The 50,756-nt window shown below is 38.4% G+C and carries 44 protein-coding genes; 4 read left to right on the top strand and 40 right to left on the bottom strand.

The window, feature by feature from the left end:
• Nucleotides 1–254 precede the first annotated feature (254 nt).
• The 16 genes from rpsI to B4D49_RS00935 all read right to left on the bottom strand — a co-directional run bounded on the left by rpsI (nt 255) and on the right by B4D49_RS00935 (nt 16,280).
• On the bottom strand, nt 255–647 hold the full coding sequence (gene rpsI / locus B4D49_RS01010) for a 30S ribosomal protein S9 (protein ID WP_003067667.1): 393 nt from the start codon (nt 645–647) through the stop codon (nt 255–257).
• Between the two features lie 22 nt (nt 648–669).
• A complete protein-coding gene (rplM, locus tag B4D49_RS01005) occupies nt 670–1,116 on the bottom strand; it encodes a 50S ribosomal protein L13 (RefSeq protein ID WP_074482944.1) in 447 nt (148 codons plus the stop codon).
• A 202-nt stretch (nt 1,117–1,318) separates the two neighbouring features.
• The gene (locus B4D49_RS01000) at nt 1,319–2,275 is read right to left on the bottom strand and encodes a ketopantoate reductase family protein (protein WP_199544565.1); all 957 of its coding nucleotides are present in this window, start codon (nt 2,273–2,275) and stop codon (nt 1,319–1,321) included.
• Between the two features lie 104 nt (nt 2,276–2,379).
• Complete coding sequence (locus B4D49_RS00995) at nt 2,380–3,009, bottom strand: helix-turn-helix transcriptional regulator (protein ID WP_199544567.1); 630 nt, start codon at nt 3,007–3,009, stop codon at nt 2,380–2,382.
• Nucleotides 3,010–3,128: 119 nt separating this feature from the next.
• Nucleotides 3,129–3,989, bottom strand: a complete 861-nt coding sequence (locus B4D49_RS00990) for a DegV family protein (protein WP_074482948.1) — start codon at nt 3,987–3,989, stop codon at nt 3,129–3,131.
• A gap of 156 nt (nt 3,990–4,145) precedes the next feature.
• Complete coding sequence (locus B4D49_RS00985; protein ID WP_286782912.1) at nt 4,146–4,658, bottom strand: NYN domain-containing protein; 513 nt, start codon at nt 4,656–4,658, stop codon at nt 4,146–4,148.
• 47 nt (nt 4,659–4,705) lie between these two features.
• Nucleotides 4,706–5,455: a 23S rRNA (guanosine(2251)-2'-O)-methyltransferase RlmB gene (rlmB, locus tag B4D49_RS00980; protein ID WP_074482950.1), complete on the bottom strand. Its 750-nt coding sequence runs from the start codon at nt 5,453–5,455 to the stop codon at nt 4,706–4,708.
• Nucleotides 5,456–5,515: 60 nt separating this feature from the next.
• Nucleotides 5,516–5,917 carry a Mini-ribonuclease 3 gene (locus tag B4D49_RS00975; protein WP_074482951.1) on the bottom strand — a complete coding sequence of 134 codons (402 nt, stop codon included), beginning with the start codon at nt 5,915–5,917 and terminating at the stop codon, nt 5,516–5,518.
• Nucleotides 5,910–7,256, bottom strand: coding sequence for a cysteine--tRNA ligase (gene cysS, locus B4D49_RS00970; RefSeq protein WP_286782911.1), 1,347 nt, complete (start codon nt 7,254–7,256; stop codon nt 5,910–5,912). The genes B4D49_RS00975 and cysS overlap by 8 nt, the downstream gene beginning before the upstream one ends.
• Before the next feature lie 32 nt (nt 7,257–7,288).
• Complete coding sequence (gene cysE, locus B4D49_RS00965; RefSeq protein ID WP_199544574.1) at nt 7,289–7,906, bottom strand: serine O-acetyltransferase; 618 nt, start codon at nt 7,904–7,906, stop codon at nt 7,289–7,291.
• Between the two features lie 16 nt (nt 7,907–7,922).
• Entirely contained in the window at nt 7,923–8,678 is a 756-nt protein-coding gene (locus tag B4D49_RS00960) for an SseB family protein (protein WP_286782910.1), read from the bottom strand.
• 43 nt (nt 8,679–8,721) lie between these two features.
• Nucleotides 8,722–10,908, bottom strand: a complete 2,187-nt coding sequence (gene pnp, locus B4D49_RS00955) for a polyribonucleotide nucleotidyltransferase (RefSeq protein WP_286782909.1) — start codon at nt 10,906–10,908, stop codon at nt 8,722–8,724.
• A 203-nt stretch (nt 10,909–11,111) separates the two neighbouring features.
• Nucleotides 11,112–11,342, bottom strand: a complete 231-nt coding sequence (locus tag B4D49_RS00950) for a GlsB/YeaQ/YmgE family stress response membrane protein (protein WP_132869171.1) — start codon at nt 11,340–11,342, stop codon at nt 11,112–11,114.
• 177 nt (nt 11,343–11,519) lie between these two features.
• Nucleotides 11,520–14,201, bottom strand: a complete 2,682-nt coding sequence (gene adhE, locus B4D49_RS00945; protein ID WP_286782908.1) for a bifunctional acetaldehyde-CoA/alcohol dehydrogenase — start codon at nt 14,199–14,201, stop codon at nt 11,520–11,522.
• A gap of 489 nt (nt 14,202–14,690) precedes the next feature.
• On the bottom strand, nt 14,691–14,960 hold the full coding sequence (gene rpsO, locus B4D49_RS00940; protein ID WP_003063161.1) for a 30S ribosomal protein S15: 270 nt from the start codon (nt 14,958–14,960) through the stop codon (nt 14,691–14,693).
• Nucleotides 14,961–15,119: 159 nt separating this feature from the next.
• Nucleotides 15,120–16,280: an MFS transporter gene (locus B4D49_RS00935; RefSeq protein WP_286782907.1), complete on the bottom strand. Its 1,161-nt coding sequence runs from the start codon at nt 16,278–16,280 to the stop codon at nt 15,120–15,122.
• A 61-nt stretch (nt 16,281–16,341) separates the two neighbouring features.
• Between B4D49_RS00935 and B4D49_RS00930 the strand changes: the two genes are divergently transcribed.
• Nucleotides 16,342–17,013, top strand: a complete 672-nt coding sequence (locus B4D49_RS00930; protein WP_199544598.1) for a Crp/Fnr family transcriptional regulator — start codon at nt 16,342–16,344, stop codon at nt 17,011–17,013.
• Nucleotides 17,014–17,079: 66 nt separating this feature from the next.
• Nucleotides 17,080–17,694, top strand: a complete 615-nt coding sequence (def, locus tag B4D49_RS00925) for a peptide deformylase (RefSeq protein ID WP_286782906.1) — start codon at nt 17,080–17,082, stop codon at nt 17,692–17,694.
• A 358-nt stretch (nt 17,695–18,052) separates the two neighbouring features.
• Here the strand turns inward: def and B4D49_RS00920 are convergent, their stop codons facing one another.
• From B4D49_RS00920 to B4D49_RS00860, 13 genes are all read right to left on the bottom strand, one after another.
• Nucleotides 18,053–18,598, bottom strand: coding sequence for an NADPH-dependent FMN reductase (locus B4D49_RS00920; protein ID WP_132868713.1), 546 nt, complete (start codon nt 18,596–18,598; stop codon nt 18,053–18,055).
• Nucleotides 18,599–18,747: 149 nt separating this feature from the next.
• Nucleotides 18,748–19,293 (bottom strand): NADPH-dependent FMN reductase, encoded by a 546-nt coding sequence (locus B4D49_RS00915; protein ID WP_199544599.1) that lies wholly within the window; start codon nt 19,291–19,293, stop codon nt 18,748–18,750.
• Between the two features lie 100 nt (nt 19,294–19,393).
• Nucleotides 19,394–19,840 carry a MarR family winged helix-turn-helix transcriptional regulator gene (locus B4D49_RS00910; RefSeq protein WP_132868715.1) on the bottom strand — a complete coding sequence of 149 codons (447 nt, stop codon included), beginning with the start codon at nt 19,838–19,840 and terminating at the stop codon, nt 19,394–19,396.
• A 111-nt stretch (nt 19,841–19,951) separates the two neighbouring features.
• Nucleotides 19,952–24,346, bottom strand: a complete 4,395-nt coding sequence (locus B4D49_RS00905) for a PolC-type DNA polymerase III (RefSeq protein ID WP_286782905.1) — start codon at nt 24,344–24,346, stop codon at nt 19,952–19,954.
• 176 nt (nt 24,347–24,522) lie between these two features.
• Nucleotides 24,523–26,379 carry a proline--tRNA ligase gene (locus tag B4D49_RS00900; RefSeq protein ID WP_286782904.1) on the bottom strand — a complete coding sequence of 619 codons (1,857 nt, stop codon included), beginning with the start codon at nt 26,377–26,379 and terminating at the stop codon, nt 24,523–24,525.
• 149 nt (nt 26,380–26,528) lie between these two features.
• Nucleotides 26,529–27,791, bottom strand: a complete 1,263-nt coding sequence (gene rseP, locus B4D49_RS00895) for an RIP metalloprotease RseP (RefSeq protein ID WP_199544603.1) — start codon at nt 27,789–27,791, stop codon at nt 26,529–26,531.
• 94 nt (nt 27,792–27,885) lie between these two features.
• Nucleotides 27,886–28,680 (bottom strand): phosphatidate cytidylyltransferase, encoded by a 795-nt coding sequence (locus tag B4D49_RS00890; protein ID WP_132868719.1) that lies wholly within the window; start codon nt 28,678–28,680, stop codon nt 27,886–27,888.
• A gap of 12 nt (nt 28,681–28,692) precedes the next feature.
• A complete protein-coding gene (locus B4D49_RS00885; protein WP_199544606.1) occupies nt 28,693–29,448 on the bottom strand; it encodes an isoprenyl transferase in 756 nt (251 codons plus the stop codon).
• A gap of 133 nt (nt 29,449–29,581) precedes the next feature.
• The gene (yajC, locus tag B4D49_RS00880) at nt 29,582–29,926 is read right to left on the bottom strand and encodes a preprotein translocase subunit YajC (protein ID WP_074482967.1); all 345 of its coding nucleotides are present in this window, start codon (nt 29,924–29,926) and stop codon (nt 29,582–29,584) included.
• Nucleotides 29,927–29,997: 71 nt separating this feature from the next.
• Entirely contained in the window at nt 29,998–30,879 is an 882-nt protein-coding gene (locus tag B4D49_RS00875; RefSeq protein WP_286782903.1) for a GNAT family N-acetyltransferase, read from the bottom strand.
• A 77-nt stretch (nt 30,880–30,956) separates the two neighbouring features.
• On the bottom strand, nt 30,957–31,955 hold the full coding sequence (galE, locus tag B4D49_RS00870) for a UDP-glucose 4-epimerase GalE (RefSeq protein ID WP_074482969.1): 999 nt from the start codon (nt 31,953–31,955) through the stop codon (nt 30,957–30,959).
• Nucleotides 31,956–31,968: 13 nt separating this feature from the next.
• Nucleotides 31,969–33,441 carry a UDP-glucose--hexose-1-phosphate uridylyltransferase gene (gene galT / locus B4D49_RS00865; RefSeq protein ID WP_286782913.1) on the bottom strand — a complete coding sequence of 491 codons (1,473 nt, stop codon included), beginning with the start codon at nt 33,439–33,441 and terminating at the stop codon, nt 31,969–31,971.
• Between the two features lie 19 nt (nt 33,442–33,460).
• Nucleotides 33,461–34,633, bottom strand: coding sequence for a galactokinase (locus B4D49_RS00860; protein WP_286782902.1), 1,173 nt, complete (start codon nt 34,631–34,633; stop codon nt 33,461–33,463).
• 152 nt (nt 34,634–34,785) lie between these two features.
• Here B4D49_RS00860 and B4D49_RS00855 point away from each other — a divergent pair, with 152 nt between their 5' ends.
• Nucleotides 34,786–35,784 carry a LacI family DNA-binding transcriptional regulator gene (locus tag B4D49_RS00855; protein WP_286782901.1) on the top strand — a complete coding sequence of 333 codons (999 nt, stop codon included), beginning with the start codon at nt 34,786–34,788 and terminating at the stop codon, nt 35,782–35,784.
• A gap of 36 nt (nt 35,785–35,820) precedes the next feature.
• On the opposite strand, the gene dexB is transcribed toward B4D49_RS00855, so the two are convergent.
• The 6 genes from dexB to B4D49_RS00825 form a co-directional block, all read right to left on the bottom strand.
• The gene (dexB, locus tag B4D49_RS00850; RefSeq protein ID WP_286782900.1) at nt 35,821–37,431 is read right to left on the bottom strand and encodes a glucan 1,6-alpha-glucosidase DexB; all 1,611 of its coding nucleotides are present in this window, start codon (nt 37,429–37,431) and stop codon (nt 35,821–35,823) included.
• Nucleotides 37,432–37,548: 117 nt separating this feature from the next.
• A complete protein-coding gene (gtfA, locus tag B4D49_RS00845; protein ID WP_286782899.1) occupies nt 37,549–38,994 on the bottom strand; it encodes a sucrose phosphorylase in 1,446 nt (481 codons plus the stop codon).
• 70 nt (nt 38,995–39,064) lie between these two features.
• Nucleotides 39,065–39,898 carry a carbohydrate ABC transporter permease gene (locus tag B4D49_RS00840; RefSeq protein ID WP_286782898.1) on the bottom strand — a complete coding sequence of 278 codons (834 nt, stop codon included), beginning with the start codon at nt 39,896–39,898 and terminating at the stop codon, nt 39,065–39,067.
• 12 nt (nt 39,899–39,910) lie between these two features.
• On the bottom strand, nt 39,911–40,777 hold the full coding sequence (locus tag B4D49_RS00835) for a carbohydrate ABC transporter permease (protein WP_286782897.1): 867 nt from the start codon (nt 40,775–40,777) through the stop codon (nt 39,911–39,913).
• A gap of 12 nt (nt 40,778–40,789) precedes the next feature.
• Nucleotides 40,790–42,061 carry an extracellular solute-binding protein gene (locus B4D49_RS00830; protein ID WP_286782896.1) on the bottom strand — a complete coding sequence of 424 codons (1,272 nt, stop codon included), beginning with the start codon at nt 42,059–42,061 and terminating at the stop codon, nt 40,790–40,792.
• An 11-nt stretch (nt 42,062–42,072) separates the two neighbouring features.
• A complete protein-coding gene (locus B4D49_RS00825; RefSeq protein WP_286782895.1) occupies nt 42,073–44,235 on the bottom strand; it encodes an alpha-galactosidase in 2,163 nt (720 codons plus the stop codon).
• A gap of 110 nt (nt 44,236–44,345) precedes the next feature.
• Between B4D49_RS00825 and B4D49_RS00820 the strand changes: the two genes are divergently transcribed.
• Complete coding sequence (locus tag B4D49_RS00820; protein WP_286782894.1) at nt 44,346–45,179, top strand: AraC family transcriptional regulator; 834 nt, start codon at nt 44,346–44,348, stop codon at nt 45,177–45,179.
• 43 nt (nt 45,180–45,222) lie between these two features.
• Here B4D49_RS00820 and B4D49_RS00815 read toward each other — a convergent pair whose 3' ends face one another.
• From B4D49_RS00815 to B4D49_RS00795, 5 genes are all read right to left on the bottom strand, one after another.
• The gene (locus B4D49_RS00815) at nt 45,223–46,833 is read right to left on the bottom strand and encodes a glycoside hydrolase family 53 protein (protein WP_286782893.1); all 1,611 of its coding nucleotides are present in this window, start codon (nt 46,831–46,833) and stop codon (nt 45,223–45,225) included.
• A 30-nt stretch (nt 46,834–46,863) separates the two neighbouring features.
• Entirely contained in the window at nt 46,864–48,543 is a 1,680-nt protein-coding gene (locus tag B4D49_RS00810; protein WP_286782892.1) for a PTS lactose transporter subunit IIBC, read from the bottom strand.
• Between the two features lie 90 nt (nt 48,544–48,633).
• Nucleotides 48,634–48,945: a PTS lactose/cellobiose transporter subunit IIA gene (locus B4D49_RS00805; protein WP_021141568.1), complete on the bottom strand. Its 312-nt coding sequence runs from the start codon at nt 48,943–48,945 to the stop codon at nt 48,634–48,636.
• Between the two features lie 12 nt (nt 48,946–48,957).
• Nucleotides 48,958–50,358 (bottom strand): 6-phospho-beta-galactosidase, encoded by a 1,401-nt coding sequence (lacG, locus tag B4D49_RS00800; protein ID WP_286782891.1) that lies wholly within the window; start codon nt 50,356–50,358, stop codon nt 48,958–48,960.
• A 10-nt stretch (nt 50,359–50,368) separates the two neighbouring features.
• Nucleotides 50,369–50,756 (bottom strand): PRD domain-containing protein (locus B4D49_RS00795; protein ID WP_286782890.1); only part of this gene is annotated, 388 nt, incomplete at its 5' end.

The raw sequence follows: 50,756 nt of genomic DNA, 5'->3' as shown, positions 1-50,756 counted from the left end.
TAATTTACACTGTCAACACTTTTTTTGATAGTTTCTTTACAGCATTAGCATCAATCCTGAAAGTTATTTTAAGCCCTTAAAAGCAGTTCTATTTTTCATGCTTATTTTTTTCTTATCATACGTTTATTATGCTCTAAAAGAGCCTTATATCGCAGATTTTCAGAAATGCGATAGCTATTTAGCTTTTAAAAGCAAAAAAAGACATCCAAGATAAAAATCTTGAATGTCTTGAAACGTTGATATAATCGTATTGATTAACGTTTTGAGAATTGTGAAGCTTTACGAGCTTTTTTAAGACCTGGTTTTTTACGTTCAACCATACGTGCATCACGTGTAAGAAGACCAGCGCGTTTCAATGAATCACGGAAATCTGGGTCTACTTGAAGCAATGCGCGAGCGATACCGTGACGGATAGCTCCTGATTGACCTGCGTATCCACCACCTACAACGTTAACGAAAACGTCGTATGAACCTACAGTTGAAGTAACTGCAAATGGTTGGTTAATAACAAGACGAAGGTCAGCATGTGGGATGTATTCTTCTACATCTTTTTTGTTAACAGTGATTTTACCAGTACCTGGAACCAAACGTACGCGTGCAACAGCGTTTTTACGACGACCAGTACCTGTGTATTGTGCTTGTGCCATTTAATTGATGCTCCTTTCTCTCTTAGATAAGTCCTTTGATATCAAGTACTTCTGGTTGTTGAGCAGCGTGTGTGTGTTCAGCACCAACGAAGACTTTCAATTTCATACCTTGTGCACGTCCAAGAGTGTTGTGTGGAAGCATGCCTTTAACTGATTTTTCAATCAAGCGAACAGCATTTTTAGAACGAAGTTCACCTGCTGAGATTTGTTTCAATCCACCTGGATACATTGAGTGAGTGTAGTAGATTTTATCAGTTGCTTTTTTACCAGTTAATTTAACTTTTTCAGCATTGATAACGATAACGAAGTCACCTGTATCAGTGTGTGGTGTAAATGTTGGTTTGTTTTTTCCGCGAAGTACGCTAGCAACTACTGCAGAAAGACGTCCAAGAGGTACATCTGTTGCGTCAACAACGTACCATTTACGTTCAACTTGGCCTGGTTTAGCCATGAATGTTGTTTTGTTCATGAGTTCTCCTATACGAATTCGTTTTTGTTTACAAAATGTGGATGTTCCGGTCCACGAGTTATTTGAAAGGTTCCGGGGCCTTACAAATGGGGTAAACAATACCGTTTATTATAATACCAAAAAAAGTGGTAGTAAGTCAACACTTACGAACCATCTTTTCTAAGTTTTTTTAGCTTTTTTCTGCACTTTTTGGCGAAAGCGGTTAGCGGAATTTCCGAGTATTTTCAGCCAAATGAACCAAGTGACGTAAGAAGTCGTGAGTCTTAGCTTGATAACCATTGGCTACACCTAAATCGTAAATATAACCATTGATATAGTCAACTTCTGTCTCCCTGCCTTTACTCATATCTTGATACATTGATGGGTAGTGAAGCGGACTTGTTTCTGCACTAACATATCGAATAGTCTCCCATTCTTGCTCACGACTGCCAAGTGGTTTTATTCCAGCCAACTCTGCAACATCATAGGCTTCATCAATTAATTGTTTTCCTAAAGCTTCTGCACCTTCATAATCAATATATTGGCCCATGCGGATTTCAAAAAGTGTGCAAATCGTATTAATAACTGAATTAAAAACAACCTTTGTATAAAGTGTTCCTAAAAAATTATCTGTCAGATTTGGATTAAGATTTGATGCACTAAAATCAGCAATAATCTGCTTTTGAACGCTATCGACATGACCGGACTGTGCAGCTAAATTAATTGAACCTGCGCCAGCCTTTCCGATGAAATCGACATCTCCTGCAGCTTTTAAAACTGTTCCAATTAAACAAGTCCCTGCCAAAACTTTTTCAGGAACAAAATAGTGATTAATCTTTTCAATGTGCCCCATGCCATTCATGCCAGTAAAAACGTATTGATTACTATTGAAGAAATGTTTACTTCGCTCTAATAATTTTTGTAGATGCATCTGTTTATCAAAAATAATCAAGACATCTGGTTTTCCATGGTAGTTTTCTGGTAGGTAAATATCAATCGGAACCAAGTGGCGGTTTTCGCCATCTCGTGACTGATAAACCCCTCCTTGTTTTTGAATTGTATCAACTTGTTCCTGCCAAGTATCAATAAAGTCTACTTGAGCTCCCAAATGTTCCTTCAGCAATAGTCCAAATCGTAATCCCATTGCACCACTTCCAAGTACTGCATACGTTAAAGTCATCAATCTACCTCCCTTGATTTTTTAAAATTATATCACTTCTCTCAAGAAATAAAGCAGGTTGAGGGTATTGATTTTTTTATTGCTGGTTATAACTATTATGAATTTCACCCTTTAACACGAACATCATAGTCCAGACTAACAACCTTCTCGTGATAATTGTCAGCAGTGATTTGAACTTTATAAGACCCTTTTTTAAAGTAAAGTTTTTGGCTATCTTTTAATTCATCGCCATCAAGTTGATAGCAACACTTGTTATTTTCATCAACAATACTTAAATGTAAATCTCCATCGTCTGTCATCCCATTTACTTTAAGATTCAACTTTTCATCTTCTGGTAATGTGAAATAACCTTTAGCAATTTCTAAAGTTTTTTGGCTAGTTGCACTTTGACCATAAGTCTTATCTTTTTTCATTGAAAACTTGACTGAGTGTTCTTCATTATAGTTATACAAAAAGAATGCTCCGATAAGGCAAACCACTGTGGCAATTACAGCAAGCATTGGCCACAGCTTCTTCTGCTTATCAGAATTTTTTGCTACACTTGGTATAGTTTCTTTTTTAATTAATTGGTCAACAGAGATGCCAAAATAATCACTAATTTTAACCAGCATTTCTACATCTGGATAGTTTTTCCCATTTTCCCAATTTGATACAGTCTGTCTTGAGACATGAAAAATATTAGCAAAATCATCCTGACTCAATTTTTCTTGTTTTCGTAATTCACTGATGTTCATTCTTTTCCCGCCTTTCACCAAAATTATCCTCTTTTTTTCATTTGAATACTAGCAAATACCTTTTGACATCACGGTAAAAATCATTTTACACGCCGTCAAATTCGCTTGGCAAAGGCAAATTATCGTGCTTCTTTTCCGATTGTAAAGACGGCTAGTGTTCCAGGTCCGACGTGTGCTGAAATGATTGGGCCTAACGGCATAATAAGAACATTGTCAATATCTTCATGTTCTAACAATGATTTTTTAAGCGTTTCAGCCCCTTCAATGTCATTGGCGTAGGCAACCACAGCTGTCCTGTGAGCTAATGCTTGTGTCGCTTGTGAAACCACTTCTCTCAATGCTTTTTTACGTCCACGAATTTTAGCCAAAGGAACTAATTTACCAGAAGCTTCAATCCACAAAAGTGGCTTAATATTAGCTAAACTGCCCATGATGGCTGACGTTTTTGAAAGACGTCCACCACGCATCAAATGGTAAAGATCGTCAACCAAGAAATACGTTCGTAGACGTGGCAAAATATCGACAATCATCGCTTTTGTTTCTTCAAGTGTCTTACCTTCATCACGCGCTGCAGCTGCAAGAATAGACAAATACCCTTCACCACCTGCAGCAGCTAACGTATCAACAATCTCAATCGTAGCATCTGGGTATTCTTCTAACACTAAATCACGCGCAATCATTGAACTTTGATAAGTCCCAGAAAGCACAGAAGAGAATGCTAAATAAAGGACTTTATCGCCATTTTCAGCGTGACGACGAAAAGATTCTTCAAATTGACCTACATTGACTTGACTGGTTGTTGGTTTTCCACCATTTTTCATACTTTCAAGCAATTTCTCACTAGTCAAACGATTAGGACCTACTGTTTCATAAATTTCCCCATCAAGCTGAACTGTTAAGCCTAAAATTTCAACATCATGATCATTCGCCCAATTCTCATCTAAATCTGCCGTTGAATCTGTTATTAATTTAAAAGTCATAATTCTCCCTTTTTAATACTTAAAACTATTTTCTTAACTAACATATTGTCTAAAATAACAATCATTCACCAAAAATACTTTGATTATCAAATGATTTATTTTTTATTATAACAAAAAAGCCCGCATTTAGCGAGCTCCTTTAAAAAGTTTACTAGTTTAAATATCATCAAGTAACTGTTTTAATTGATCCATTTGTCCGTCATTCCATGGGCGAAGCTTTGGGGTGGTTAAATCGATATGTTTTGACATTTTATCTAAATCTGACTTAACAGTGTTAACACGTTGTTCCAACTCACGTGCTGAGACACGAAGAGCTCCTTGTGAAAAAATGGTCCATTGTTCATTTAAGTCACTGGTAGCCACTTCTACAAGGTGACGTGGAGTATTTAACTCAGCAGCTGTGCGCTCAATATATGAGTCAGCCGTTTCATCCTCTTCTGTAAAAATGACTTGAATTTTATATTCATCGTAACGTTGACGAACACCTGGAACATATTGCGCATCAAAGACACAAATGATATCAAGATTTTCAAAATGGGCGTAATTATTGATCTTGCGTAGCAAAAGATTTCGCGCTTCATCTAATCGATTTGTCTTAAACAGTTGACGCGTTTCCTGCCAAAAGGCAATCATATTGTAACCATCAACTAAGAGGATTCTTTTCTTCATTTTTTATTCCTTTCATGGATGGCTAGTTTTTTGGCTTTACATGAATCTTAGTCTACTTTATGACGGAAAACTTCATACATTAATACCGCTGCAGCGACACTAGCATTCAAACTTTGAACATGACCGTTCATCGGAATCGTAATCATCTCATCAACTTGTTTTTTGATATTCGGTGAGATTCCTTTACCTTCATTACCAATAATTAATGCTAATTTCCCTGAAGTATTCCATTTGTGAGATGGTGTTCCGTTCATATCTGTACCAAACACCCAGAAGCCTTGTTCTTTTAACTTATCAAGTGTTTGGCTAAGGTTTGTTACACGTGCGATTGGCACATGCTCAACAGCACCTGTTGATGTTTTAGATACTACTGGAGTTACACCTACTGCACGATGTTTTGGAATAATCACACCAGTAACATTTGTAGCATCAGCTGTTCGCAAGATTGAGCCAAAATTATGTGGGTCATTAAGCCCATCCAAGATAAGGATAAGTGGATTTTCTTCTTGCGCAGCTTTTTCTAAAATGCTATCTAATTCAGCATAAGCAAATTCTGAAACGCGTAAAACAAAACCTTGGTGAACAGCCCCATTAGTCATCTCACTAAGTGTCTTCTTAGGCGTCCAAGAGATAGAAACTTTCTTTTCAGCTGCTAGACTTTTAATTCGATCAACGTTTTTTCCACGTAAATCATCTTGAATGTAGAGTTTATTTCCTGTATTAGCCGTTAAACTTTCCGTTACTGCATGGACACCGTAAACGATGTCGTTTGCTTCATTAAAATCTTTGTTCTTCATAGTGTTATTATAACATGAAAACCAGCTCTCATGCGAGAACCGGCTATTTTTATTTTTTGCTTAATCTTCAATTTTTTCAACAGCTTGAATACACCAATCGATAAGTTCTTCCAGACGATCAATTTGATCTGTCATATGAAGGTAACCCATCACCGCTTCAAACCCTGTTGACATGCGATAAGTCACGACATCAGCATTTTTGGCTTTGGTGTGACTGTTGGTGTTACGACCACGTTTGTAGATTTCTTCTTCTTTTTCAGACAAGAGCTTTTCTTCAAGCATTAGATTAATCAACATGGCTTGAGCTTTGGCTGAGACGTATCTTGTAGCTTTACGGTGTAATTGATTAGGTTTCGTTAAGCCTTGAAAAATCAAGTGTTTACGAACATACATAGAATAAACCGCATCGCCTTCAAACGCAAGAGCAATACCATTAATCAGATTGACATCTACCTTAGTCACGTGTCCACCTCACACCATCTTTGGTATCAAGAAGTTTAATACCTTGTGCCGCTAATTGATCACGAATGGCATCAGCTGTTGCAAAATCTTTGTTTGCACGCGCTTCTTGGCGTTTTTCAATCAAAGCTTCAATATCAGCATCAAGCACTTCTTCTTCAAAAACAATACCAAAAACAGCTAACATTTTAGCAAAAGTATCTTTAGTTGCTTGATCGTAGTTTCCTGAATTAATCCATTTTGCCATATCAAAGACAACTGTAATACCGTTTGCTGTATTAAAGTCATCGTCCATTGCTGCTTCAAAATCAGCTTTGAATTTTGCAAGTTCAGCTGAATCAACAGCTTCTCCAAGCGGCAAGGTAAAGGTATTTTTCAAATATTTAAGGTTAACCGATGCATCATGAACTGCTTTTTCAGTAAAGTTCACTGGTTTGCGGTATTGTTGTGTCGCAAGGAAGAAACGTAGCACTTGGCCATCGACAGTTTTTAACATATCATGAACTGTTACGAAGTTTCCAAGTGATTTTGACATTTTTTCATTGTCCACGTTAACAAAACCATTGTGCATCCAATAGTTTGCAAATGTCTTACCAGTTTTAGCTTCTGATTGAGCAATTTCATTTGTATGGTGTGGAAATTCTAAGTCAGCACCACCACCGTGTATATCAATGGTATCGCCCAAGATACTTGTCGCCATTACTGAACATTCAATGTGCCAGCCTGGACGACCTTGTCCCCATGGACTTTGCCAAGAAACTTCACCAGGTTTAGCAGCTTTCCAGAGTGCAAAATCCAAAGGATTTTCTTTAATGTCACCTTCACCATCTACACGACCACTGGCACCTACTTCAAGGTCTTCTAGGGTTTTATTAGCTAATTTAGCGTAGTTTTTGCTTTTAGCGACACGAAAATACACGTCTCCGTTTACTTCATAAGCGAAACCTTTATCCACCAAATCTTTAACAAAGGCAATAATCTCGTCCATGTAATCAATGACACGAGGATTTTTTGTTGCAGGTTCTACACCAAGTTCCTTAACATCTTCCATAAAAGCAGCAATAAATTTATCTGAGAAGGCTTTTGTATCCATACCAGCTTCTGCTGCACCTTTGATGATTTTATCATCAACATCAGTAAAGTTAGAGATGTAATTAACTTTGTAACCACGGTATTCAAAGTAGCGGCGAATCGTGTCAAAAGCAACAACACTACGAGCATTTCCGATATGGATATAATTGTAAACTGTTGGCCCGCAGACGTACATGTTAACTGTATTTTCAGTAATTGGGACAAAGTCACGAAGACTTCGAGTCATTGTATCATAAATCTTAATTGTCATGTTCCTTCCTCCAATCTCCATTTATCTTTCCATTAAAGTTTTGATGAATGTAAACTTTGATAGCGTGCTTCTTCCAATTTTGATGTGTAATACTCACGATGTTCTTCGAGGTCATGAATAGCATTTTCATCTTTTTTACCATGAACACGAACAACTTTCGCTGGCACTCCGACTACTGTTACATCTGCAGGAACATCTGAAACAACAACAGCTGCTGCACCTACTTTAGAATTTTTACCGATTTCGATAGGTCCAATAACTTGTGCGTGGGCAGAAACAAGCGCTCCTTCACGTACAGTTGGGTGACGTTTTCCAACATCCTTACCAGTTCCGCCCAGAGTCACACCATGATAAAGCATAACTCCTTTTTCTACAATTGCTGTTTCACCAATAACAAGACCTGAACCATGATCAATAAAGACGCCTTCAGCAATTTCAGCCCCTGGGTGAATTTCAATTTGTGTCCAAAAGCGCCAGAATTGACTGTGCATACGCGCTAATAGTTTCAAACCATGTTTCCATAAGAAATGTGAAATACGATGCGCGGCCAAAGCTTTGACACCAGGATAAGTTAGTATAATCTCCAGAGAGCTACGAGCCGCTGGATCATTTTTCTTTACGATATCTATGCTTTCTTTCCACCAACCCATATCTTCTCCTTTCTTTTTAGTCATCTTCGTCGATTTCAGACCAATCAACTAAAATTTGTTGGTCATCAAACGGGTTAATTGCAACTCCGACCGTTTCATCAATATCATTTTCACCATGTCCTGGTTGATAAATATCTGCTAAGCGCCATGTTAAAATACTTCCTTGCGCTTTACGGAAAGGTGCACCAAATTCATTGTGGTTATACCATTTCGCAAAACTTTGAAGATTTGAAAAGGCTGGAACATAGCTTTTACCTTCTGGGGTAGACATTGTTGGGAACATGCGGTCAAAGCTTTTATCATCACGTGGGTGAACAAATGCAGGAACTAGATAGTATTTATCCAAAGTATCTGCAGCAAGGTTTTCTTCACCCATAAGTTTGTTCAAAATAGTTGTGTAAGCATTCAAAAATTGGATCAATTCACTACTTTTGAAAATTGTAGAATTGCCAAAATCACCTGTTTTCTTAAGATTGAAGACAATTCCTGTTAATCCTTTTTCAATGACTTCTTTCAAAACATCCAATGTTGGACGTTCTACCCAGTTTTGAGTTTTAGCACTATCTTGCTCTTCTTTGAAGTTTTCAAGATCTTCTTTGTCAGAAAAGACAGGAGTCACTCTTTGCCCTTCGATATCAAGAGCATATGGTTGATCGCTAGCCAAAACTGGAATGTTATGTAAAGCATTGACAAGAGCAATACTATCTAAAAAGTTGTCTGGTGCGTTAACAAAGGCACGCAAACGAATATCAAGTTCATTTAAATTTGTCATCGTTAAACTCCACAATATAAGAGATAATCAATCAGAAAAAATCTTAGTCGATACTATCGTGTTTTTCTTTATGATCACGTAGGTGTCCACCAAATGGTGAATGTTTTTTGTGTTCATTTTTTTCAGCTCTTGGTGGACGTGGTAGCAAAGCTTTCATTGAAGCATCGACACGACCTTTATCGTCTACTTTAATGACTTTAACGTCTACTTCATCGCCAACTTCAAGAACATCTGAAACGTTTGCTGTACGTGTCCAAGCGATTTCTGAAATGTGAACAAGGGCATCTGTTTTATCAAATAGGTTTACAAATGCACCGAATTTTTCAATACGGACAACTTTAGCGTGGTAAACTTCACCAACTTTAGCTTCACGAACTAAACCAGCAATGATTTCTTTAGCACGGTCGATAGCAGCTTGGTCAGATGAGTAGATAGATACATTTCCTTCTTCGTCGATATCGATTTTAACGCCAGTTTCTTCGATGATTTTATCGATAGTTTCGCCACCTTTACCGATAACCACTTTGATTTTATCAACATCAATTTTAATAGTATCAATTTTTGGTGCTGTTGGAGCAAGGTGTGTACGAGGAACTGGGATGGTTGCTTCAATCAAATCAAGAATTTCAAAGCGAGCTTTCTTAGCTTGAGCTAGAGCTTCTTTCAAGATTTGCGGTGTAATACCTTCAATCTTGATATCCATTTGAAGAGCTGTAATACCTTCGCGAGTACCAGCTACTTTGAAGTCCATATCGCCGAAGTGATCTTCAAGACCTTGGATATCTGTCAAGATTGTGTAGTTGCTGCCGTCTGAAATCAATCCCATGGCAATACCAGCAACTGGTGCTTTGATTGGCACACCACCAGCCATAAGTGCAAGTGTACCAGCACAGATTGATGCTTGTGATGATGAACCATTTGATTCCAAAACTTCAGCAACTAGGCGGATAGCGTATGGGAATTCTTCAAGGCTTGGAAGAACTTGCGCAAGAGCACGTTCACCAAGAGCTCCGTGACCAATTTCACGACGGCCTGGCGCACCATAACGTCCTGTTTCACCAACAGAGAATTGTGGAAAATTATAGTGATGCAAGAAACGTTTTTTGTATTCAGCCCCAAGACCGTCAACGATTTGTGTTTCTCCCATCGGAGCAAGTGTTAATACTGACAAGGCTTGAGTTTGTCCACGTGTGAACAAACCAGAACCGTGAACTTTTGGAATGTAGTCGATTTCAGCATCCAATGGGCGAATTTCATCAACACGACGACCATCAGGACGAATCTTATCTTCTGTAATCAAACGACGAACTTCAGCGTGTTCCATTTGTTCCAGAATTTCAGCAACATCACGCATAATTGTTTCGTAGTTTTCGTCATCAGCGTAACGTTCTTCATAGACAGCAGTGACTTCTTCTTTAACAGCTTCTGTTGCTGCTTCACGCGCTTTTTTCTCTTCAACTTGAACAGCTTTTTGAAGATCTGCGTTGTAGGCTGCGATAATTTCAGCTTGCAATTCTGGATCAACTTGAAGTAATTCAACTTCTGCTTTTTCTTTACCAACAGCTGCGACGATTTCTTCTTGGAAAGCAATCAATTCTTTGACAGCTTCGTGACCTTTAAGAAGAGCTTCAAGCATGATATCTTCTGACAATTCTTTGGCACCAGATTCAACCATGTTGATGGCTTCTTTTGTACCAGCAACAGTCAATTCAAGAAGTGAAGCTTCTTTTTGTTCTGCTGATGGGTTGATGATAAATTCACCATCGATATAAGCCACTTGAACCCCTGCGATTGGTCCATTGAATGGAATATCTGAAATAGACAAGGCTAATGAGCTACCAAACATAGCTGCCATTGGTGCACTAGCATCTTCGTCATAAGAAAGAACAGTGTTAATCACTTGAACTTCATTACGGAAACCTTCTGCAAACATTGGACGAATTGGACGGTCAATCAAGCGAGCTGTCAATGTCGCATCAGTTGTTGGACGTCCTTCACGTTTGTTGAAACCACCTGGGAATTTTCCAGCGGCGTACATTTTTTCTTCGTAGTTAACTTGAAGTGGGAAGAAGTCACCTGTAGACATCTTTTTAGACATTACAGCCGCACTAAGAACTGTTGATTCACCGTAGCGAATTACTACAGCGCCATTAGCTTGTTTAGCAACTTGACCAATTTCAACAACAAGTGGTCGACCAGCAAAGGTTGTTTCAAAAGTTTGTTTTGACATTTTTATTCCTCTAACAATTTTTTTGATACGTCTGTTTTCTACAAAAACCAGTCTGTAAAAGACTTATAAACTCGTCTTTGCATAAAACCACGTATCTCCACTATTTTATCACATTTTAGAGGAAATGGCAGAGCTCTAAGACCGAAAGCGCAAAAAAAGTAGCTATCTCGAAATAGCTACTCTGTTATATCTTTTGACATCTATCATCTAAATAATAAATCCACCACAGCAATGACAATAATCGCACCAAGAATAGATGGTAAAATAGCCATACCTGCCAAACTTGGCCCCCAAGAACCAAATAAAGTTTGACCAACAAATGAACCAACAAGTCCTGCAAAAATATTATAAATACATCCCATTGATTCACCTTTTTTCGTAATAGCTCCTGCTATTATCCCAATAAGTGCACCAACAATTAATGACCCAATCATAACATTCTCCTTTTTATGCCTTTATTTAAAAAATCTGCTTTTTTACACCACCATTCTATCATAATTTCTCGTGTGCGAAAATTAAAAAGCAAGCACCATTTAAAAGACTACTTTTCTTAAATTAAAAACACAAAAACCTCCTTTTCAGGAGGTTTTTAAGCATTGAACAATGCAATATTAGAACATGTCAATCAACAATTGTTTCAACTCAGCAATATATGGTTGACGAGGGTTAGCAGGTGTACATTGGTCATCGTAAGCAAGTGATGCTAATTTATCAACTGCTGCATCAAAGGCTTCTTTTGTAACACCATTTGCAGAAAGACGTGGATCAACATCAACTGCTTTCATCAAAGCATCAATACGTTGGCAAAGTGCTTCTACTAATGCTGCATCATCTTTACCTTGAAGACCAAGGCTACGAGCAATATCAGCGTAATCACGTTGTGCACGATATTCTTCATAACGTGGGAAGACTGAACGTTTCACATTTCCTGCAACACCATTGTAACGAATAACATGTTGCATAGCGATTGAAATAGCTAGACCGTGAGGAAGACCAAATTCACCACCAGTTTTGTGTGCGATTGAGTGATTAATACCTAGGAAGGCATTTGAGAAGGCCATACCTGCAAGTGTTGCAGCATAGTGCATATTTTCACGTGCTTGTTCGCCACGAAGTGTAGGATTCTTAGGATCGTAGTTATAAGAATCTTCCAAGTTTTCGATAACTAATTTAATAGCTTCAAGAGACCATGGACGAGTCAAATCAGATGCCATAACTGAAACATAAGCTTCAAGGGCATGTGACAAAGTATCCAAACCAGAAAGAGCAACGGTACGTTTTGGCACTGTCATAACAAATTCTGGGTCAACAATAGCAACTTGTGGTGTCAATTCATAGTCAGTCAATGGATATTTAACGTGAGTATGATCATCAGTAATAACAGCGTAAGGTGTTACTTCTGAACCTGTACCAGATGTTGTTGGGATACAGAAGAGACGAGTTGCTGTTTGATGTTTGAATTTTACGATACGTTTACGGATATCAATGAATTTTTGTTGCAAACGTAAGAAGAGTTCGCTGACGTTTTCGTAGCTATCAAGAAAATCAGCTTCTTGATCAAGTGAGTATTCATAGATGTAACGTGCAATTTTAGCCGCATCAAGTGCTGAACCACCACCGACTGCAATAACTGTATCTGGTTTGAAATCACGCATTTGTTTTGCGATTTCAATTGTTTGACCAAGTGTTGGGTCTGGTTTGATAGTGCCGTAAATTGATGTCGCAACTTTTTCATCACGCAATGCCAATTGAGCAAGGACAGTATCAACAAAACCAAATTGAACCATACCTGGGTCAGCAACAATCAAAGCACGTTGCATTGATTCGTATTCGTCTTGCAAATAAGAGATAGCATTTTTTTCGTAGTATGTTTTTTCTGGTAGGCGAATCCATTGAGGACGGTTGCGACGTTTAGCAACTGTCTTAACATTTAAGAGATCGCCAGTTGAAAGATTGTGTGACAATGAATTTTTCCCCCATGATCCTGTTCCAAGTGTTAAGCTAGCTTTAAGTGCGTCTGTGTAGACATCACCGATACCTCCGACTGAATCTGGTTGGTTAACCAAGACACGAGATGCTTTCACAGCATCACCATATTCAGCAACAAATGGGTCTGCTTGTGAACCAATTTGAATACCAGCATTGTGTCCTGCACCTTGGTAGTCAAGAAGTGCTTCAACAATTTCAACACCTTCTTTACGGTCTTTAGCTTTATAAACTGAAAGGAGTGGAGAAAGTTTTTCAGAAGATAGTTTTTCACCAATGTTTTTCTTATCAAGTTCAAACAAGAGAACATCTTTACCTTCTGGTAATTTGACACCGGCTTGTTCACAAATCCAAGTGGCAGGCATTCCGGCAACTGGACCGTTAACTCCGTGTCTATCATTAAAGACAAAGTCTTCAATTTTCTTATAGTCCTTCTTAGGCACAAGGTAGGCACCCTTATCTTGCATTTTTTGAAGCCATTCATCATAGATTGGTGCTTCAACAACTGCAGAGTTTTCAGTTGCACAAATCATACCGTTATCAAAACGTTTTGATAGCAACAAATCTTCTACAGCACGATCAACATGGGCAGTTGCATCAACGTAGATAGCACCGTTACCAGCACCAACACCCATTGATGGGTTACCTGATTTAAGAGCGGCATTTACCATACCAGGTCCACCAGTTGCCAAAATAGAAGCAATTTTCGGATTTTGGATAAGCGCTGATGTGTTTGCAAGAGATGGTGTTTCAATCCATTGAACAATGTTTTCTGGAGCACCAGCTTTAATAGCAGCATCGTAAAGAATTTGAGCTGCATGTGCTGAACATTTTTGTGCTTGTGGGTGGAAGGCAAAAACAATCGCATTGCGTGTTTTAAGAGCTACCAAAATTTTGAACATGGTTGTTGATGTTGGATTTGTTGTTGGAACAATACCAGCCAAAACACCAAGAGGTGCAGCAATTTGGATACTTCCTGAAACCTTATCTTCACCAATGATACCTACTGTTTTTTCGTTTTTAATACGTTCATAAACGTACTCAGTAGCGAAGTGGTTCTTAATATCCTTATCCTCAACGACACCACGACCAGTTTCTGCATGAGCTTCTTTTGCTAATTCAAGTGAAGCTTCTGAACCTGCAAGAGCCATCGCTGCTACGATATTATCAACTTGTTCTTGTGAATAAGTTGCATAAATACGTTCAGCTTCAAGAGCTTTTTCGACAAGAGCTCCAGTGTACTGTTGAGCCAACTCTTCAGCGCTCAACTCGTTATTCTTTACATCTGCATTTGTTGCTTTAGCCATTAAGAAAACCTCCTTATAAGTACCCTTAAAAATAAGTGCCTCATTTTTTGAGAAGAACTATATTAATGATTGATACTAAAATAAAAACAAGACCGTATAGTCTGGAATTTCAAAACTCAACGTCACTACTTGAGGTTCTCTTCACTATAAAAACTACACAAAATCAACAGTTAAATTCTTTAATCATCATATCATTGTGATATTCTTCACCAATTATATTAACCCTTTTTCAAAAAAAGGTCAAGTGTTTTTTGTAAGCTTTTTCATTTTTATTGTAAAAGCAATGTAAGGGGATACAAATTACACTTGCGTTTTTCCTTTTATATTAATACTTTTGTCACTTTTAACATTTTAATGCTATATAAAACCTCATTTTCATTAAAATACACCCAATGGGAAGGTGATTAATTTTGTTAATCAACTGAAGCATTTGCACACAAAAAAGCTTCTTGGAAAATCCAAGAAGCTTTTACGTGACCTAACGTCAGATTAACGACGAAGACCAAGTGATGCGATCAATTCGCGGTAACGGTTAACGTCTGTACGGCGAAGGTATGCCAACAAGTTACGACGGTGACCGATTTTTTTCATCAATCCACGGTAAGTTGCGTGGTCTTTTTTGTGTTGTTTAATGTGCTCGTTAAGGTGGTTGATTTCCCAAGTAAGAACAGCTACTTGAACTTCAACTGAACCTGTGTCACCTTCGTGACGTGCGTATTGAGCAATGATTTCATTTTTTTTCTCTTTTGAGATTGCCATAATAATTTTCTCCTTTATATTGCTTCATCCGAGTGGTAGGTTTTTGGCGGATCCTACGACCAAGAAGAAGTTACTTGTCTTACGACAGTCCTTATTGTAGCAGATTACTTCTGCTTTTGTCAAAGGTTTTCCCTTAATTTAACTAGACTTTAACACAAATTATTTTTTTGTTAAAAAGCGTGTTTTAAAGACTAGTCCAAAGCTAATAACAAGACTGATAATCGCATAAATCACAAAAGCAAATCCTGGTTGTGGGTTTACTTTTGAAAAGAGGTTTAGAGTAAATGCTGCACTAGCCCCACCTAAGTTACAGAACAATAGAACTAATGTTGTCGCATTACCGATCAGTTGTGGCGAAATTTTCGTTGACACATTACTAAAGACGTTTGTTACAACGATGCTGTACCAGAAACCTGATAACATTGCTCCGATAAGCATAACCCAAAGGTTATGAGCAAACCCTAACAAGAAAAGACCGAGAGCAAACGGAAGCAATGAAACAGTGATCAAATTTTTGTTAAAACGAACCAACAAAGCTTCAAAACAGATTCCTGAGAGAATTCCCATAAGCATCATACCACTCAAGATAAGACTTGCTTGACGTGGACTTCCAAGATGCAATTGGTCAACAATAACTGGGATTCGAAGACTATTTGCACTATTGATATTAATCACAAAACCTGCTAATAACGATAGACCAACAATATATAAGATATCAGCTTTCGTAAACTTAGCACGTGATTCTTTTGGGGTATCTTTAACTTCTACCTTAGCTTTTGGTGCAAAGAGAAGATAGAACACGAGGACTGGTAAAGCAAATAAATAAACACTAAATGTCCATGACCAGCCTAGAACAACAAGAAAACCAACAATCATGGTCAACAAGGCGTTACCAATAATTTCAAACGATCCACGAAGACCGAGCATTTGAGCTTGTTCTCTACCAGCATAAGTTTCACTGATGATACTAATCGCACGTGAGTTAATAAAACCAATTCCAATACCAAGTAAAACACGTGAGACCACAACTAATGAGTAGCTCTGCAACATTACAGGCATACTACCACCAAAGGCAATTAATAAAAGTCCAAGAATAATGCTGAGACGTTCAGAGATTAGACGTTCGGTAATTGGATTTAGTAACAACATGGCAAGAATCGCAAAAGATGATAGTGAAAATAGAAATTCTACCTGACTAGCAGCGTATCCTTGCTGATGAAATGTTGTAATCATTTGGGGTAATGCTGTCGACGGTGATAAGGTCGAGACCAGCATCAAAGATAAAGATAGGAGACTAAATTTCTCCAAAAATGTTTTCATAGAAACTCCTTACTTGTTTTTTTCATCATTTCCAGTATAATCAAAGTTAGCGCATAAAAATATGACTTTTGTCACAAAGGAGGTCTGTGTGTCTTTAGAACAATATATTCAAGACTATCAGCTTGAAAAAATCTTTCCTAAACATTATTTTGATAAATTACAAGTTCGTGAATTAGTAGCCGGAGATGCTATTTGTCACCAAGGAGAAGCTTTAACTGCACTCTCTTTTTTCGCTAAAGGAAAATTAAAAATTGTTCGTCGTTTATTTAACGGTAAAGAACATATTCTAGATATTAAAGAAAAACCAACTCTGATTGGTGATATTGAATTATTAACCGATCAACCTATCGTTTCTTCAGTTATTGCACTTGAAGATACTCTGGTTATCCAACTTCCCTTGACTGGGATTCGCAAAGAATTATTAGCTGATAATGATTTACTCCTAAATCTTAGCAGAGGCCTAGCTCAGTCACTTTATGAGCAAAACATCCATGCCTCAACGAATTTGAATTACACACTTAAAGAACGCCTAGCTACTCATATCTTGGCTATCGAAGATAAAGGTGTCTTCAAACTAGAATTAACTAATCTTGCTGATTCCTTCAGTGTCAGCTACCGACATTTACTTCGTGTCATTCATGAATTTATCGATTTAGGAATTATTGAAAAACGTCGCCCTAACTATTATATCAAAGATATGGCGCAACTCATTGACTTGAAGATTACTAACTGAGCCTTTAGCTTTCTCGTTCAGCATTTTTATGCTATAGTGTTATATAGAATAATTTGAGGAGAAAATATGTCAGTTATTGAAAAATTAGCTAAACCAAGTCATTTAATCAATATGAACGATATTATTCGCGAAGGTCATCCAACTTTGCGTAAGATTTGTGATGATGTCACATTCCCATTATCTGATGAAGAAATCATTTTAGGTGAAAAAATGATGCAATTCTTGAAAAATTCTCAAGACCCTGTAACAGCTGAAAAAATGGGCTTGCGCGGTGGTGTTGGACTTGCAGCACCACAATTGAATGTTTCAAAACGAATCATTGCCGTTCTTGTACCAAATATGGAAGATAAAGATGGCAATCCACCAAAAGAAGCTTACAGCTTACAAGAAGTAATGTACAATCCAAAAGTTGTTGCACACTCAGTTCAAGATGCAGCACTTGCTGACGGTGAAGGTTGCTTGTCTGTTGACCGTGTCGTTGAAGGATACGTTGTTCGTCATTCTCGTGTGACTGTTGAATACTTCGACAAAAACGGTGAAAAACACCGCATCAAACTTAAAGGTTACAACTCAATTGTTGTTCAACACGAAATTGACCACACAAATGGTATCATGTTCTACGATCGCATCAACGAAGATAATCCATTTGCTATCAAAGACGGTATGCTAATTGTCGAATAATACATAGAGAAACTGAGGACATTTCCTCAGTTTTTTTGTATATAACAAACGAGAGTGGGACAAATAAAAACTAAAAAGCGAATCAGTAGTTTCATAGGAACTTGATTTCTCAGCAAATCTCAATTTCTTGTTGCTGACCTAAAACGGTCTATTCTCAAACCGTTTTTGACACTGTGTTTTGTTTATTATAACTATATAAATAAAGAGGCTGGGAACTTTTATCCCAACCTCTTTTTTATTTAGTCACAGCGTTATATTGAAAGGCTAAACCAATATTACTGTGAAGATAGTGAGTTAAGCAAAAATAGGAAAGCTCACTCACGGATTTGTTAAATGTTTAAAAATCTTAGATTAATCATTAATCAATTGCAGCAAGAAGTGCTTGAGCTTGTTTATCAAGGTTGGCAAGAACATCATCAGTCGCCACAAACTTACCGTCAACCCATGCTGAGTCATTCACTTGTGTTGTAGTAATTTCATCAACAAATTGTGTACGAATGAATGGGAATAATGCGCGGTAAGCATCTGCCACTGGTTCGTGTCCACCATTTGCAAGGATAGAAACAGTTGTGACTTTTTCATTAAGCGCTGATGGACCTGTTGGATCTGAAAGATCAAGCGCACGGCTCAACCAGTCAAGCAAGTTCTTCACTGAACCAGGAATCGCAAAGTTATAAACTGGTGAGAAGAACCAGATAGCATCAGCTGCCAAGACAGCGTCACGTGCAGCTTGCACAGCAGCTGGTGTGTTAGCTTCCAAATCTTGTGAAAAGACCGGAACCTGTGACCAGTCTAGGTATGATACTTCTGCTTTGCCTTCAAGTGCTTTTTCAGCGTTTTGAGCAAATTGTTGATCAAAAGATCCCTCACGTAATGAACCGACAACAAATAGAATTTTTTTCATGATATATAATCCTTTTCAAATCATTATAATTAAAACGATAGCTATAAGCACTATCTCTGAACTGATGATAGCATCAGCCAATCTTAAAGTCAATTAAGACGACTTGAGAAAAACTGCTTTTCTAAACAGAATTTTACCAAGCTATAAAATTAGTTGATAGCTGCAAGAACAGCGGCAATTTGTTTGTCCAATTGTGCTAGATCAGCTTCTTCAGCCACATATTTACCATCTGCCCAAGCAGAACCATTAATTGTCGCAAGAGTCAATTCGTCAACAAAGTTAGTACGAATAAATGGCAATAATGCACGGTATTGGTCAGCTGCTTTTTCATGGTGAGCCGCAGATGTAATTGTAACAGTTGTAACTTTTTCATTGATAGCTGATGCACCTGATGGATCTGAAAGATCAAGGGCACGACTCAACCAATCAATCAAGTTTTTCACTGGACCAGGGATGTTAGCATTATAAACTGGTGTGAAGAACCATACAGCATCAGCAGCAAGTACAGCATCGCGTGCAGCTTGAACAGCTGCTGGTGTGTTAGCTTCTAAATCTTGTGAAAAGACTGGAACTTCTGACCAATCAAGGTAAGAGACCTGTGCTTTTCCCTCAAGTGCTTTTTCAGCATTTTTTGCCATTTGAGCATTGAAAGAACCTTCACGTAATGAACCGACAACAAATAGAATTTTTTTCATGATATTTCTCCTAACAAAAAGATATTAGTATTTTTATAATCAAAAATCATTTATCACTAATTAGTGATTTATTGTTATGTTGTCATTTTATACTTTATTTTTACTTTTGTAAATTATTTTGCTCACGCGGTTTAAATTTTTTCAGAAGTCGTATTAATTGATCTTGTTCTTCCTCAGTTAAAACTGAAAAAGTCTCTTCAATTTTTGCCATGTGAAGTGGCAAAGCATGCTCAATGACTTGACGACCTACATCAGTCAAACTAACCAGATAAGCACGCTTATCACCCGGACAAGCTTGGCGTACTACCCAGCCTTTTTTCTCCATATTACGGATAACCACCGTCATATTCCCCGAAGTCGCTAGGATACTATCAATTAATTGGCCAACCTTCATCGCTCCTTTGCTATAAAGAACGTCCAAAACTGCAAATTGTGTTTGTGTTAAATCATCTTCCTTGAAAGACTCTGATGTTTTAGCATCGATAGTTCTAAAAGCTTTTCGCAAAACAACCATAGCCTTAACAGCTTTATTTTTGAAGTCGCTCATTGCTACTCCTTTCTGTCTTTTTTTACATAGTATCACTAACTAGTATCTTTTACAAATAGCAGAGCTCAAAAAAGAAACCCTCACTTTGAGAGCTTCTCTAAAATTGGCTTATTAAAAGAAATCGTCGAATAGGCTTAATTGGTTATCTTCTGGCATGTTGCCAAGGATTCCCATTTCATCCATTTTATCGACCAATGTTGCTGAAACACCGCCGCGTTTGCGAAGTTCCATTTTAGATAGGAATTCACCTTCTTCACGCGCTTTAACGATTTGTTTTGCAACGTTTTCTCCGAGACCATCCATAGCTACAAATGGTGGAATAAGGGTATCACCGTCAATGATGAACTCTGTCGCATCACTGCGGTAAAGGTCAAGTTGACCAAATTTATAACCACGTTCGAGCATTTCATTGACAATTTCAAGTGTGGTGTATAAATCAATTTCAACATTTGAAGCTTCGTTATTCTTACGCTTATTAGAAATATCAGCCATGCGTTCTTTCACCGCATCAAGCCCAGCACTCATTGTCTTAATGTCAAAGGCCTTAGCACGGATTGAGAAATAAGCACAGTAATAGTAAATCGGATAATGTACTTTAAAGTAAGCTACACGAAGCGCCATTAAAACGTAGGCTGCCGCATGGGCTTTGGGGAACATGTACTTGATTTTACCACAGGATTCAATGTACCAGTCGGGCACATTATTTTCTCGCATAGCTTCAATGTATCCATTACGTTCCTCATCAGAGATTTTAAGCCACATTCCCTTACGCACACGTTCCATAATGGTAAAAGCCATTTTGGGTTCAAGACCTGCGTGCATAAGATAAACCATGATATCGTCACGACAACCGATAACGGTTTTTAGGGTAGCAATCCCCTCTTTAATCAAGTCTTGGGCATTTCCCAACCAAACATCAGTACCGTGTGACAACCCTGACAACTGTAGCAATTCTGCGAAAGTTGTTGGGTGTGTTTCCTCAACCATTCCACGAACAAAGTTGGTTCCGAATTCTGGGATACCAAGCATCCCTGTCGGTGTTCCAATTTGCTCAGGCGTAACGCCAAGGACTTCTGTGCCTGAGAAGAGTGCCATAACATCTGGGTCATCCGCAGGAATATCTTTGGGATCAATACCAGACAAGTCTTGCAACTTACGAATCATCGTCGGATCATCATGACCGAGGATATCAAGTTTCAAGACGTTTTCATCGATATCGTGGAAGTTAAAGTGAGTGGTTTGCCATTCAGCAGAAAGATCATCAGCTGGGTATTGAACTGGTGTAAAGTCATAAACATCCATGTAGTTTGGAATAACAACGATACCACCCGGGTGTTGTCCAGTTGTACGTTTCACCCCTGCAGCACCTTGTGCCAATCGTTCGACTTCAGCTTCTGGATACATCTTACCATAGTCACGTTCGTAACCTTTGACAAATCCATAAGCCGTACGGTCAGCAACCGTACCAACGGTTCCAGCACGGAAAGCGTATTGTTCACCGAAAATATCACGAACATCCAAATGAGCTGAGGGTTGGTCATCACCAGAGAAGTTCAAATCGATATCGGGAACCTTATCCCCATCAAATCCAAGGAAGGTTTCAAACGGAATATCATGTCCATCTTTCTTATAACGTGTGCCACATTTTGGACAATCCTTGTCAGGAAGGTCATAACCTGAACCAACAGAACCATCAGTGATAAATTCTGAATGCTGACAATTTGGACAGACATAATGTGGTGGCATTGGGTTAACTTCAGTAATCCCAATCATAGTCGCCACAAAACTTGATCCAACAGACCCACGTGAACCAACCAAGTAACCACGTTTATTAGAACGAATAACCAACATCTGAGACGCCAGGTAAATCACGGCAAATCCATTCCCCAAAATCGAAGTCAATTCTTTTTCGATACGTCGGTCGACAATATCTGGTAGTGGGTTACCATAGATTTCAAAGGCTTTTTGATAGGTCATCTCTGCAACGCGCTCTTCTGATTTTTCAAGGAAAGGCGTGTACAAATCTTTTTTAACAACTTCGATTTCTTCGAAACGCTCTGCGAAATCATTAGTATTTTTGACAACAATTTCATAAGCAAGATCTTCACCAAGAAAAGCAAATTCATCTAGCATTTCATTAGTTGTACGGAAATGGGCTTTTGGTAGCGGAGCTGGTTGAGCATCCTCACCACGACCAATTGGACGGTTAATCGGTGCCCCTTGTCCTAAACTACGTACAATGATTTCTCGATAAATCTCATCTTCTGGTTCAATGTAATGAACATTACCAGTCGCAAGCACAGGCTTATTAAGACGACGACCTACTTCAATCAAATCTCGAATAGCTTGTCGAATACCCTCTTCGTCTTTAATCGTTCCTTGTGCTAATAGCGGAGCATAAATAGCTGGTGGCATGACTTCGATGAAATCATAGTATTTAGCCACTTCAACAGCTTTATCCACACCTGAGGTCAAAACTGCATCAAAGACTTCACCCTCAGAACATGCTGTTCCTAGCAAGAGTCCTTTGCGATGAGCATCAAGAACTGTTCTTGGAATACGAGCCACACCTTCAAAATATTTAACATTTGAAAGACTGACAAGCTTGAAGATATTTTTCAACCCTGTCTGGTTTTGAACATAGATTGTTGCATGTTTTACACGAGCTTTCTTATAAGAATCTTCAGCCACCAATTTTGTGTTCAAGTCCATCATGTTTGTAAGGCCATGATTTTCACGCGCTTCTTTTAAGAAAATAAAGAGCAAGCGACCAGTTGCTTCGGCATCGTAGTTGGCCATGTGGTGGTGTTCTAGCGATACTTGGAAACGTTTGGTCAATGGTCCCAAACCATGACGTTTGTATTCTGGATAAAGATTCCGTGCCAATTCAAGGGTATCAATAACTGGCTGCGTGATGGTTGGCATGCCATGACGTTTGTAATTAGCATTCATAAAGCCAACGTCAAAGGTCGCATTGTGGGCAACAAGTACAGTATCTTTACAGAAATCTTGGAACATTTGAAGCACTTGTTCGATTGGTTTTGCATTGCGAACATGATTATCCGTAATCCCTGTCAATTCTGTCGTAAAAGCTGACAAATGGTGACCTGGATTAATGAATTCATCAAATTGCTCAACAATATTACCTTTATACATTTTTGAAGCCGCAATCTGAATCAAATCATTATTAACAGCAGAAAGCCCTGTTGTTTCCACGTCAAATACAACATAAGTTGCTTCATTTAGCTCTAAATCTTCAGGATTGTAAGCAATAGGAACCTTGTCTTCAACAATATTGGCTTCCAGACCAAAAATGGCTTTAATACCGTCTTTACGTGCTCTATGGTAACCATGAGGGAAACTTTGAACATTTCCATGGTCAGTAATAGCAACCGCCTTATGCCCCCATTTAGCAGCTGTATCAATCAGCTCCTCAACCGTTGGCAAAGCATCCATGGTTGACATGTTCGTATGCGCATGGAATTCCACACGTTTCTGGTCTTCTGGCATCAAATCCTTGCGGTCATGGTGAACAATTTCTTTAACATCTTGCACATTCATTGTCAGTGCATGCGTGAAATTATTATTTTCAATGTTCCCTCGAACACGAAGCCATGAGCCTTTAGCAATCATGTCGTATTTTTTCAACTCTTCATCATCTTTTGCCCATTTTTGCATAGCAAAACTTGATGTATAGTCCGTCATTTTGAAATTGATGATGTGACGACCTGTACGAGTTGTTTTCTTCTCAACATCAAAAACCATTCCTTCAAAGACAATGCGATTTTCTTCTGTTGTGATTTCGACCATCGGAGTGATTTCAGCATTTTCAAAACCAGCACGGCGTTGTTTGGCACGTTCTTTGAAATCAAATTTTGGTTTTGGTGTTTCTTCAACCGGAGGCATTGAGGCTTCAAGAGATTTAACCGCTTCACGATTTTCTTGAACAGCTCTTTCCACCATGGCTTCACGATTAGTTTTAAAATCTTCTCGAAGCGCTTGGGTCATAGCTTCATCTGAAACCATATCAATCATCAAGTTTCCGAAACCAAAGGCTTCAAATTGACGTGCAAGATTAGGCAAATGATTTTTTCGGAAATGCTCATTATTAACAAAAGCTGGCGCTTCAATCAATAATTTATGACCATCGTACGATACTTGAAGTTTACTAAATGACGCTTTAAAACTAGCACTATTACACGGTGAGTGTTCAAACGCTTCCTCATAATAATCCTGTAAAAGCGGCTGTGAGAAATCAATTTTTTCTGCCTTGATGTCAAAAGTCGCTGTAATATCTGCTTGCTTAAAGGTATTAACCAAACGATAAGCTAACTCCCGATAAATCTCAATCGGCAAAACCTCTGCAAATGAAAAATGGAATTCCCAAAGGCGGGATACTGAGTGTACTTTAACTTCACGAATATCTGCAGATGAAAAAGCAGAAGATTGTCGCATTTCAAGCGGCATATCGATTTGCTCCATCAATTTTTTAAATAACTCTGACATAAGACGTCAATTACCTCAATTCCAAAATCTAATCTTTTATACTTAGTAAAAAAGAGATCAGTGTCACTTTTTCACTTCTTATATCTATCAATATCGTCTTTCAATTTTATCATAAAAGTGAGCTTTTTTCGAGACAAAACAAAAAGGCCGGGGCTATGTGCCCGACCTCATTATAATTAGTTTTCTTTTGTCAAAATTTCAAGTGTTTCAATAAGGTTTTCAGCGTTCACTTCGATTGTATCGCCAGTTGCTTTAATTTTAACTTCTACGATACCATCAGCAGCTTTTTTACCAACTGTCACACGAATTGGAAGTCCGATAAGGTCGCTATCTGAGAATTTAGATCCGACACGTTCATTACGGTCGTCAACCAATACTTCATAACCTTTTTCAACCAATTCTGCTTCAACTTTAGCTGTCAAAGCTTGTGCTTCTTCGTCTTTCACGTTAACTGTGATGACGTGAACATCAAATGGAGCCAATTCTTTAGGGAAGTTAATACCCCATGCAAAACGGTAAGCACCTTTTGGTGTTTTAGAAACAAAGAGACGAGCATGTTGTTCAATAACAGCAGACAAGATACGGCTAACACCGATACCGTAGCATCCCATGATGATTGGAACAGCACGACCGTTTTGGTCAAGAATTGTTGCTCCCATGCTTTCTGAGTAACGAGTACCGAGTTTGAAGATGTGTCCGATTTCGATACCACGAGCGAATTTAAGAACACCTTTACCATCTGGTGAAATTTCACCTTCTTTAACTTCACGAATATCAACATATTCTGCTTCGAAGTCACGTCCTGGGTTAACACCAGTCAAGTGGTAACCATCTTCGTTAGCACCTACAACAGCATTTGCGACATCTTGAACTTTGCGGTCAGCAACGATACGAACATTTTCAGGAAGATTAACTGGGCCAAGTGAACCGAAGTTTGCCCCAAAGACTTTAACAGCATCTTCTTCAGTTGCTGGATCAAGGAAGTCTGCACCAAGGTAGTTTTTCAATTTAACATCATTAACTTGGTCATTTCCGACAAGAAGAGCAACAACTGGTTCTTTATCAGCGATGAAAAGAAGTGTTTTAATTGTTTGTTCTTCATCAACATTCAAGAAAGCAGCCACTTCATCGATTGATTTACAGTTAGGTGTTTCTACACGTTTAACATCTTCTTGAGCCACAACTTTTGTTGATGGTTTGTATTCATTACTTGCCATTTCAAGGTTAGCAGCGTAGCTTGATTCTGTTGAGTAAGCAACTGTATCTTCACCTGAAACCAACCATGAAGTCAATTCTTTTTTGATATCTTCTAATACATCTTCTGGAATTTCATCGATTGATGCAATTGATTTATCAAGAACAACCCAACGGTCAAGGTCTGTACGATCTGGAGTGATAGCCATAAACTCTTGAGAGTCTTTACCACCCATAGCACCACCATCACCGATGATACCTTTGAAATCAAGTCCTGCACGTGTGAAGACTGCTTCGTATGCTTTACGATATTCTTCGTAAGTTTCATCCAAACCTTCGTAGTCTGCGTGGAAACTGTAACCATCTTTCATGATAAATTCACGAGTACGAAGAAGTCCGTTACGAGGACGTTTTTCATCACGGTATTTAGATTGGATTTGGTAAAGGTTTAATGGTAATTGTTTGTATGATTTAATCGCATCACGAACAAGACTGGTAAATGTTTCTTCGTGAGTTGGACCAAGGATAAAGTCTGATTTATCGCGGTTTTTAAGTTTATAAAGGTCTTCACCGTAAGTTTCGTAACGACCTGATTCACGCCAAAGGTCAGCGTTCAAAAGTGCTGGTGCAAGCATTTCAACGGCACCAATTTTTTCAAACTCTTCACGCATGATTTTTTTGAATTTTTCAATCGTACGGTTAGCAAGTGGTAGGTAAGCATAGATACCTGCAGACACTTGGCGGACATAACCTGCACGAACCATAAGAGCATGACTGATAACTTGAGCGTCGCTTGGCATTTCGCGAAGCGTTGGAATAAGCATTTGTGATTGTTTCATAATAAAATATTGCGGTCAAATCATGAAAATAAGTAAGCTGCTTTTAAAACAAGTAGCTCACTTATGCTCATAATTTAGGAAAGACCGTGTCAATTCCTTTCTAAAAAATGTGTATTTATTTTTAAAATGATGTACTAAATGAATTAAATTTAGAAGAAAACTCGCATAATATCATTCCAAGTCACAGCTACCATCAAAATAATCATGATGACAACCCCAACTAGAGTAATATATGTTTCGGTTTCTTGTTTGAGTGGTTTGCGACGTACAATCTCAATAAGGTTCATCAAGATTTTTCCGCCATCCAAAGCCGGAATTGGAATTAAGTTCACAATTCCAAGGTTGATTGACAAAACAGCAAGCAAATTAATCACCGATGTCAATCCGTAAGAAGCTGCTTGACTTGAGGCTTGGTACATGGCAACAGGACCACCAAGTTTATCCAAGCTAAAGTTTGATACAATACCTTTTAAAGCATTCAAAATCAACATAGTACTTTGCCAAGACATCTGGAAACCACCAGTAATTTTGTCCCAAAAGCCTGTTTTCAAATACGTAGAAACACCAATGAGGTAACTACCATTGTTTTTTACTGGCTTAACATCTAGTGTTTTCGTTTTTCCTGATGTATCTTTTACCGTAACTGAAATGGTATCGTCTCTTGAAATGTTCTTAGTTGATTTGGCAACAGCCTCAGTCAATTCTGACCAATTTGAGACTTTGTAATTTCCAACAGCTAAAACCTTGTCTCCATCTTTTACCCCTGCAGCCTGCATAGCGCCACCGTCGGTTACGCGGATAGCATTTGTCGCCGTATTCGGGACACCTCCTTGCATAAAGACAAGTAAGATAAAGGCTAAGGTTCCCAGAATAAAATTATTCATAGGACCAGCAAAGTTTGTCATTAAACGCCCCCAGACAGTAGCATTTTGATACTGCACATCAAGAGGCGCAATGCGAATTTCTGTACCATCTTCCTCAACAATTGTTGCATCATGATGAACAACATATGTCTTTTGCTCATCCAGAACTAAGCCTGTGATTTCAAGTTTATCTTCCAAATCATAAGAAGTCACATTCATAGGAAGAGCTGTATTATCCAACTGTTTATGTGATAGATTAATACGTGTCACAAGTCCGTCTTTGTTCAAACTCAAGCTAGCTGGTGTACCTGTCTTGATTTCAGTGGTATCATCACCCCAACCAGCCATTCGCACATATCCGCCCAAGGGCAAGATACGGAAAGTATAAGCTGTGCCCTCTTTGTCAAAATGCGAAAAGATTTTCGGGCCCATTCCGATGGAGAATTCTCTCACCAAGATTCCTGCTTTTTTAGCAAAATACAAGTGACCAAATTCATGGACAATAACTAAAATTCCAAAAACAATAATAAAGGTTAAAATTCCGAGCATTTTGCTCCTCTCTATACCAGTAACATTATTATCCTAATAACCATTCACTAGTAAGCAAACTCCAAAAGTTTGTGGCAAGTGCCAACCAACTTAATTAGAAAAGACCAAATAGATGCATAATTGGGAAAACAAAAATCATTGAATCAAAGCGATCTAAGATACCACCATGACCAGGAATAAGTTTTCCAGAATCTTTAACGCCAAAGTGACGTTTAATAGCACTTTCAACCAAATCACCGAATTGACCAAAAATACTAAACAAGATAACGTAAATCAACATAGCAAATAGATTGTGCGGTGCATATACAGCTTTGTCAATTAACATAAAAATTAGTGAAACGACAACTGCACAAGCAATACCACCCAAGCTACCTTCGATTGTTTTATTCGGGGAAACCTTCGGCATTAACTTACGTTGACCAAATTGACGACCAACCATATAAGCGCCAATATCAGTCGCCCATACGATGAATAAAGCAAAGAGCACTTTATCTAAGCCACCCATACGAGCATTGACCAGATTTTGGAAACCAATACCAACATAAAGGCTAGCAGCAATTGGATAAGAGACATCATCAAATGAATACTCATCACTATTGATAACTGTTCCTGCCAAAAGCAAGAAAACTAGCAAACCATAGACAGCAAAATTAGAATCTAATGGTAATGATGTAAAGTAGTTATCCAAAGGCACTGTCAAAACAAAAGCACCGAGCATTGATAAAACACCTTCAATTGAGAAAAATTCAAGATGTTTCATGCGTAACATTTCTGCCATACCAATCATTGCTAAAAAGCCTACAAAAATTTGAAATGCTAGGCCTCCATGCAATAGAAACGGCAGCATAATCAATAAGGCAATTGCCCCCCAAATCACACGTTGTTTCATGATATTTCCTTTCTAGATTCCACCAAAACGGCGATGACGTCGATTGTACTCGGCAATCGCCTTAATTAACTCGTCTTTTTTGAAATCAGGCCATAAAACAGGCGTGAAATAGAATTCACTGTATGCTGATTGCCATGGTAGAAAATTACTAAGACGAAGTTCTCCACTTGTACGAATAATCAAATCCGGATCACGATACAAATACGGCAAATGATTAGTCATCAAGTGATTTGAAATCACATCTTCTGTAATATCATCTGGGCTAATTTTAGCTTCAAGCACTTCTTGTGCAATATTTTTAACCGCTTCTGTGATTTCTAAACGGCCACCATAGTTCAATGCAAAATTCAAAATAAGTCCAGAATTATGCTTAGTTTGATCACAAGCACGTTTCATGGCATCAAAAGTAGCCTTCGGTAGACGATGTGTTTCACCGATTACTTGAACTTTGACATTATTTGCATCCAATTCAGGGACATATTTATCGAAAAACTCAACCGGCAAGTTCATGATGAACTTGACTTCGTCCTCGGGTCGTGACCAGTTTTCTGTTGAGAAAGCGTAAACAGTCAAAACTTTAACACCAAGTTCTGAACAGGCAATCGTCACGTCTTGCAAAGCATCCATACCAGCCTTGTGTCCCATGACACGTGGTTGCATGCGCTTTTTGGCCCAACGACCATTACCATCCATAATAATTCCAATATGATTAGGAATTTTGTCTAGGCTGACAGCCTTTTCTTTTTTTCTAAATTTAAATTTAAACATACAATTTCCTTAAAAGCATACTCATCATAATATTTTACCATAAAATAGCCATTTTTTCTCTACTTAATTAGTGGCTTTTAGGGAATATTGGCATAAAAAAGCCAGATGATTTCTCATCTGGTCATTCCTATTATTAATCTTTGCTTTCAACAGCTGTGTCTTCGGCTGTTTCTTGGTTATCTTCAACAGCTTCTTCAACAAGAGCAGTTTCAACAACTTCTTGTTCAGCTCTGTTAACAACACGTTTCAAAGCACCTAATTCAAATGTTAAATAAACACCATCGATGTCCAAAACCATTTTTTGGTTAGCTGTGTCAACTTCATCAACAACACCATAAAGACCACCGATTGTTACGATTTCATCACCTTTTTGCAATGCTTTAAGTTGATCTTGACGGGCTTGTGCTTGTTTCTTTTGAGAACGTTGCATGAACCAAATCAAACCAACCATAACGAGCAACATAATAACTGTTGGCATAAGAATCCTCCATAAATATAAGCTTAATGACAACTATACCAAATTACATTTAACAACGCAAGAAATGACCGTTAAAACTCCCAAAGTTTACTAGCGTCAGTCACCTTAGCGTAAACAACCTGCGTTTGTTCTTCAAAACCTAAACTTTCATAGAGCCTTTTAGCCGCTAGATTATCTGATTCAACCGCAATTTGAAAGGCCTTCTCATTTTCAGCTAACAGGCTATTGATAAGCACTTTCATAAAATAAGTCCCAATCCCTTGACCACGGTAGCCTTCGGCAACTACTAAGCCATAAAGGTAATTGTAAGTCGTGCTAAAATCCACCGTGCAAGAAGCAACAACTTTGTCATCTTTCATCACAATATAAAGTTTTTCAGTCTCATCAACTAGAGCTTCTTTGGCATAGCGCAGTGCAACCTCATAAGGATCTCCAAAAGCTTTTGCTTGAAAGTCTGCAATCGCTTCAAGGTGTTCTCTACTAGCTTTGATGACCGACAAATCGTCACGCTTTTCAAGCAAATAGGTTTTTCGTTGTCGATTAAGCCAATACTCAAAATCATCTTCTAAAGTCATGCCAAGATTAGCCAGCACATCTGGGTGTTTTGCTAAGAAAGATTGCTCCGACATTACTGTAAAACTCAACTGATACTCTTTCATGGTTTCACGGAAAACACGAAATAATTGCTTAGCATATCCTAGACGGCGATAGTTTGGGTGAACCAAAATAGCAAGTTCTGCCTCGTCTGGCTCATCAGCATAGACTGTCAACACCCCCACAAGTTGATTCTTCTCATAAGCTAAAAAGAAAGCTGGCATCTCCTGATCAAAATTGAGATTATTCGATAAATACGGGATGCGGTGAGTCCCATCAAAAGTCTGAACTTCTTTGATTAATGCTTCTACCTGTAATTTTTGCTCTTTATCTAAACAAGGTGTCTTAATTATTGACATCATCTTTTTCCTTTTTCTAGCACATCCTCATGATGCACAAAAAACCTGAGGCACTTGCCTCAGACTATAATCATTTATTAACGGTCATTGTATCCGTTTGGATGACTTGAATGCCATGCCCAAGCAGAAGCAATGATTTTTTCAATATCATCAAATTGTGGTTTCCAACCAAGAATTTCACGCGCTTTATCTGATGACGCAATAAGAGTATCTGGGTCACCAGGACGGCGATCAGCAAGTTCTGCTGGAATTTCTTTTCCTGTTACTTTGCGAGCTGCTTCAAGAATTTGAAGGTTTGAGAAGCCTGTTGAAGAGCCAAGGTTAAAGGCAGTTGATGGGTTTCCTTCGCGAAGATATTTAACCGCAAGCAAATGAGCATCTGCTAGGTCAAATGGGTGGACATAGTCACGGACATTTGTACCATCTGGTGTGTTGTAGTCATTACCAAAAATCATGATTTTTTCACGAACACCTTGTGCCACTTGCAAGATAATTGGCAACAGGTGTGTTTCTGGTCCATGATCTTCACCGATAGAACCATCTGGTTTAGCACCAGCAACGTTGAAGTAACGAAGCGGTACAAATTTGATGCCATAGGCTTGGTCAGACCATTTCATGATTGTTTCCATCATGAGTTTGCTTTCACCATACGGATTGATTGGACGTTGTGGTGTTGTTTCTTTAATTGGAAGTTCATCTGGAATACCATAAGTTGCAGCTGTTGATGAGAAAACAATGTATTTAACACCAAATTCATTCATCACTTCAAGTAATTTAATCATTCCTGCAGTGTTGTTATCAAAGTATTTCAATGGTTTTTCCATTGATTCGGCAACCAATGAGTAAGCGGCAAAGTGAATCACAGCATCGATATCTGGATTTTCTGTGAAAACTTTACGCATAAAATCTTGATCAGCAAGATCACCTTGATAGAATGTTGCATCAGGATGAACCGCTGCACGGTGCCCTGTTACCAAACTATCGACAACAACAACCTTTTCTTCACCTTTTTCAATTAAACGATCAACCATGTGAGAACCGATATAGCCAGCCCCACCAAGCACTAAAATTGACATGATTCCTTTTCTCCTATTCTAACCCCACGCTGTTCACAAAGCGCATGAAAGCTTCTTTCCCCTTTTCATCACGATTGTAAACACCTGCATCTTCTAAAACACGAACAAAAACGTTTCCGACTTCTTCTTGCACGATATCATGTACCGTATCAGCAGTAATATCCGAACGTTTTTTAATCTCATCTGCCCATTCTTTGTGATAGGCAGCGATTTCATTATACTGGTTCAAAAGATATTTTTCAACTTCTAGCAGTTCATTTTTAAGACGTGGCGGTAAAATAGCTAAGCCCATAACTTCAATAAGTCCAATATTTTCCTTTTTAATGTGTTGGACATCAGCATGTGGATGATAAACCCCATCTGGAAATTCAGCTGTTGTGTGGTTATCACGAAGAACGATATCTAATTCAAATTGCCCATTACGTTTGCGAGCAATTGGTGTGACGGTATGATGCGGCGTATCTCCTGTATGAGCTACAATATCAACACTGGCATCCGAATACTCTCGCCAAGCTAAACGAATTTTTTCAGCCAATTCAACTAAACGACTTTTGTCTTTACTGCGAAGACGAATAACAGACATTGGCCATTTGACAATACCAGCTGTCACATCTGAAAAGCCTTTAAAATGAAACTCTTTGTCCAGCTCTGCTATTTCCATCGGAAAGACATGTCGTCCACCTTGATAGTGGTTGTGAGTTAAAATTGACCCACCAACAATCGGTAAATCAGAGTTAGAACCTGCAAAATAACCTGGGAAAATATCAACAATATCTAGCAGCTGTTCAAAAGTTTGCTTGCTAATAACCATCGGCACATGATCAGTATTTAGAATAATACAATGTTCATTAAAGTAAGCGTAAGGCGAATATTGGAAGCCCCATTTTTCATCACCTAGATTTAAGCGAATGATACGGTGATTAGCACGCGCTGGGTGATTAAGGCGTCCTTGATAACCTTCGTTTTCCATACATAACTGACATTTTGGGTAAGAAGATGCCTTGGCTAACTTAGCTGCAGCAATGGCCTTGGGATCTTTTTCAGGTTTTGATAAATTAATGGTAATCTGAATATCACCATATTGTGATGACACAGTAAAAGCGATATTTTTAGCGATTGCGGCTACTTTAATGTAGTCATTTCGTTTGCTGAGTTCGTAAAAATCTGCGACAGCTTGTTGAGGAGATTGAGCATATATATCCCAGAAATTGCGATTCACCTGACTTGGGACAGGAGTGATAAAGTTCATCAATTCAGCACCCAAGCAATCTCTTTCAGCCATTAAGTCACCAACCTTGCCATTTTTCACAGCTAGGTTAACCAATTCTTCTTTGAGAGCAATTAATGTCGTTTCTTTAGTTTCTTGCTCTGCACCTTCCTCGCCCACAAGGGCAAGGATTCGGTTACGCAAGTAAAACATATCATCTTCAGTATAGTCGCTAGCTTCAATTACTTTCGCGACAAAAGTATCTAAAAGTTTCATGATTTCGTCTTCTTTTTATTCTTTATTTTCGTGAAAGGACACGTGAACCACCAGCAATTTCAGCGATGTAAAAGGCTGGCGCATATCCAATAGTTTCAGTATAAACTTGTCCAACAGTTTTAGTAAATTCATCTACTTTGTCTTTAGCAACAATAGCAATACCACAACCACCAAAGCCCGCTCCTGTCATACGAGCTCCGAGAACACCTTCTTGTTGCCAAGCTGTGTGAGCAAGGGTATCAAGTTCGATACCAGTTACTTCGTAGTCATGTTCAAGTGAGACGTGTGAGGCATTAACCAAGCGACCAAATTTTTCAAGCTGACCTGCTGTCAAAGCTTCTTTGGCTTGAAGGGTACGTTGATTTTCCCAAACTGCGTGACGAGCACGTTTGAGACGATTTTCATCTTTAATGAGATAACTGTACTCATCAAAAGCTTGCAAATCAAGTTCACCAAGTGTCTTGATATCAAGCACTTGATTCAATTCTTCAACAGCTTTTTCACATTCAGCACGTCGTTCGTTGTATTTTGAATCAGCCAATTCACGACGTTTGTTCGTATTCATGATGACAATAACATTGTCACCAAGGTCAAGTGGAACAAGGTCATATTCTAACGTATTAGTATCAAGGTAAATGGCTTGCTTGTCAGCTCCCATACCAATAGCAAATTGATCCATAATCCCTGAGTTCACACCGATGAAGTCATTTTCCGTTTGTTTACCAATTTTTACCAAGTCGAGACGGTCTAATGTTAGGTCAAATAATTCTTCAGCGACAATTCCTACCAAAAGTTCAAGTGAAGCTGATGAGGACAAGCCTGAACCATTTGGAATATTACCATTAACATAAAGTTCAAATCCACTATCAATAACATGCCCTGCTTCTTTCAAGAATTTAATGACACCTTTTGAATAATTTGTCCAACTATCTTTTTTATCAAAGACAAGATGATCAAGATCCACGTCAATAATACCTAATTCATCAAAATTTGCTGAGTAAAAACGAAGGATTTTATCATCACGTTTTCGAGCAGCACCATATGTTCCAAGAGTGATAGCAGCTGGGAAAACATGACCACCATTGTAGTCCGTATGTTCACCAATTAGATTAATACGACCTGGTGAGAAGAATGTGGCATCTGCTTCTGTGCCAAAAACATTAGTAAAAGCTTGATTAAGTTCTTTCGTATTCATGAGGGTCTCCTTTTTTCTTGCTTTATTATGATTACGGTTTCATTTTAATGCCTTAGTTAAAATAAGTCAATGATATTTACTAAAGTTTTACTTAAAAGTTTTATTTTTCCTAATGATGTGATATAATACTATCAAGAAAGAAGGGAAGACCTATGGCTACATTAAAAGATATCGCAAAGCTAGCAAATGTTTCATCCGCAACTGTCTCACGAGTACTTAATAAAGATAAAACCCTCTCAGTCGGTGAGGAAACAAGACACCGTATTTTGACCGTTGCTGAAGAGTTAGGTTACGAAAAACACAAACGCAGCACCAACGCTATGCAAGAACGTCAAAAGATTGCTATCGTTCAATGGTATAGCGAACAAGAAGAACTAAACGACCTTTACTACTATAGTATTCGTATCGGTCTTGAAAAACGCGCCCAAGAATTAGGCTATGATGTCGTGCGTTACTTTAACAATGATATTTTGACAATTTCAGAAAATGTCAGTGGTATTATTGCCATTGGTAAATTTTCTAGTGAACAAATTAACCGCCTAGAAAATCTTTCAAAAAACCTAGTTTTCGTTGACAGTGACACTTTAAACGCTGGCCACCCTTGCGTTACAACTGATTTTGATAATGCCGTTGTGAAGGTTCTTGATTACTTCATGCAAAAAGGATTTACTAAAATTGGAATGATTGCTGGTGAAGAACGTACAACCGACCAAAAAGAACTCATTGTTGACCAACGCTTCCGTACTTTTAAAAACTACGCTTACGAAAATAACCTCTACAACCCTGATTATGTCTTTGTAGGAGATTTTTCAGCGCCTTCAGGATATGCCTTAATGAAAAAAGCCATCACTGAACTAGGTGATGACCTCCCACAAGCTTTCTTTGTTGCCAACGACACTTTAGCCATTGGTGCCCTTCGTGCCCTTCAAGAAGCTAACATCGCCGTGCCTGACCGCGTCAGCCTCATTTCTTTCAATGATACTGCCTTGACTAAACAAGTCTTTCCTGCTCTTTCAAGTATCACCGTTTATACCGAAGAAATGGGACGCACTGCTGTTGATATCCTAAATCACCAACTTATTAAACACCATACCGTCCCAACAATGACAAGACTGGCCACAACATTAACCCTTCGTGAAAGTACAAAATAAAAAAGTCCGAATAATATTCGGACTTTTTTATTATTCTCACCCTACTTTCACGCAGAAGGCATCCCATGGTTGGAGTTGGTGGTTTTCAAAGTCAGTGAGTTCAGTGGTATTACTGATGATTGTTTTTTGGTAAGCGAAGTTTGTTTCAAAGGCCTGAGCTTGATCGGATAAGTTTGCGACCACTAGGTAAGTTTCTTCTGCTGTTTTTCTAAAATAAGCAAAAACTTTGTCTGCTGTTTTCAAAAGTTCAAAATCCGCGTCAATCAACCAATCATTTTCTTTGCGAAGCTTGATGAGTTTTTGGTAAGTGTAGAAAATAGAATCTGGATTGTCTAGGGCTGCTTGCACATTAATTTCTGTGTAATTTGGATTGACTGGTAGCCAAGTCTTATCAGCAGTTGAAAAGCCAGCATTCTGACTGCTATCCCACTGCATTGGGGTTCTGGCATTGTCACGTCCAATCATGCGAATGCTATCCATGATTTCTTCTGGCGTCTTACCATTTTCAAGGGCTTCTTTGGCAAAATTAAGCGACTCGATATCGTCAATTTCTCCCAAATCCTTAAACGGATAATTGGTCATTCCAATCTCCTCACCTTGATAGATATAAGGCGTTCCCCGCATTAGATGTAAGGAAATAGCTAGCGCTTTAGCTGATTTTTCACGGTAAGTGTCTGTGTTACCCCAGATAGAAAGCACGCGCGGCAAATCATGATTGTCCCAAAAAAGCGAATTCCACCCTTGACCAAGCTCAAGTTCTGTCTGCCATTTGTTAAAAATAGCCTTGAGAGCGGGAACGTTTAGTTCTTCTTCGTATTCCCATTTTGAAGCGCCTAGCTTATGTTGGAGACCGATATGCTCAAATTGGAAAACCATTGATAACTCTTTTTCGTCTGGTGATGAGTACTGTTTAGCGATTTCTGGTGTTGCTCCCCATGTTTCACCAACAGTAAGCAAATCTTTTCCAGCCAAGGTTTCTTGGTGCATTTCTTTGAGGTAATCGTGCAATTTCGGACCGTTGTTTGCGATGAGTTTATCAGGAATTTTCCCAATCATATCAATCACATCCATACGAAAACCAGAAATACCTTTGTCAATCCAGCGATTCATCATATCATAAACAGACTGGCGTAACAGCGGATTTTCCCAATTCAAATCAGGTTGTTTCTTGCTAAAAAAGTGCAAATAATATTGCCCAGTTTTGCCATCATATTCCCAAGCAGAGCCACCAAAAATAGAATCGAGCTCATTAGGTTTATCACGCCAAATGTAAAAATCACGATACTTGCTGTCAGGATTTTCATGCGCTTCAACAAACCAAGCGTGCTCATCTGATGTGTGATTAACCACCAAATCCATGATAATGCGAATACCACACGCTTTTGCCTGCGCTAGCAATTCTTCCATATCAGACATATCGCCAAAAATATCAGCAATCGCCTCATAATTTGAAATGTCATAGCCATTATCATCCATTGGAGACTGGTAAACTGGAGAGAGCCAGATCGCTGTAATTCCAAGCTTTTGCAGATAATCAAGCTTACTGATAATTCCTTTTAAATCACCAACTCCATCACCGTTTGAGTCCTTAAAAGATTTTGGATAAATTTGATAAATCGTTGCTTTGTGCCACCAATGTTTTTCCATGACGTCCCTCTTTTCTTGCAATTCTTTGTTTCTATTTTATCTTTTTCTTGTAATTTGTGCAAGCGTTTGCGTTATTAAAAATAACAGAAGCTAAGACATCGTCCCGCTTCTATTAAACTATAGAAATGTAATCTCTTGTCCGTTTTCTTTAACTGTATAAGTTAAGTCTTTTAGGTTAATTGTAGCTTCTGCAACGACACTACTATCTTGATTACATCGAGTAATTACAAGAGTATTTTCATCTAATACTTCAACATCTATACTGCCTTTGAGGTCAAAAGCTGCTGATTGATTTCGGAAGGTAAAGAGCTTAAGCAAGGCTTGAACTACCGGACGCTTAACCTCTTCAGCAATTTCTTCACTCGTATAATAATGACGATTGATATTGCGTCCTTCTTTTGTTTTTTCTAACAACTCTAGATCATTTTTACCTGCTAAAAATCCGACATAATAGACCTGTGGAATACCTGGTGCGAAAGCCTGAATCAGGCGTGCTAAGAAATACTTCTTCTCATCATCACCAAGTGCAGAATAGTAGGTCGAATTGATTTGATAAATATCAAGATTGTTGTACTCTGCTGATGAATATTTACGTTTCACATTAGCACCAACTTTATAGAGCTCATCTGAAGTATAATCAATTTCTTCATCACTCAAAATATCTTTGACATCAACCACACCAATCCCATCGTGCGTATCCAGTGTTGTAAATTGTTTCATTGGAGACATTTTCAACCATTTTGCCAAGCGTTCAACTTTTCCGCTGTATAAACTATAAAGTGTCACCATTGGAAGAGCAAAATCGTAAACGTAGTAGTCATGTTCAGCAATTTTAAACTGAATCGAATAATGCTCATGAATTTCTGGAAGTAACTCTGTACCAGATTCCGCAGCAATGCTACGCACTTTATCAAGTAATTCCCAAATGTCTGGCTCCACAAAGAAATCATTGGTATCCAATTTCTTAACTGCATAAGCAAAAGCATCTAATCGAATAAGGTCGCAACCATTTTCAGCCAAATGCGCGATGGTTTTTCGAATGAAATCCATCGTCACGTCTTTTGTTACATCAAGGTCAATCTGTTCCTCACCAAATGTGTTCCAGAGATGCTCAACCGAACCGTCCGCAAAGTGAATTTCTTGTTTTGGTGCGCGGTCTTTACGCTTGTAAATCAAGTCCACATCAGCTTGTGTCGGACGATTTTCTGGCCAAAATTTATCCCAGTTAAGAAACATATCCTTGTAAGCACTAGCTTCGTGTTTTTCTTGATAATCTTTGTAATATTTTGATTGACGAGAAATATGATTTATCATGAAATCAAACATGAGGTAATATTTCTCACCCAAAGCTTTCACATCATCCCAATCACCAAATACAGCATCAACCTCATCATAATCGACAGGTGCAAAACCACGGTCACCAGTTGATGGGAAGAATGGCAATAGATGGATACCACCAACTGCCTCCCCGAAATACTTATCAAGATTTTGTTTAAGTTCTTTTAAATTTTTACCCAGACTATCCGAGTAAGTGATTAACATTGTTTTATTTTGTATTGTCATAGTTACTCCTTTACCCTTTTTTATTTTAGCACCCAGCAAAAGTTAAACTCAGGCTACGGGCTCTGCATCCTTACTTCACTGCGCCGTTGCTCATTCCTGAAATGATATGTTTTTGGAAAATGAGGTAAACGATTGTGATGGTAATGATACCGACGACGTATGATGCAAAGCTTGGTCCGTAATCGCTGAGGTATTGTCCTGTGTAGTTGTATTGGAAAAGCGGCAATGACCATGACTCTGAAGATTTATTCAACATTAAGAGGGGGAGCATAAAGTCATTCCAGAACCAAAGAGCATTGATAATCAAAGTTGTGGCATGCATTGGTTTTAACATTGGAAAGACAACTTTGCGGTATGTGGTAAATTTATCAGCTCCGTCAATTTCAGCAGCTTCATCCAAACTTTCAGGAACACTTAGCTTAATGTAACCAACATACAAAAATAAAGTTTGCGGTACAGCATAAGTCAGATACAAGATAATCAAGCCCCAAATATTTGTCAAACCAAGTCGGCTCATCATAACCGTGATTGGAATCATGATAACTTGAAATGGCACGAAAATTCCCAAAATTAGCAAGCTATACATGATGTTAAAAGCGCGTTTTTTGCTCATGTTACGCGCAATGGAATAGGCTGCCGCAGGAATAAATAGGGTTACCAAAATCACCGAAACAACTGTAATAATCGTTGAATTCCAGAAATAATGTCCAACACCGTCAGCCAACAAGCGTGTGTAGTTACTCAAGGTGACAGGATTTGGAAAGGCAAAGAAATGTTGCATGATATCTTTAGTCGTCTTAAATGAACTAAAGACTGTTGCTAGCAATGGAATCAAAATCAAAATTGATCCCACAACTAAGAGCACATATTTCCAAAAAGTATGATAACGTTCTTCTTTTTTCATATTTCACTCCATTTATACTTCGAAACGACTTGATAATTTCAATTGCAACACTGATACCAAAACAATAATAGCAAAGAGAATCAAGGCAATGGCGTTAGCATAACCATATTGGTTACTTGAAAAGGCGTAATTGTAAACCAAAAGCCCAATTGAAGTTGTTGAATTGCTTGGTCCACCACCAGTCAAAGCAAAGATCTGGTCAAAAGCTGTCAAACCAGCTTTAAGCGCCATGATAAAGACCATTGAAATACTTGGCAACAAATATGGCAGTTCAATATTCCAGAACGTTTGTTTGCTATTTGCACCATCAATTGCTGCTGCTTCTGTGATTTCACTTGGGATAGTTTGAAGCCCTGAGAGGAAAAGAATAATTGGCATTGCGACACCTTGCCATAGCATGACAAAAATTGCTGCAAAAATGGCGCCGCCAGATGTCCCTAGAAGACTTGTTTTCAAGAATTCAATGTTTAAAGTCTCACCAATAGCAGGCAAGCCATAGTTAAAGACTTGTTTAAAAATCAAAGACACTGTCAAACCTGACAAAACAGCTGGGAAGAAAAACCATGCTCTAAAGAACGTTTGTCCTTTGATTTTAGCATTCAAAGCTCGCGCCACCCAGATACCAATGACAATTTCTCCCACAATTAACGCAATGGTCAAAATCAAAGTAAAACCAAGAGCCTTAAAGAATTTAGTATCTGTTAGCAAAATTTTATAATTGTTGACACCAACAAAATCAAAATTGTAAGTCAATCCAGTCCAGTTTGTAAAACTGTAAAAAGCACCTTGAATCATTGGGAAATAGAAGAAAATTGCTTGTAAAATCAAGGGAACAATCAAGAACACCCAGCCCCAATACTTATTTAAAAATTTTCGCATTCTATTCTCCTCCTATTTATCTACATCAGCTTTCATTGGATTGAAGAATGCATTTAACTCACTAACATATTGATCAGCATCTTGATTCAAAAGATAGTTAGCTGTCAAACTAAAGAAATCTTCTTCACTTGTCCAATTTTCACCAAGCCAAACATAGTGTTTATCTGTAAATGCTAGCTGATAAAGCGGAGCAAGTGGAGAATTGTCATCTTCAACCACACCCTCTACAGACACTGGTGAACCATCAACATCATAATATTTTTGCATAGCCTCAGCTGACGCCATATAGGAAATAAATGTTTCACATTCTTTTTTGTGCTTTGTTGATGATGAAATTGATAGCGCCAAATCTCCCGCTCCAACTGTAACTTCTTGACCAGTTTTTTCACCAGGAAAGGCAAATGTTGAAATTTCAAAATCAGGATCTTGTTGTTTAATCGCTGCTAATACCCATGAACCACCTGGTAACATCAAGGCTTCTTCAGTCGCAAATGCCACAACAGAATCGTTGTAAGAAGCACCTTCCCAGTTACTTTGTTGATTTCCCTTATCAGCAAGTAAATCCAAACGAGTCAGAACTTCCTTAACTTCATTATCAGAAGTTGAGATAGAATTAACGGAAGAAAAACGAAGATAATCATTTGCCTTATCACCACTACCAGTCACGCTAATGTAAGCCAGTTGATGATAACCATTTAAAGTCCAACCTTCACTACCAGCAAGCGCAAATGGTGTTTCACCGTCAGCCTTGATTTGTTTTACCAAAGTTTCAAATTCATCCCAAGTTTCTGGAACTTTGAGTCCTAATTCGTCAAATTTTGTCTTATTAAAGTAAATTCCTGAAACATTGGCTGATAAAGGCACGCTATAAATTTTTCCATTTACTGCATAGTTTTCTGCATAGTTATTTTTGATGTTCTCAAGATAAGACTTACCTGTCATATCTTCAAAATAACCAGCTTTTGCCCACTCTTTAAAATCTACATTCTGAGGATAAATGTTAATGACATCTGGGGCGTCACCTGCAAGCATACGTGTTTTTAGAACTGTTCCAGCACTTGGAACACTTGTCATTTTAACGTGAATGTTAGGATTTTCTGCTTCAAAATCCTTAATGATTTCTTTTAACGTATCCACCATTTCTGTCTTTTGATTGAAATATTCAATAGTTACCTTGCCATCAGCCGATGTGTCATCCTCTTTTGAACACGCCGTCAATATTAAACCAGCAGTGATAGCTAAAGCTACTATGCCAGCAGCTATCAATTGTTTACGCCATTTCATTGAAAACCTCCTTATTGTTTCACAAAATAGTATTGTTTGCTGAGATAATCACCTTGTGGGAGAGTTACGGTCAAACCTGCATACATGAGTTCATCCCCAGAGAAAACTTGTCCTGTTTCTTGTAAGCGATAGGTATCTGCTTCCTCTAAACCTTTCAGTTTGAGCGTCGTTTCAATCGTTTCAATTGTTGAGAGGGTACGAACGTAAGTCACGACAACCTTATCTTCATGAACAAATTCTACCGCTGCTTCATTTGAACCTTGTTCTGGATTGATGAGGCGATACTGCTTTCCAAATTGGATAACTGGACGAATGTCTTTGTAGTGTGCAACCTGAGCAGCAATCACTTCTTTGTCACTTTCTGGCAAGCTTGTCAAATCAAGTTCATAGCCAAGATTTCCCATCATGGCAACATTACCGCGAGTTTCAATCGGTGTTGTGCGTCCCATTTGGTGATTTGGGCTTGCTGAAACATGGGAACCCATAGAGATAGTTGGGTACAGATAGCTTGAACCATATTGAATTTGCAAACGAGAAATGGCATCTGTATTATCACTAGCCCAAACTTGTGGGAAGTAGCGCATCATTCCAAGGTCGTTTCGACCACCGCCACCTGAGCATGATTCAAAGAGAATATTGCTATGTTTTCCAGTCAAATAGGATACCAAATCATACAAACCTAACATATATGCATGGGATTGCATCTTAGTGGCAAGAGCTGAGTCGCCATTTCCGATATTTGTGATGTTACGGTTATAATCCCATTTAACATAATCAATAGCATTTTCTGTCAAAATCTTATCAATAGCTGCCTTGATGTAGGCTACGACATCAGGATTTGCAAGGTTGAGCACCAATTGATTACGAGAATAAGTATGACCACGACCTTCAACTTGAATAGCCCAATCTGGATGCGCACGATAAAGGTCACTATCAACAGAAATCATTTCTGGTTCAAACCACAAACCAAATTTCAAACCTTTGGCATGCACTTCAGCAATCAAGTCATTCAAAGGTCCACCTAGTTTTTCTTCGTTAACAACCCAGTCACCAAGCGCACGATTATCATCAAATCGATTACCAAACCAACCGTCATCAAGAACAAAAAGCTCGATACCAAGTTTGCTTGCTTCATCAGCTAAATCAAGCAATTTTTCTTTTTTAAAATCAAAATAGGTCGCTTCCCAGTTGTTAATGAGAATTGGACGTTCAGCATGTGCAAATTGTTTTGGCATGATGTGATCTTGAATGAACAATTGACTTTCTTGACTCAAATGTGTCAAGCCTTTTGCTGAATAAGTCATCAAAGCCACTGGCGTTTCAAAACTATCACCTGCTGCTAATTGCCAAGCAAAGTTATCATCATTGATACCAAGTCCCAAACGAACCTCGTTCAATTGATTTTTTTGAACAAAAGCTTGGAAATTACCACTATAAAGTAGCTGCAAAGCAAGGGCACTGCCAGCATCCTCCGTCGCTATCCTATCACACAAAATCACAGCTGGAGTCTGAGCATGACCAGAAGCTCCGCGATTTGAAGCAATGCTAAAGATACCTTGTTCAACTTTTTGACGGCGAACAGTCTTCTCACGCGCATATGCTCCTTGCAAAGTCACCACATCATAATTGCCAGCAGGTACATCAAGCATTGTCGATAAAGCACGGTTGATGACAACAGCTTTATCAGATAGATTACTAATCTTAGCAAAGGTTGAAATAGTTGCACGGTTTGCATAAGCTGTGTAATAAAGCGTCAGACGCAACCTAGCAAATCCATCTTCCAAGACAAGCTCTAATGTTTCGGCATCTTCCATTGAATGAGGACTAGGTAATCCTGTTGTCTCAACAACTCCATGTAAAATATGACTATCTTTTAACTTAAATTGTGTTAATTCATTGTTATCATGTTGAATTTTAAATGATGGGCAACGAAAATCACCAAAGCCATGCACACCAAAGATTTGACGTTGGGTATCATAGCTAAACGTACGATTATCAGGAGTCGGATTGCCTGAAAAAGCATGATCTTTCTCAAATATCGCATTTGAACCGTGATAGTTAACGATTTTACCCCCAATATGACGAAGAAGTAAATCTCCTTCTCGGTTCTCAATAATCATTGACATCTCTTTACTTTGAATATAGAAAAGATTTCCTTTGATTGTAATTCCCACAAGTTTTCCTCCTCTATTTTTACTAAAATTTTACCATCATTTATTTACCTCTTGAATGGTATCATGTTGGGCAAATATGGTAAAATGTTGTTTATAAAGGAGTTGATACTTTGAATGTTCTAAATACCTACAACGAATTTGACACGAATAATTTTGACCTGAACGTCGACCATTATGGTGCTGAGATTTGTGATAAAAACTACTCTTTTGGTCCAACTATTCGTGATAATTTTGTTCTGCATTTTATTGTTGATGGTAAAGGAAAATTTACTATTGATGGTAAAACCATTGAACTTGGTGTTGGTGATATGTTTATCCTTCCCAAAGGAAAAGTGACCTTTTATCAAGCCGATAAAAAATATCCTTGGACATACCTCTGGGTCGGATTTAGCGGCTCAAAGGCCGAAAGTATTTTAAGTAAAACTCAGCTACTAGAGCAATACTTCTGCCATTCAACACTTAAATCCAAGGTTCTTGATCAAATCGTCAAATTAACTCAATTTCGCGATCAAAAACTTGATGACATTACAGAGCTTCAGCTGATTGCTGAACTTTACAAATTGCTAGCATTTTTAATAGAAGAATTCCCAAGCAAAGCAATGTCTGATAGCAGTATTTTGATTCAAAATTACATCAAGCAAGCTAAAAAAATCATTCATACACAATATGGAAATCCATTAAAAATCAGTGATATTGCCAAAAAGCTCAATCTAAATCGCTCCTACTTGTACAAGATTTTCAAAGAAGAAACAGGTTATTCTCTCAAGGATTACCTTATCCAAATCCGCATGGAAAAAAGTGCTGATTTGCTTACCAGCACGACTTTTCACATCTCAGAAATTGCAAATGCTGTAGGCTTTCCAGACGCTCTCGCCTTCAGCAAGGCTTTCAAAAAACATTTCAGCCAAAGCCCAAGCAATTACCGAAAAGCGCTGAAAAAATAAAACAAAAAACTCCCCCAAGAACTAAATTCTTGGGGGAGTTTTCTTAATCAACTTTAACAAGTCGAACGTTATCAATGTTTAGCCATTTGTTGGCTGATGATTTGACGTAAACGCCAACTTCACACTGTCCGCTTGTGATTTTAATATTATCAATGGTGTAAGTTTTCCAAGTATTTGAATCTTTGAGAGAGATTTTTTGTTCACTGCCACCGTAGTTTTTAATATAAAGTTCTGCATTTTCAAGACTTGTATCACCCATAGCATCGATGCTTAATTTGTAAGTACCTGAGCTGAGATTTCCTACTGTTTGATAGATAGAACTTTCATAAGCCTTATCTGACCAGAAGCTGAGTTTATAACGCGTATTATCGTAAATTTCTGTCTTGATTCCAGAAATTTGGCCATTTTTCCAAACATTCCAAGATGATGGACTTTCGGTATAACCGTCCCATTCAAAGCTATTGTTTTGAAGGAGATTTGTTAGATTAGAGTAATTAAAGGCTTTGATGCCACGTAAAGCATTTCCTTGGAAATCGAAGACAGCTTGATTTTCCCATTCGTTACCTGTCACATCTGAAACGCCAAGATATGACATTCCTGCTTGTGTGGCCCATGAGACATTACCGTTATACCAGAGTGGTTCCCAATAGAAGAAACCAAGTCCATTGTTATTTTTGACATCTTTAATCTTATCAACCAAGTCTGTCAAAAATTCATACTGACCATCTTGGCTAGCTTTGTAACCACCAGCAGTCTCTTCTGTTGCCGTAAAGGCATTTGTTTTCTGGTCAGCATTATCAAGGGTATTTGCATAAGCTGTTTCAACCACAACAACTTTTTTGTTATAACGTTCGCTGATATTATCCATATTTTCAGAGAGTTCTGCTAATGTGCCATGCCAATATGGGTAATAGGAAATGCCGACAATATCAAAATCAACGGATTGATTGGTAATTTCATCAAGCCACCATTGGAAAGCTGCTTTGTCACCACCGTCTGCTAAATGGATCATGATCGGTGTATTACTTGCCTGTGTATCTTTCACAGCTTGAACACCAGATTTTAGGAAAGTTGCTAGGCGAGTGAATTCTTGACCATCACCACCCCAGCTTTTCCCGTAAGGCCAAAGCATACCGCTGTTTAATTCGTTTCCGATTTGCACCATATCAGGGTAAATGCCTTGTGATTTCATCTGATTAAGGACATCAGCCGTGTAAGAATACACTGTTGAATTTAATTGTTCAAAGGATTGATTCTGCCAAGCTTTGGGAAGATTTTGTTTTCCAGGGTCAACCCAGAAATCACTGTAATGAAAATCGAGTAAGACTTTTAAACCTTTATCTTTAGCACGTTTGGCTAATTTGAGTGTTCTGTTTAAGTCATTGGTTCCTGCGCCGTAAGCATTGCCATTTGCATCATAGGGGTCAACCCAGAGTCGCAAACGAACGTAGTTAACACCATTTTCTTTCAGAATGGTCAGCGGGTCTTTTTGAGTACCATTACTCTTGTAAATCGCTCCGCTTTGTTCCATTTCATCAAGAATCGAAATATCAGCTCCGTTGATGAACTCATCTGCTTTAGTCACGGTATTTCCAAGCGCAGCAAGACCAATAAGGACAACAGTCGTCAAAAAAATCTTTTTTAGTATTTTCATAATCTTTCTCCCTAGCTTTTCTAAAATAGGTTAGGCAAAGTAAGACATTACGAAGGCTACGGCACCTTCTGGGTCACGTGTTAATTTAATATATTCAGCACCTTTTGTAGCTGCTAACTTGATACCAAGTGCATCAGTATCTTTCTTAATATCTTCGTAGAATGAGTTAACTTGTGGAGCAAGTACAATCATGTCGAAGTTTTTCATAATCTCATAATGTGAACCGTAAGCACCAGCTGACGCTGTGATGTTTGCACCTGTGGCAGCAGCACCCTCAGTAAGTGCATTGGCAAGCATAGCACTTGTACCAGCACCAGCACAAAGGACCAAAACGTTGATTGGTTTATCAGTTGTGACTTTAACAGCTGGTTTTTCCTCAACAATTTTTTCAGCTGCAGCTTTTACTGGAGTTGCACTTTCAGCAGTAGTTTCTTGCGCAGCAATTTCAGCTTCTTCTTCAAGAAGTGATGCGTCATAAGCTTTAATGAATGGGAAGTAGATAATCGCATCAACAACGATTAAAACAAGGACAAGAACAACAGCTAGAAGGCTAACGCCTGTACCAAGAATAAGTCCGATTGGCGCTGGTGTTGCCCAAGGAAGAACGTACATGAAGCTATTCATCTGAAGCACATCAACAAAGAATTTGAAAATCCAAACGTTAGCAATTGGTGCCAAAAGGAATGGAACAAAGAAATAAGGGTTAAGAATAATTGGTGTTGCAAAAAGCAAAGGTTCGTTAACGGCGAAGCTGACTGGGATAAATGAAGCTTTACCAACAGCTTTCAATTGTTTTGACTTAGCAAATAGCAAGAAGAGGTAAGGAACAACAAGTGTTGCACCAGTACCACCCATAGTACCAACAAAGTTACCAAGACCAACAGTCAAAACGTTTGAAGCATGTTCACCAGCTTTGAATAATTGAAGGTTCGTTTCAACATTAGCATAGATAATAGCTGCGATAGCTGGCTCTACGATTGACGGACCATGCACACCAACGAACCAGAAGAGCGCCATAGCACCCCAGATAATAGCAATTCCAAGGTAACCATCTGCTGCTGTAAACAATGGTTGCAACAAAGTGATAACAGCTTCAGCAAATGATGTACCAAAGAAATGACGAATAATTGTATCAATAATAACAGCTGCAAATACAGCAAATGAGAATGGGAAGATATCACGGAATGTTTGAGAAATCGTTCCTGGCACTTCTTTTGGCATCTTGATAGTGATGTCACGAATAACACAGAATTTGTAAACATTAACAGTGATAAAGGCTGCTACAAAAGCTGCGAGGATACCTTTTGTCCCCATGTAACCACTAGCAAGACCGCCTTCAAGCTCATCAGCACTCAACATCAAGAAACTGACAATTGAGGCAAGCATGACAGAAACCGCATTGATTTTCTTATTACCTGGCATTTTACGGTTAACAGATTCTGCCAAGCAACGTGCTGTTGTCGCTGAAACAAGAAGGGCAACTACACCCATTGAATAGTTGTAAATTTTCCAAAGCCAACTTGAGAAATCTTCTGGTAATTTGATTCCAAGAACATCCGGAATGGATGCAATCAAGATGAAAATACTAGAAAAGAGAATAGCTGGCATTGCTGCTAGGAAACCATCACGAATGGCACCTAGATAAATGTTACGAGAAATTTTTTCAAAAAAAGGTTTACCCTTTTCAATTTGTTGAATGAGTTTGTTCATGATAAAACTCCCCAAGAACCTGAGCTTAGCAAACGAGAGGAGATTAAGCATTTGCCAAGCCTTGGTTCACTTCCTTTCTTTTTTCAAAAATTAGCGATTTTTATATAATTCAATAAAATCCGTAATAAGGTCACGTAGCAACAAGGTTGTCATCAAGTGATCTTGACCGTGAACAAAGATAAAACCAAGTTCCAAATCTTCACCACCTGCTTCTTGTGCTAGCAAGGCTGTTTGAGCATTGTGTGCTTTTGCTAAGTTTTCATCAGCATCTTTAATGGCTTTGTCAACATTATCAAAGTTGCCAGAACGAACTTCCTTGAGCAATTGTAACAGTGTACTTCTAGCATCACCTGAGTAAGCTACAATTTCAAATCCCAACATTTGTAATTCTTTTTTATCCATATTCAAAATCCCCTATTCTACAATTTTTGTATCACTGATGTGTTTGTACCAGTAAGCTGATGCTTTTGGATAACGTTTTTGTGTTTCAAAATCTACATAGAACAAACCATAGCGCTTATTATATCCATTTGACCATGAGAAACAATCCATCAATGACCATAGGAAATATCCCTTAACATTAACCCCAGCATCAATTGCCTTAGCAAGAGATTGAAGGTAAACTTTCAAATAATCAATACGAGCCGTGTCCATAACGATACCATCGTCAAATTCATCTTTATAGCCCATACCATTTTCTGTGATGTAAATCTTGTTATAGTGTGGGTAATCTACTTTGATGCGAAGAAGCAAATCATACAAGCCTTCTGGGTAAATGAGCCAGTCCCAATCAGTTCGTGGAATGCCTTCTTTGTAAATACGTTCGCCGATACCTTTCACTTTATAAACAGATGTTCCTTTATCGCCTGTACCGTTGTGATGAATAGCATTTTCACCATTGTAGGCTTTGACAAAGTGACATTGATAATGGTTAATACCAAGATAATCGTTGCGGTGACTAGCTTTTTTCATTTCTTCAAAGTCGCTGTCAAGGAATTCATAGCTAGCATTATTCGCTGCGCAAATTTCGTTAAGCGCTTCCATTGTTTCGTTTGAATAATAACCTAGATAAGTTGCATCAAGTAAGAAACGAATTGAAAGAGCATCATCTAGGAAAGCGGCATGTTTATCTTCTTCACTATCTGTTGCAGGGTATTTTGTTTCAAGAGAGTGAACCACACCAATTTCACCTTGGTAGCCGCCATCTTTAAACAAATTAACCACACGCGCATGTGCGTACATCATATTATGAAGACATTGGATAACTTTTGAAAGGTCATATTTGATACCTGGTGGGAAAATTCCAAGTAGATATTGGTTAGTTGCGACTGGATAGATTTCATTAAAAGTACTCCAGTGACGTACTTCTGTAAATTCTTCAAAACAGAATTTGGCATAATTAACAAAAGCTTCAATCGTGTCACGGTTTAAGAAATCACCATTGTCAAACAAAACTTTTGGCGTGTCAAAGTGATGAAGCGTGACAAAGGCAATGATGTTGCGTTTTTGACATTCCGCAAACACTTTGTGGTAATAATCAACTCCTTCTTGGTTGACCTCACCAGTACCATTTGGGAAGATACGGCTCCAAGCAATGGATAACCGAAGTCCGTTGACACCAAATTTTTCACAAAGTTCGATATCTTGTGGGTATTGGTGATAAAAATCACTTGCAGGGTCTGGACTAAAGCGACCTTGTTCAGCTAGGAAATCATCCCAAGCAACTGCTCCTTTACCACCTTCTTTTGTTGAACCTTCAACTTGGTAAGCTGCTGTTGCGCCACCAAAAATAAAATCTTCTGGTAATTTGTACATTTTTCTCTCCTTATTTCAATAAACGTTGAATATGTATAACTAGATAAACACGTTCACTGCGTGATAAATCTATGTCTAATTCTTTTTCAATCACATCGTAAATAGCTTGTCCGATTTGGTAAGCTTGTGGATAATCTGATTTAACAAATTCCTCCATATTGATTAACGACGTTTCATCTTGTTGATTTGTCTGCAATCGATTAATCAAATAGGTAAGATGAATCATTAAGCGGTCATATAAATTGCCATTTTCTGCGCTACGTTTAATGCCGCTACTTGATAATTCTTCTTCAACCAATTCCAAGACACGCTTTCTTGCGTATTCTTGCTTATTTTCTGAAACCTCGTAATCACCTTTTGCATTGATAAAATGCAAAGCCATGCGTCCAACTTCGTCG

The sequence above is a fragment of the Streptococcus sp. UBA4344 genome, from assembly GCF_002393675.1.
Lineage (GTDB): Bacteria > Bacillota > Bacilli > Lactobacillales > Streptococcaceae > Streptococcus > Streptococcus vicugnae.
Note: the sequence above shows the minus strand (reverse complement) of the source record. Positions and strands in the feature narration are given on the sequence as shown.

Bases quoted from the DNA above. Each gene is read 5' to 3' on its own strand.
- rpsI (WP_003067667.1), bottom strand. From the start codon at position 647: ATGGCACAAGCACAATACACAGGTACTGGTCGTCGTAAAAACGCTGTT.
- rplM (WP_074482944.1), bottom strand. From the start codon at position 1,116: ATGAACAAAACAACATTCATGGCTAAACCAGGCCAAGTTGAACGTAAA.
- B4D49_RS01000 (WP_199544565.1), bottom strand. From the start codon at position 2,275: ATGACTTTAACGTATGCAGTACTTGGAAGTGGTGCAATGGGATTACGA.
- B4D49_RS00995 (WP_199544567.1), bottom strand. From the start codon at position 3,009: ATGAACATCAGTGAATTACGAAAACAAGAAAAATTGAGTCAGGATGAT.
- B4D49_RS00990 (WP_074482948.1), bottom strand. From the start codon at position 3,989: ATGACTTTTAAATTAATAACAGATTCAACGGCAGATTTAGATGAGAAT.
- B4D49_RS00985 (WP_286782912.1), bottom strand. From the start codon at position 4,658: ATGAAGAAAAGAATCCTCTTAGTTGATGGTTACAATATGATTGCCTTT.
- rlmB (WP_074482950.1), bottom strand. From the start codon at position 5,455: ATGAAGAACAAAGATTTTAATGAAGCAAACGACATCGTTTACGGTGTC.
- cysS (WP_286782911.1), bottom strand. From the start codon at position 7,256: ATGACAATTAAGATTTATGATACAATGACTCGAAGTCTTCGTGACTTT.
- cysE (WP_199544574.1), bottom strand. From the start codon at position 7,906: ATGGGTTGGTGGAAAGAAAGCATAGATATCGTAAAGAAAAATGATCCA.
- B4D49_RS00960 (WP_286782910.1), bottom strand. From the start codon at position 8,678: ATGACAAATTTAAATGAACTTGATATTCGTTTGCGTGCCTTTGTTAAC.
- pnp (WP_286782909.1), bottom strand. From the start codon at position 10,908: ATGTCAAAACAAACTTTTGAAACAACCTTTGCTGGTCGACCACTTGTT.
- B4D49_RS00950 (WP_132869171.1), bottom strand. From the start codon at position 11,342: ATGATTGGGTCATTAATTGTTGGTGCACTTATTGGGATAATAGCAGGA.
- adhE (WP_286782908.1), bottom strand. From the start codon at position 14,201: ATGGCTAAAGCAACAAATGCAGATGTAAAGAATAACGAGTTGAGCGCT.
- rpsO (WP_003063161.1), bottom strand. From the start codon at position 14,960: ATGGCAATCTCAAAAGAGAAAAAAAATGAAATCATTGCTCAATACGCA.
- B4D49_RS00935 (WP_286782907.1), bottom strand. From the start codon at position 16,280: ATGAAAACATTTTTGGAGAAATTTAGTCTCCTATCTTTATCTTTGATG.
- B4D49_RS00930 (WP_199544598.1), top strand. From the start codon at position 16,342: ATGACTTTTGTCACAAAGGAGGTCTGTGTGTCTTTAGAACAATATATT.
- def (WP_286782906.1), top strand. From the start codon at position 17,080: ATGTCAGTTATTGAAAAATTAGCTAAACCAAGTCATTTAATCAATATG.
- B4D49_RS00920 (WP_132868713.1), bottom strand. From the start codon at position 18,598: ATGAAAAAAATTCTATTTGTTGTCGGTTCATTACGTGAGGGATCTTTT.
- B4D49_RS00915 (WP_199544599.1), bottom strand. From the start codon at position 19,293: ATGAAAAAAATTCTATTTGTTGTCGGTTCATTACGTGAAGGTTCTTTC.
- B4D49_RS00910 (WP_132868715.1), bottom strand. From the start codon at position 19,840: ATGAGCGACTTCAAAAATAAAGCTGTTAAGGCTATGGTTGTTTTGCGA.
- B4D49_RS00905 (WP_286782905.1), bottom strand. From the start codon at position 24,346: ATGTCAGAGTTATTTAAAAAATTGATGGAGCAAATCGATATGCCGCTT.
- B4D49_RS00900 (WP_286782904.1), bottom strand. From the start codon at position 26,379: ATGAAACAATCACAAATGCTTATTCCAACGCTTCGCGAAATGCCAAGC.
- rseP (WP_199544603.1), bottom strand. From the start codon at position 27,791: ATGCTCGGAATTTTAACCTTTATTATTGTTTTTGGAATTTTAGTTATT.
- B4D49_RS00890 (WP_132868719.1), bottom strand. From the start codon at position 28,680: ATGAAACAACGTGTGATTTGGGGGGCAATTGCCTTATTGATTATGCTG.
- B4D49_RS00885 (WP_199544606.1), bottom strand. From the start codon at position 29,448: ATGTTTAAATTTAAATTTAGAAAAAAAGAAAAGGCTGTCAGCCTAGAC.
- yajC (WP_074482967.1), bottom strand. From the start codon at position 29,926: ATGCCAACAGTTATTATGTTGCTCGTTATGGTTGGTTTGATTTGGTTC.
- B4D49_RS00875 (WP_286782903.1), bottom strand. From the start codon at position 30,879: ATGTCAATAATTAAGACACCTTGTTTAGATAAAGAGCAAAAATTACAG.
- galE (WP_074482969.1), bottom strand. From the start codon at position 31,955: ATGTCAATTTTAGTGCTTGGTGGGGCTGGCTATATCGGTTCTCACATG.
- B4D49_RS00860 (WP_286782902.1), bottom strand. From the start codon at position 34,633: ATGAATACGAAAGAACTTAATCAAGCTTTTACTAATGTTTTTGGCACA.
- B4D49_RS00855 (WP_286782901.1), top strand. From the start codon at position 34,786: ATGGCTACATTAAAAGATATCGCAAAGCTAGCAAATGTTTCATCCGCA.
- dexB (WP_286782900.1), bottom strand. From the start codon at position 37,431: ATGGAAAAACATTGGTGGCACAAAGCAACGATTTATCAAATTTATCCA.
- gtfA (WP_286782899.1), bottom strand. From the start codon at position 38,994: ATGACAATACAAAATAAAACAATGTTAATCACTTACTCGGATAGTCTG.
- B4D49_RS00840 (WP_286782898.1), bottom strand. From the start codon at position 39,898: ATGAAAAAAGAAGAACGTTATCATACTTTTTGGAAATATGTGCTCTTA.
- B4D49_RS00835 (WP_286782897.1), bottom strand. From the start codon at position 40,777: ATGCGAAAATTTTTAAATAAGTATTGGGGCTGGGTGTTCTTGATTGTT.
- B4D49_RS00830 (WP_286782896.1), bottom strand. From the start codon at position 42,061: ATGAAATGGCGTAAACAATTGATAGCTGCTGGCATAGTAGCTTTAGCT.
- B4D49_RS00815 (WP_286782893.1), bottom strand. From the start codon at position 46,833: ATGAAAATACTAAAAAAGATTTTTTTGACGACTGTTGTCCTTATTGGT.
- B4D49_RS00810 (WP_286782892.1), bottom strand. From the start codon at position 48,543: ATGAACAAACTCATTCAACAAATTGAAAAGGGTAAACCTTTTTTTGAA.
- B4D49_RS00805 (WP_021141568.1), bottom strand. From the start codon at position 48,945: ATGGATAAAAAAGAATTACAAATGTTGGGATTTGAAATTGTAGCTTAC.
- lacG (WP_286782891.1), bottom strand. From the start codon at position 50,358: ATGTACAAATTACCAGAAGATTTTATTTTTGGTGGCGCAACAGCAGCT.